At 68.9% G+C, this 57,021-nt stretch carries 53 protein-coding genes and 2 riboswitches (2 of these 55 only partly in view); of the genes, 26 read left to right on the plus strand and 27 right to left on the minus strand.

What is annotated here, in order from left to right; genetic code table 11:
* Positions 1-479, plus strand: the 3' portion of a protein-coding gene (locus EV643_RS11225; RefSeq protein WP_133799942.1) for a TetR/AcrR family transcriptional regulator. Its footprint begins 205 nt before the window's first position; only the last 479 of its 684 coding nucleotides appear in the window; its start codon lies off the left edge, out of view; it ends in the stop codon at positions 477-479.
* 48 nt (positions 480-527) lie between these two features.
* On the plus strand, positions 528-1,076 hold the full coding sequence (locus EV643_RS11230) for a DUF6058 family natural product biosynthesis protein (RefSeq protein WP_133799943.1): 549 nt from the start codon (positions 528-530) through the stop codon (positions 1,074-1,076).
* Here the strand turns inward: EV643_RS11230 and EV643_RS11235 are convergent.
* A complete protein-coding gene (locus EV643_RS11235; protein ID WP_133799944.1) occupies positions 1,066-1,740 on the minus strand; it encodes a DUF8817 family protein in 675 nt (224 codons plus the stop codon). The genes EV643_RS11230 and EV643_RS11235 overlap by 11 nt on opposite strands.
* Positions 1,741-1,874: 134 nt before the next feature.
* Here EV643_RS11235 and EV643_RS11240 point away from each other — a divergent pair, with 134 nt between their 5' ends.
* Positions 1,875-2,060, plus strand: a complete 186-nt coding sequence (locus EV643_RS11240; RefSeq protein WP_133799945.1) for a YegP family protein — start codon at positions 1,875-1,877, stop codon at positions 2,058-2,060.
* A 72-nt stretch (positions 2,061-2,132) separates the two neighbouring features.
* Here EV643_RS11240 and EV643_RS11245 read toward each other — a convergent pair whose 3' ends face one another.
* Positions 2,133-2,495, minus strand: coding sequence for a YciI family protein (locus tag EV643_RS11245; protein ID WP_133799946.1), 363 nt, complete (start codon positions 2,493-2,495; stop codon positions 2,133-2,135).
* A gap of 181 nt (positions 2,496-2,676) precedes the next feature.
* Between EV643_RS11245 and EV643_RS46665 the strand changes: the two genes are divergently transcribed.
* The 3 genes from EV643_RS46665 (at position 2,677) to EV643_RS11260 (ending at position 6,765) form a co-directional block, all read left to right on the plus strand.
* The gene (locus EV643_RS46665; protein WP_133799947.1) at positions 2,677-4,500 is read left to right on the plus strand and encodes a right-handed parallel beta-helix repeat-containing protein; all 1,824 of its coding nucleotides are present in this window, start codon (positions 2,677-2,679) and stop codon (positions 4,498-4,500) included.
* A gap of 16 nt (positions 4,501-4,516) precedes the next feature.
* Positions 4,517-5,476 (plus strand): pyridoxal-phosphate dependent enzyme, encoded by a 960-nt coding sequence (locus EV643_RS11255; RefSeq protein ID WP_133799948.1) that lies wholly within the window; start codon positions 4,517-4,519, stop codon positions 5,474-5,476.
* Positions 5,477-5,749: 273 nt separating this feature from the next.
* Positions 5,750-5,911: riboswitch (cyclic di-AMP (ydaO/yuaA leader) on the plus strand.
* Positions 5,911-6,765, plus strand: coding sequence for a C40 family peptidase (locus EV643_RS11260; protein WP_133799949.1), 855 nt, complete (start codon positions 5,911-5,913; stop codon positions 6,763-6,765). It overlaps the preceding riboswitch by 1 nt.
* A gap of 118 nt (positions 6,766-6,883) precedes the next feature.
* On the opposite strand, the gene EV643_RS11265 is transcribed toward EV643_RS11260, so the two are convergent.
* Together EV643_RS11265 and EV643_RS11270 are read right to left on the minus strand one after the other, a co-directional pair.
* Positions 6,884-7,540 carry a response regulator gene (locus EV643_RS11265; protein ID WP_133799950.1) on the minus strand — a complete coding sequence of 219 codons (657 nt, stop codon included), beginning with the start codon at positions 7,538-7,540 and terminating at the stop codon, positions 6,884-6,886.
* The gene (locus EV643_RS11270) at positions 7,537-8,757 is read right to left on the minus strand and encodes a sensor histidine kinase (protein WP_238165502.1); all 1,221 of its coding nucleotides are present in this window, start codon (positions 8,755-8,757) and stop codon (positions 7,537-7,539) included. The genes EV643_RS11265 and EV643_RS11270 overlap by 4 nt, the downstream gene beginning before the upstream one ends.
* Positions 8,758-8,951: 194 nt before the next feature.
* On the opposite strand from EV643_RS11270, the gene EV643_RS11275 reads away from it, so the two are divergent.
* The 3 genes from EV643_RS11275 to EV643_RS11285 all read left to right on the plus strand — a co-directional run bounded on the left by EV643_RS11275 (position 8,952) and on the right by EV643_RS11285 (position 11,129).
* Positions 8,952-9,845, plus strand: coding sequence for an ABC transporter ATP-binding protein (locus tag EV643_RS11275; protein WP_133799952.1), 894 nt, complete (start codon positions 8,952-8,954; stop codon positions 9,843-9,845).
* A gap of 51 nt (positions 9,846-9,896) precedes the next feature.
* A complete protein-coding gene (locus EV643_RS11280; RefSeq protein ID WP_133799953.1) occupies positions 9,897-10,712 on the plus strand; it encodes an ABC transporter permease in 816 nt (271 codons plus the stop codon).
* A 228-nt stretch (positions 10,713-10,940) separates the two neighbouring features.
* Positions 10,941-11,129, plus strand: coding sequence for a DUF3073 domain-containing protein (locus EV643_RS11285; RefSeq protein WP_133799954.1), 189 nt, complete (start codon positions 10,941-10,943; stop codon positions 11,127-11,129).
* A 192-nt stretch (positions 11,130-11,321) separates the two neighbouring features.
* Here the strand turns inward: EV643_RS11285 and purM are convergent, their stop codons facing one another.
* From purM to EV643_RS46435, 3 genes are all read right to left on the minus strand, one after another.
* A complete protein-coding gene (gene purM / locus EV643_RS11290) occupies positions 11,322-12,407 on the minus strand; it encodes a phosphoribosylformylglycinamidine cyclo-ligase (RefSeq protein ID WP_133799955.1) in 1,086 nt (361 codons plus the stop codon).
* 75 nt (positions 12,408-12,482) lie between these two features.
* Positions 12,483-14,042 carry an amidophosphoribosyltransferase gene (gene purF / locus EV643_RS11295; RefSeq protein WP_133799956.1) on the minus strand — a complete coding sequence of 520 codons (1,560 nt, stop codon included), beginning with the start codon at positions 14,040-14,042 and terminating at the stop codon, positions 12,483-12,485.
* A 25-nt stretch (positions 14,043-14,067) separates the two neighbouring features.
* Entirely contained in the window at positions 14,068-14,199 is a 132-nt protein-coding gene (locus EV643_RS46435) for a hypothetical protein (RefSeq protein WP_255512959.1), read from the minus strand.
* A 102-nt stretch (positions 14,200-14,301) separates the two neighbouring features.
* Between EV643_RS46435 and EV643_RS11300 the strand changes: the two genes are divergently transcribed.
* On the plus strand, positions 14,302-15,285 hold the full coding sequence (locus tag EV643_RS11300) for a helix-turn-helix transcriptional regulator (RefSeq protein ID WP_238165503.1): 984 nt from the start codon (positions 14,302-14,304) through the stop codon (positions 15,283-15,285).
* Between the two features lie 15 nt (positions 15,286-15,300).
* Here EV643_RS11300 and EV643_RS44825 read toward each other — a convergent pair whose 3' ends face one another.
* Positions 15,301-16,440, minus strand: coding sequence for an SDR family NAD(P)-dependent oxidoreductase (locus tag EV643_RS44825; protein ID WP_202869511.1), 1,140 nt, complete (start codon positions 16,438-16,440; stop codon positions 15,301-15,303).
* Between the two features lie 132 nt (positions 16,441-16,572).
* On the opposite strand from EV643_RS44825, the gene EV643_RS11310 reads away from it, so the two are divergent.
* A complete protein-coding gene (locus EV643_RS11310) occupies positions 16,573-17,568 on the plus strand; it encodes an RNA polymerase subunit sigma-70 (protein ID WP_133799958.1) in 996 nt (331 codons plus the stop codon).
* A gap of 17 nt (positions 17,569-17,585) precedes the next feature.
* Here the strand turns inward: EV643_RS11310 and EV643_RS11315 are convergent, their stop codons facing one another.
* Genes EV643_RS11315 through EV643_RS11335 form a run of 5 tightly spaced genes read right to left on the minus strand, consistent with a single transcriptional unit; the run spans position 17,586 to position 23,238 of the window.
* Positions 17,586-18,956 (minus strand): NAD(P)(+) transhydrogenase (Re/Si-specific) subunit beta, encoded by a 1,371-nt coding sequence (locus tag EV643_RS11315; RefSeq protein ID WP_133799959.1) that lies wholly within the window; start codon positions 18,954-18,956, stop codon positions 17,586-17,588.
* Positions 18,953-19,258 (minus strand): NAD(P) transhydrogenase subunit alpha part 2, encoded by a 306-nt coding sequence (locus EV643_RS11320; RefSeq protein WP_133799960.1) that lies wholly within the window; start codon positions 19,256-19,258, stop codon positions 18,953-18,955. The genes EV643_RS11315 and EV643_RS11320 overlap by 4 nt, the downstream gene beginning before the upstream one ends.
* Positions 19,255-20,379, minus strand: a complete 1,125-nt coding sequence (locus EV643_RS11325; RefSeq protein WP_133799961.1) for an NAD(P) transhydrogenase subunit alpha — start codon at positions 20,377-20,379, stop codon at positions 19,255-19,257. The genes EV643_RS11320 and EV643_RS11325 overlap by 4 nt, the downstream gene beginning before the upstream one ends.
* A gap of 52 nt (positions 20,380-20,431) precedes the next feature.
* Positions 20,432-21,757: a dipeptidase gene (locus EV643_RS11330; RefSeq protein WP_133799962.1), complete on the minus strand. Its 1,326-nt coding sequence runs from the start codon at positions 21,755-21,757 to the stop codon at positions 20,432-20,434.
* A gap of 50 nt (positions 21,758-21,807) precedes the next feature.
* A complete protein-coding gene (locus tag EV643_RS11335; RefSeq protein ID WP_133799963.1) occupies positions 21,808-23,238 on the minus strand; it encodes a serine/threonine-protein kinase in 1,431 nt (476 codons plus the stop codon).
* A 72-nt stretch (positions 23,239-23,310) separates the two neighbouring features.
* On the opposite strand from EV643_RS11335, the gene EV643_RS11340 reads away from it, so the two are divergent.
* The 9 genes from EV643_RS11340 (at position 23,311) to EV643_RS11380 (ending at position 32,784) form a co-directional block, all read left to right on the plus strand.
* The gene (locus tag EV643_RS11340; RefSeq protein WP_133799964.1) at positions 23,311-24,570 is read left to right on the plus strand and encodes a hypothetical protein; all 1,260 of its coding nucleotides are present in this window, start codon (positions 23,311-23,313) and stop codon (positions 24,568-24,570) included.
* A complete protein-coding gene (locus tag EV643_RS11345; protein WP_133799965.1) occupies positions 24,567-25,727 on the plus strand; it encodes a hypothetical protein in 1,161 nt (386 codons plus the stop codon). Before EV643_RS11340 ends, EV643_RS11345 begins: the two co-directional genes overlap by 4 nt.
* 60 nt (positions 25,728-25,787) lie before the next feature.
* Positions 25,788-26,522, plus strand: a complete 735-nt coding sequence (locus tag EV643_RS11350; RefSeq protein WP_133799966.1) for a metallophosphoesterase family protein — start codon at positions 25,788-25,790, stop codon at positions 26,520-26,522.
* A gap of 18 nt (positions 26,523-26,540) precedes the next feature.
* Entirely contained in the window at positions 26,541-27,671 is a 1,131-nt protein-coding gene (locus tag EV643_RS11355) for a histidine kinase (RefSeq protein ID WP_133799967.1), read from the plus strand.
* Between the two features lie 176 nt (positions 27,672-27,847).
* Entirely contained in the window at positions 27,848-28,594 is a 747-nt protein-coding gene (locus tag EV643_RS11360) for a LytR/AlgR family response regulator transcription factor (RefSeq protein WP_133799968.1), read from the plus strand.
* 1 nt (position 28,595) lies between these two features.
* The gene (locus tag EV643_RS11365) at positions 28,596-29,066 is read left to right on the plus strand and encodes a hypothetical protein (protein ID WP_238165504.1); all 471 of its coding nucleotides are present in this window, start codon (positions 28,596-28,598) and stop codon (positions 29,064-29,066) included.
* The gene (locus EV643_RS11370; protein WP_133799969.1) at positions 29,067-30,614 is read left to right on the plus strand and encodes a sodium/solute symporter; all 1,548 of its coding nucleotides are present in this window, start codon (positions 29,067-29,069) and stop codon (positions 30,612-30,614) included.
* Between the two features lie 188 nt (positions 30,615-30,802).
* The gene (locus EV643_RS11375) at positions 30,803-31,144 is read left to right on the plus strand and encodes a DUF485 domain-containing protein (protein ID WP_133799970.1); all 342 of its coding nucleotides are present in this window, start codon (positions 30,803-30,805) and stop codon (positions 31,142-31,144) included.
* A gap of 11 nt (positions 31,145-31,155) precedes the next feature.
* Entirely contained in the window at positions 31,156-32,784 is a 1,629-nt protein-coding gene (locus EV643_RS11380) for a monocarboxylic acid transporter (RefSeq protein ID WP_133800062.1), read from the plus strand.
* Between the two features lie 249 nt (positions 32,785-33,033).
* On the opposite strand, the gene EV643_RS11385 is transcribed toward EV643_RS11380, so the two are convergent.
* Positions 33,034-33,498 carry a MarR family winged helix-turn-helix transcriptional regulator gene (locus EV643_RS11385; protein ID WP_133799971.1) on the minus strand — a complete coding sequence of 155 codons (465 nt, stop codon included), beginning with the start codon at positions 33,496-33,498 and terminating at the stop codon, positions 33,034-33,036.
* Positions 33,499-33,586: 88 nt separating this feature from the next.
* Here EV643_RS11385 and EV643_RS11390 point away from each other — a divergent pair, with 88 nt between their 5' ends.
* On the plus strand, positions 33,587-33,940 hold the full coding sequence (locus EV643_RS11390) for a cupin domain-containing protein (protein ID WP_133799972.1): 354 nt from the start codon (positions 33,587-33,589) through the stop codon (positions 33,938-33,940).
* Between the two features lie 152 nt (positions 33,941-34,092).
* Here EV643_RS11390 and EV643_RS11395 read toward each other — a convergent pair whose 3' ends face one another.
* Complete coding sequence (locus tag EV643_RS11395; RefSeq protein WP_238165506.1) at positions 34,093-36,048, minus strand: copper-translocating P-type ATPase; 1,956 nt, start codon at positions 36,046-36,048, stop codon at positions 34,093-34,095.
* 36 nt (positions 36,049-36,084) lie between these two features.
* Between EV643_RS11395 and EV643_RS45525 the strand changes: the two genes are divergently transcribed.
* Positions 36,085-36,252, plus strand: a complete 168-nt coding sequence (locus EV643_RS45525) for a hypothetical protein (RefSeq protein ID WP_238165507.1) — start codon at positions 36,085-36,087, stop codon at positions 36,250-36,252.
* A 263-nt stretch (positions 36,253-36,515) separates the two neighbouring features.
* Here the strand turns inward: EV643_RS45525 and EV643_RS11400 are convergent, their stop codons facing one another.
* Genes EV643_RS11400 through EV643_RS11405 form a run of 3 tightly spaced genes read right to left on the minus strand, consistent with a single transcriptional unit; the run spans position 36,516 to position 38,998 of the window.
* Positions 36,516-38,009 (minus strand): CYTH and CHAD domain-containing protein, encoded by a 1,494-nt coding sequence (locus EV643_RS11400; protein WP_133799974.1) that lies wholly within the window; start codon positions 38,007-38,009, stop codon positions 36,516-36,518.
* A gap of 9 nt (positions 38,010-38,018) precedes the next feature.
* Positions 38,019-38,195, minus strand: coding sequence for a hypothetical protein (locus tag EV643_RS44110; RefSeq protein WP_166665408.1), 177 nt, complete (start codon positions 38,193-38,195; stop codon positions 38,019-38,021).
* Positions 38,192-38,998, minus strand: coding sequence for a methyltransferase domain-containing protein (locus tag EV643_RS11405; RefSeq protein ID WP_133799975.1), 807 nt, complete (start codon positions 38,996-38,998; stop codon positions 38,192-38,194). Before EV643_RS11405 ends, EV643_RS44110 begins: the two co-directional genes overlap by 4 nt.
* Before the next feature lie 28 nt (positions 38,999-39,026).
* Between EV643_RS11405 and pdxR the strand changes: the two genes are divergently transcribed.
* Positions 39,027-40,559, plus strand: coding sequence for a MocR-like pyridoxine biosynthesis transcription factor PdxR (pdxR, locus tag EV643_RS11410; protein ID WP_202869512.1), 1,533 nt, complete (start codon positions 39,027-39,029; stop codon positions 40,557-40,559).
* Here the strand turns inward: pdxR and EV643_RS11415 are convergent.
* Positions 40,513-42,747, minus strand: a complete 2,235-nt coding sequence (locus tag EV643_RS11415) for an MMPL family transporter (RefSeq protein ID WP_133799976.1) — start codon at positions 42,745-42,747, stop codon at positions 40,513-40,515. The two genes, pdxR and EV643_RS11415, sit on opposite strands and share 47 nt — an antisense overlap.
* 111 nt (positions 42,748-42,858) lie before the next feature.
* On the opposite strand from EV643_RS11415, the gene EV643_RS11420 reads away from it, so the two are divergent.
* Together EV643_RS11420 and EV643_RS11430 are read left to right on the plus strand one after the other, a co-directional pair.
* On the plus strand, positions 42,859-43,620 hold the full coding sequence (locus EV643_RS11420) for a TetR/AcrR family transcriptional regulator (RefSeq protein ID WP_238165508.1): 762 nt from the start codon (positions 42,859-42,861) through the stop codon (positions 43,618-43,620).
* Positions 43,621-43,843: 223 nt separating this feature from the next.
* The gene (locus EV643_RS11430) at positions 43,844-45,844 is read left to right on the plus strand and encodes an HNH endonuclease signature motif containing protein (RefSeq protein WP_238165509.1); all 2,001 of its coding nucleotides are present in this window, start codon (positions 43,844-43,846) and stop codon (positions 45,842-45,844) included.
* A gap of 795 nt (positions 45,845-46,639) precedes the next feature.
* Here the strand turns inward: EV643_RS11430 and metE are convergent.
* From metE to EV643_RS11450, 4 genes are all read right to left on the minus strand, one after another.
* A complete protein-coding gene (metE, locus tag EV643_RS11435; protein ID WP_133799977.1) occupies positions 46,640-48,931 on the minus strand; it encodes a 5-methyltetrahydropteroyltriglutamate--homocysteine S-methyltransferase in 2,292 nt (763 codons plus the stop codon).
* Positions 48,932-49,062: 131 nt separating this feature from the next.
* Positions 49,063-49,290, minus strand: a riboswitch (cobalamin riboswitch).
* A 52-nt stretch (positions 49,291-49,342) separates the two neighbouring features.
* Positions 49,343-50,323, minus strand: a complete 981-nt coding sequence (locus EV643_RS11440) for a hypothetical protein (RefSeq protein WP_133799978.1) — start codon at positions 50,321-50,323, stop codon at positions 49,343-49,345.
* Positions 50,324-50,371: 48 nt separating this feature from the next.
* Complete coding sequence (locus EV643_RS11445; RefSeq protein ID WP_133799979.1) at positions 50,372-51,661, minus strand: MFS transporter; 1,290 nt, start codon at positions 51,659-51,661, stop codon at positions 50,372-50,374.
* Between the two features lie 55 nt (positions 51,662-51,716).
* Complete coding sequence (locus EV643_RS11450) at positions 51,717-52,052, minus strand: sterol carrier family protein (RefSeq protein WP_238165510.1); 336 nt, start codon at positions 52,050-52,052, stop codon at positions 51,717-51,719.
* 133 nt (positions 52,053-52,185) lie between these two features.
* On the opposite strand from EV643_RS11450, the gene EV643_RS11455 reads away from it, so the two are divergent.
* Positions 52,186-52,761 (plus strand): hypothetical protein, encoded by a 576-nt coding sequence (locus EV643_RS11455; protein WP_238165511.1) that lies wholly within the window; start codon positions 52,186-52,188, stop codon positions 52,759-52,761.
* A gap of 10 nt (positions 52,762-52,771) precedes the next feature.
* Here the strand turns inward: EV643_RS11455 and EV643_RS11460 are convergent, their stop codons facing one another.
* The 4 genes from EV643_RS11460 to EV643_RS11475 all read right to left on the minus strand — a co-directional run.
* Positions 52,772-54,292, minus strand: coding sequence for an alpha/beta hydrolase (locus EV643_RS11460; protein ID WP_238165512.1), 1,521 nt, complete (start codon positions 54,290-54,292; stop codon positions 52,772-52,774).
* A 23-nt stretch (positions 54,293-54,315) separates the two neighbouring features.
* Complete coding sequence (locus EV643_RS11465; protein WP_238165521.1) at positions 54,316-55,440, minus strand: PSP1 domain-containing protein; 1,125 nt, start codon at positions 55,438-55,440, stop codon at positions 54,316-54,318.
* A gap of 59 nt (positions 55,441-55,499) precedes the next feature.
* Positions 55,500-56,363, minus strand: coding sequence for a DUF4190 domain-containing protein (locus tag EV643_RS11470; protein WP_133799983.1), 864 nt, complete (start codon positions 56,361-56,363; stop codon positions 55,500-55,502).
* Positions 56,364-56,523: 160 nt separating this feature from the next.
* Positions 56,524-57,021 carry the 3' portion of a DUF4190 domain-containing protein gene (locus tag EV643_RS11475; RefSeq protein WP_133799984.1) on the minus strand. It continues 168 nt past the right edge of the window, so the window shows 498 of its 666 coding nt (coding positions 169-666); the start codon falls outside the window, past its right edge — the gene reads right to left on this strand; the stop codon is at positions 56,524-56,526.

The raw sequence follows: 57,021 nt of genomic DNA on the forward strand, positions 1-57,021 counted from the left end.
TCGCCGACATCGACCTGCCCGAGCCGACCGGCGAGCGGTGGGACCGGCAGTTGCGCGCGGTGATGGCAGCGTTCGTCGACGCACTTCGCCCGCACCCGAACGTGGCCGGCCTCACCCTGACCCGGATCCTGGTGGCCGAGTCCGGCCTGGTGATGGCGGAGCGGACGATGGAGTTGCTGATCGAGGGCGGGTTCGAGCCGGAGTACGCGGCGGAGGTGGGCCGGCAGGCGATCTGCTCGCTGATCGTCCTCGTCACCACCGAACCCGGCGCCGGCGAGGACCCCGAACCGGAGATCCGCGAGCAGTCACTGCGGATGAAGCGCGCGACGCTCGGCGCCCTCGACCCCAAGCGCTACCCGCTGATCACCAGCGCGGCCGACACCCTGGTCTGCCCGACCTCAACAGACCGGTACTACACCCTCGGGATCGACCTGATCGTCGCCGGCATCCGCGGCGTACGGCAAGATCCGGACGCATGACCTTCAGTTCGCCCGAGACCGAAGTATCGCGGCCCTAGGGTCGTCGGTATGAGTCGAGAAGCGGTACGGCAGAGATACCTGGAGATCAACGGCGTTCACCCGATGAGCCCGGCCGATGACGCCTATGTGAGCAGGCAGTTCCGGGTCCTGGAAGAGCTTTGCGCGGAACACGGCCGGGACGTCGACGAGATCCGGCAGCTGATGCTGGACGGCGAGTTGCCGCTGCCTGGTTACCTCCGTTCGGACGGGGCCGAGATGGTGCCGGCGGACCAGTTCGAGCTACTCGACCGGTACGGCGACGACCTGCGCGCGTGGTTCGTCGGGCAGTGGTCGGACCCGGTCGAGGGCGAGGCCGAGTGGACCTCGTACTTGACTGGGCGATACGTCTGCCTGCACTCGGTGAACCCGACGACCATCCAGCGAAAAGACCACCTGATAAGGGCGATCGAAGTTGCCCCGCGCAACGAAGTCAAGCCGTTGGTCGACGAGTTGGATGAGTTGGAGCCCGAGTTCACCGGGTACGACCGGTTGCGGTTCGGCGGTCCCGTCTCGCGCGACACCCACATCACGGCGGTCCGGGCGCAGCTCAATCTGTGAGTTGTCGCTTCAGCTCGGCGAGTTCGTCGGCTACGGCGGAGGTATCAAGTCCTTCGATGTCCTTCAGTACTGCGCGGGCACGGTCGGCGTCCCCCGTCCGGAGTACGAGTTCGGCGAGGTAGACCAGGAGCGGAAGGCGTTCGGCGTCGGTCGCGTCGGAGTGGCGGCGGAGACCTGATTCCAGAACGGCGATCGCGGCGGATTCGTCGCCGTGCGAATCACCTTGCCGGGCGGCGTTGAGCAGGACGCGTTCCAGCCGCGATCCGGCGCCTTCGTCCTCGGGGCCGGCGGTGATCCGCAGCCAGTTTCCGCCCGGGTCGACCACCGAGAACCCCGCCGCCGTGCCCTGTTTGCGGCGCGGCCGGGTGATCCGCGGGATCCCTGACAACGGCAACTTCCCGTACGCCGAACGCAGGCCGGCCGCGAACTCGTCGTACAGGATCCCCGTGTCGGAGACGGTGACGATCACGTTGCCGAGGGAGTTCTCCGGGTCGAATTCGGGCAGGCCGAAGAAGTGCAGATCGAAGCCGTCGCCGCGACTCAGGCACAGATACGGGTTCGGCCCGGTCTGCCGGTAGGTCTGGCGGAATCCGAGGGCCAGGTAGAACGGCAGCACGTCGTCGAGGTCGCGGCAGGGCAGTGCGGGAATCGTCTGGACGTCCACCCGCACACAGTACCGTACAGCGTACGGCTCGGGACAGCGTTCGATTCGGCCAGGCCCGCATGTCGCAGCCTGTTCGCCACCCGCGGTGAGGACTACGCTCCGATGCGGAGTCACATACCACCACGGGAGGTTTCATGGCAGGCAAGTTCGAGCTGTACAAGGACAAGTCGGGCGAGTTCCGGTTCCGGCTGAAGGCCGGCAACGGCGAGGTGATCGCGACCAGCAGCGAGAGCTACGAGAGCAAGGCGCGCGCGCTCAACGGCATCGAGTCGATCAAGAAGAACGCCGCCGAGGCGAACGTGGACGACCAGACCTCCTGACCCAAACCACTCGAACTACCCGAACGGCAGGGCTACCGGACCGCACCGGCGCCCTGCCGTTTCAATTGGCTTTCAGAGGCCGACCTCGTGGATCACCGCGCGGACCTCGACCCCGAGGCCCTCGATCCCGGCGTCCGGGATCATCGCGGCCAGTTCCTGGGCTCGCTCGGGCGTCGCACAGTCGACCAGGTAGTACCCGGCCAGGAACTCCTTCGCTTCCAGGAACGGCCCGTCCGTCACCGCCGGCACGCCGTCCCGGACCTTGACCACCGACGTCTTGGCCGGCTCGGCCAGCGCGACCGTGCTGTGGAACTCGCCGGACTCCTGGAGGGTGGCCATGAACTTCTCGTGACCGCTGAAGATCGCCTGCCTCTCGTCCTCCGACAGCGCGTCGAGCACCTCGGGGTTGATGTTCAGGACCAGTAGGTACTTCACGAGGTCTCCTCGGGTTCTCGGCTCCCCCACTGGAAGCCGCTCGTCATCAGTACGGAGCCGCTACGCCCTTCTTGACATCGCGATGCTACGAACTCTGGCGACCAGTGTCCGCTTGTGGCACGGTGAGGTCTCGTAAAAGCCGGTTGCTGGGGGAACCGCGGACGGCTTGGGGGGAAACCAAATGCGCCGTATCGTCCTGTCCTGTCTGACCTTGATCGCCGCCTTGCTCGTCGTAACCACACCGGCCCAGGCGGCCGAGATCACCGTTACCACCACCAACGATGTCGTGAACGGCGCCGACGGAGTCACGTCGCTGCGCGAGGCGATCAACACGGCCAATGCCGCCGTCGACCCGACCACGGTCACCCTCGCCGCCGCGGCGACGTACGGGCTGAACCTGTGCGATGACGACGACACCAACGCCGGCGGAGATCTCGACAGTACGTCGAGCCAGCCGCTGACGATCGACGGCAACGGGTCGACCATCGACCAGAACTGCGCCGGCGAACGCGTCATGGACACGACCAACTCCGCCGGCTCGCTGACCCTCCAGGAGTTGACGCTGACCGGCGGCGACTTCTTCGACGGTGCCGCCTTGAAGCACGACGGTGACGCGATCCTGACCGACTTCACCGCGACCGGTAACAACGGCGGAACCGGCCGCGTGCTGGTCAGCCCGTCCGGTGGCGGGATTCTCACCCTGACGAACTCGAGCATCCACGACAACACCGGTACCGGCGTAGCCCTGTCGCTGGGCACCGTGAACATCAGCGGGACGACCATTACGAACAACACCGGTCGGGGAGTCGGCCTGACCGACGGGAATCTGACCGTGACCGGCTCGACCATCAGCAACAACGGCGGCGACGGCCTGCGGACAACCGGGATGGGCTCCGGGCTGTTCACTGTCACCGACACGACCGTGCACAACAACGGCGGCACCGGCGTGATCTGTTCGGCGTGTGGCGACCTGACCGTGACCGGTTCCACCATCACGGACAACCACCCGGCCGGAACCAGTACAGGCGGCGGCATCCAGGTGCTGTTCGACCAGGACGCACCTGCTGATCAGCCCGTCGTGACAGTGACCGAGTCGACTGTGTCCGGCAACACCAAGACCGGCGCGGGCGGCGGCATCAACACCGGCATCATCGAGAACACCGGTGGTCCGCCCCCGGCGCAGATCCTGGTGATCCGGTCGACGATCAACGGCAACACCGCAACCGGCGACCCGGACAGCCAGGGCGGCGGCATCTACGCGAACACCGGCGAGGTCCGGGTGGACAACTCGACCATCACCGGCAACACCGCCGATGCCGCGGGTGGCGGGATCTACACGCTCGCGCACGACGTCTACCTGCGGCACACGACCGTCTCGGGGAACACCGCGGGCGGCGTCGGCCGGAACGTGGCGACCAACGCCGGGCTGCACACGTTCGGCTCGATCCTTGCCGGCGGCACCGGTTCCAGCGACTGCGGTATCGAGCTGCTGACCGACTCCACCGGCTACAACCTGGACGGCGACGGCACCTGCGACCTGGCCGGGGCCGGTGACCAGAGCAACATCGGCAGCCCACAGCTGGGAGCCCTTGCAAACAACGGTGGTCCGACCCAGACGATGCTTCCGCTGGCGGCGAGTCTCGCGAACGGCGCGGTGCCGGCAGCTGCGTGCACTGTCCTTACTGCCGACCAGCGCGGCATCACCCGACCGCAGGGCGCCAACTGCGAAGCCGGCTCCGTGGAAGTGGCCGAAGGACCACCACCGGCGCCTGCCTGCACGATCACCGGCACCAACGGCGGCGACCTGCTGATCGGCACACCCGGCGCGGACGTACTGTGCGGGCTCAACGGCGACGACCTGATCCTCGGCGGCAATGGGAACGACATCCTGCGCGGTGGTAATGGCAAGGATGTGCTGATCGGCGGCCAGGGCATCGACACTCTCGACGGCGGCCAGGGCAAGGACATCTGCCTCGGCATCGGAGACACCCAGATCTCTTGCTGACCGATAGGTTCTGGACATGCTCACCTTCGAGGATGTCCAGAACGCGGCACAACGGATCGAGGGGACGGCGCACCGTACGCCGGTGCTCACGTCGCGCACGCTGAACGAACGGGTCGGCAGGGAGGTGTTCCTCAAAGCGGAGAACTTCCAGCGGATCGGGGCGTTCAAGTTCCGCGGCGCGTTCAACGCGGTCAGCCGGTTGACCGCGGAACAACTCGGGCGCGGCGTCGCGGCGTACTCGTCGGGGAACCATGCCCAGGCGGTCGCGTGCGCGGCAGCACTGGCGGGGACGAGTGCGGTGATCCTGATGCCGGCGGACGCGCCGTCGACGAAGATCGCCGCCACTCGCGGGTACGGCGCCGAGGTGGTCAGCTACGACCGGTACGCCGAGGACCGGGCGGCCCTGGCGGCGAGGCTGGCCGACGATCGTGGGCTGACCCTGATCCCGCCGTACGACCACTACGACGTGATGGCCGGGCAGGGGACGGTCGCGCTCGAGCTGATCGAGGAGACCGGGCCGTTGGGGGCGCTGCTGGTCCCGGTGGGCGGCGGCGGCCTGATGGCGGGGTGCGCGACGGCGGCGACCGTCCTGTGCCCCGGCATCCGGATGATCGGGGTCGAGCCGTTGGCGGGTGACGACCACGCCCGGTCGCTGGCCGCGGGTCACCGGGTGGAGATCGACGTACCGCGGACCATCGCCGACGGGCAGGCGATCTCCCAGCCGGGTCAGCTGACGTTCGAGGTGAACCGGCGGCTGGTGGAGCGCTTCGAACTGGTCACCGACGACGAGATCGTGGCGGCGATGGTGTTCGCGTTCGAGCGGCTGAAGATCGTCCTCGAGCCGAGTGGGGCGAGCGCGCTGGCGGCCCTGCTGGCCGGGCGGATCGAGGAGCTGCCGAACCGCGTCGGAGTCGTGCTGTCCGGCGGGAACGTGGGGCTGGATAGGTTCGCCGAACTGGTCGGGAAAGGGTCCTGAGTACTCACTGTGTTCGTTGTCACAGACAGCTACCTACGAATGTGATCCAGATCACATCAAACGGCTGTATGCCCGCCTGAATACCGCTCAGACACGCTCAGGACCACTGATGTTCACCTTGGATCCCTGAGCCGTCAGAGAGGCGCTCAGGGCCTTTCCGGAGGGTGCCTGTGGATCTGAGGGTTTGCGTCGTGATCGTTCTGTTATACAGTCGTCGGCGGTTCGACAAATAACGAACTGCATGTGTGTCAAACGCCGAGCCCTGCCAGGGCACACATGTTCCCCTCGAATACCAATGGCAGGGGTGGGGGACCCAGGAGGTTGGGTCTCGACCGTGAGTGGTCGGGTCCCTGGGGTGAAGTCCGCGGGAGCGGACCGGGCTAGTTTCTCAGCCCGAACCCGACAGCTAACTCCGCAGGCGTCGGGAGACAACCATGCCCGTCACTGCCCGACGGACAGCGCTGCTGCGCGCCGTCAAGTCCAGCGAGTCCAGTACCCGGCCCATGGGCCGCACCGTGGGCAAGCACCGGAAGACCAGCAAGACCGCGGCCACCCCAGGTCGCGCCGCCGCCGCCGTTCTCTCGGTCGGCCTGGCGGTCAGCGGTGGAGCCGCACTCAGCGTCGTCACCCCCGCCGACACCGCCCACGCGGGCACCTCGAAGACCACCTCGGCCGCCTGGGCCCGGGGAAACAAGCCGATCGCCACCAAGCCGCTGCTGCGCTACGCGGACGCCGGTTCGGCCGTTCGGTACGTGCAGCGGTCGCTCGACGTGCCGGCCGGCGGCTGGTACGGCTCGGCCACCCGCACCGCGGTGGCGAACTTCCAGCGCCGGGTGGGCCTGCCCCGCACCGGCACCATGACGGTGAACACCTGGCGTTCGCTGTTCTACGCCGCCAGCCACGGTCTGCTGCACGGCGGCACCGGCAAGGCGACCGGCAGCTTCCACACCAAGGTGCTGCGCGAGGCCGCGAAGCTGAAGGGCACGCCGTACCGGTACGGCGGCACCACGACGCGCGGTTTCGACTGCTCCGGCTACACCGGCTACGTCTACAAGAAGGCCGGCAAGAAGCTGCCCCGCACCTCGCGCCAGCAGTACGCCGCCACCAAGCACCTGAGCCGCAAGGCCGCCAAGCCCGGTGACCTGGTGTTCTTCAAGAGCGGTGGCGGCAGCGTGTACCACGTCGGCATCTACGCCGGCGGCAACATGCTGTGGCACTCCTCGCGCCCGGGTCGCCCGGTCGCGAAGGCGAAGATCTGGAGCAGCAACGTGGCCTTCGGCCGCGCCTGACGCTCCGGCCCGTCAGCGAGATCCAATCCCCCTGGATCGCTGACCTGAAACCGGTCGTGGCCGTCGCCCCCCACCCCTCCGACGGCCACGGCCGGTTTCCTTTTGTCTGAAGCCCGCCCTACTGATCCAGCAAACCTGCGTCATGGGCGAGGATCGCTACCTGGACCCGGTTGGTGGCGTCGAGTTTGACCAGCACCCGGGACACGTGCGCCTTCACCGTCGCCTCGCTCATGAACAGCTCCTTGCCGATGTCCGCGTTCGACAACCCGCGCGCGACCGCCGCGAGCACCTCCCGCTCCCGATCCGTCAACGTGGTCAGCCGTTGCCGCGCCACCCGCTGCCGATCGGTCCGGGCATCCGCCGCGAAGTGCCCGATCAGCCGGCGAGTCACGGTCGGCGACAGCATCGCGTCCCCGGCCGCGACCACCCGCACGGCCTGGACCAACTCCCGCGGCGGCGTGTCCTTGAGCAGGAACCCACTCGCCCCAGCCTGCAACGCCCGGAACACGTAGTCGTCGAGATCGAAGGTGGTCAGTACGACGACCTTCGGCGGATCGGGTAACGCCTGGACCTCACGGGTCGCGGCGAGTCCGTCCAGCCGCGGCATCCGGATGTCCATCAGGACCACGTCCGGCCGGTGCTTGCGAACCATCTCGGCCGCGTCGGCACCGTCCTCGGCCTCGGCGACCACCTCGAGATCGTCGGCCGATTCGAGGATCATCTTCAGCCCGGCCCGGACCAGCGCCTCGTCGTCCACGATCAGCAGTCGCGTCATTGCTTCCCCTTCACTTCGGCCGGGCCTTCAACTTCAGCCGGCCCTTCCACTTCGCCGACCCCGCTCATGTCCGGTCCGGCGCCTTCGCGGCTGTCGGACCAGGGCAACCAGGCCTCGACCCGCCAGCCGCCATCGGGGGTCGGTCCGGCCGCCAGCCGCCCGCCGGAGAGGTTGACCCGCTCCCGCAGCCCGACCAGGCCGGAACCGGACCCAGGAAGCAGTGAATCAGCCGCCACCGGCCGGACGTTCGTCACCCGGACCGACACGCCGTCGCCCTCCGCACCCCGGACCAGCACCTCGGTCGACACACCGCGGGCGTGCTTGTGGACGTTGGTCAGCGCCTCCTGGACGATCCGGTAGACGGTCCGGCCGACCGACGCGGGCACCTCGTCGGGCAGCAGCAGTTCGCTGTGCACGTTCACCCCGGCGGCCCGCGAGTCCTCGATCAACCGCTCCAGGTCGGCGGCCTTCGGCACCGGAGCGAGGTCCGCGCCGTCCACGCTCACGTCGGTTCGCAGTACGCCGAGAACCTCGCGGAGATCCTCCATCGCCTGCCGGGCGGTCTGCCGGATCAACCCGGCCGAACTCTCCACCTTCTCCGGGCCGACCGTCGGGTTCACCTCCAGGCCGCCGGCATGCAGAGCGATCAGGGACACCTTGTGGGCAAGAACGTCGTGCATCTCCTGGGCGATCCGGGCCCGCTCACCGAGCCTGGCCTGCTCGGCTCGCAACTCGCGCTCCGCCTCGGCCCGCTCGGCGCGATCCCGGAGCGTCGCCAGCAGGTCGCGCCGGGTCCCGACGTACCCGCCGAACGCGATCCAGGCACCGATGACGAACGGCCCGGTGATCAGCAGCAGCAGCGGTTCGTCGGAGTTCTCCCACTGGGAACCCACGTACACAGCGCACCCGGCGACACCAAGTACTGCAAGCAGGCCGTCGCGGCGGCGGATCGCCAGGCTCAGCAGCGCGAAGCCCATCGGGATGAACGTCCCCCCGACCGCCGTGGCGACGATGGTCAGCAGGGTCACCGAGATCGGGAACCGTCGCCGCCACAGCAGCGCGAGCGAGGCCGTGACGCCGACGCCCAGCACGAACCATTCCTGCGCTCCCCAGCCGCCCGGGCCGGTGCCCTGGCCGGGCTCCGTGCCGGGGCCACCGGAGCTGGCCTGGCCGACGATGCTCAGCAGGCTGAAGGCGACGAAGACGACGTCACGCATCCGGGGAGCCTGTATGGCCCACCACGCGTACCAACGCCGCAACCGTTGCATTCCGTCAGCGTAGTCGCGCTGCGTCCTGGCTTTCGTCCGCCGATCGGCTGCCCTTAGGGGTGTTCCAGGACGACTTTCGTAGGGGGTGAGCGCACCCGGTCGGGCGATGTGGCGAGGGGGTCGCGGACGGAAGAGTTGCGGTCATGATCACCGTCGAGAACCTGACCAAGCGCTACGGCAGCAGCACGGCCGTCAAAGATGTCTCCTTCACCGTCGAGCCCGGCAGCATTACCGGCTTCCTGGGGCCGAACGGCGCCGGCAAGTCGACCACGCTGCGGATGCTGACCGGCCTCACCCCACCCACCTCGGGTACTGCGACCATCACCGGCAAGCGGTACGCCGACCTGCCGAACCCCGGCCGGGTCGTCGGCGTCATGCTCGACGCGGCCGCACAGCACCCGGGTCGCACCGGCCGGGAGACCCTGCAACTCAGCGCGAGCCTGCTCGGGGTCCCCAAGAGCCGGGTGGAGGAGATGCTCGAGGCCGTCGGGCTCAGCTCGGCCGCCAAGCGTCGCGTCGGGCAGTACTCGCTGGGTATGCGCCAGCGCCTCGGGATCGCCGGTGCGCTGCTCGGCGACCCCGCCGTACTGATCCTGGACGAGCCGGCCAACGGGATGGACCCCGAGGGCATTCGCTGGATGCGCGGCCTGTTGCAGGACTTCGCCGGGCGCGGCGGCACGGTGATCCTGTCCAGCCACCTGCTGGGCGAGGTCCAGGCGACCGTCGACCGGCTGGTTGTCATCGGGGGCGGCCGAATCGTGGCGAACGGCTCCCTGGAGGAGCTGCTCGCCGGCAGCGGCACCCTGGTCCGCGGTCTCGATCCGATCGGGCTGAACCAGGCGCTGACCGCGGCCGGGCTGAGCCTCGAGCCGCTGACCGACGGCGCGCTCCGGGTGGACGCAGGAGCCGAGCAGGTCGGCCGCGCGGCCGCCGCAGCCGGCCAGATCCTGATCGAACTGCGCCAGAGCGACGGCGCCGGCCTGGAGGAGCTCTTCTTCCAGCTGACCGCGACCACCGACCTACCCGCCGCCGCCTGAGCGGCCGCAGCCACCTTCCGAACTCGCCTTCTTTCTCTTGGAGCTTTCGCTATGACCGTCACCGAAGTCACCCGTCCGGCCGCCGCCGCGGCCCCCGGCAAGCACCGGGCCGCCGAAACGACCAACCTGCCGCCCGTGCGCGGCCAGTCCTTCGCCAAGCTCGTGGGGATCGAGCTACGCAAGTCCCTCGACACCCGCAGCGGCCGAGTGCTGATCGCGGCCATCCTCGCCCTCGCGGCAGCCGCGCTGATCTGGCAGCTGACCCACCTCGACCCGGGCCCGGCCGCCTTCGACGGCTTCCTCGGCGCCGCGTCCACCGGAGTGATGCTGATCCTGCCCGTGGTCGGCGTGATGGCGATGACGAGTGAGTGGACCCAGCGGACCGCGCTGACCACGTTCACGCTGTCGCCGCGCCGGGTACGGGTCCAGCTCGCCAAGTTCGTGTCCGCGATCGTGCTGAGCGCGGTTGTGCTGACCGTGACCACCCTGATGGCGCTGGCCGCCACCGCGATCGCCGGAGCCACCCACGGCGACGGCACGACGTACGCCGGTATCGGGGGCGCCCTGGCCGGTGCGTACCTGACCACCGCGCTGAACGTCGTGATGGCCGCCGCCTTCGGAGCCGTGATCGCCCAGACCGCGGTCGCGATCCTGGTCTTCTTCATCGCCCCGACTGCCTGGTCGCTGGCCGGACCGGCGCTGTTCAAGGACAACGCGGCCTGGCTGGACGTGTTCGGCGCCTTCGGCCGGATCGCGGAGCGTGATCTGAACGGGATGCTGCCCGAGACGCTCACCTCGGTCGCCATCTGGATCGTCCTGCCGACCGTGGTCGGACTGTGGGCAAGCTCACGTCGCGAGGTGAAGTAGGCGGGGCTGCACAGGCCCCGTCAGGCGGGAAAGACGCGATGGACCTGACCGGTTCGAGGGGGCCGGCCGGGTCCATCGGCCGGTCATCGGAGGTCTGAAGGCATCCAGTCAGGGGGCGGTGCGTGTGTCGATCCCCGGCTCCGGGTAACCTAGAACCACGATTACTGACGACTGATCCGTGGGCGCCACGCTGCGTACCCGGTTGACTTGTGCGAGGGGGTCGACGCTATGGGGCGCGGCCGTGCAAAGGCCAAGCAGACGAAGGTCGCTCGCGACCTGAAGTACCGCACCTGGGACACCGACTTGGACCAGCTCAAGCGTGAGCTGTCCGGTGACCAGGGTGGCGACCGTTCTGCGAACGGTGACGACGACTCTGACGTCGGCGAAGACGCCGACGACTACCACCCCCGTCGGTAAAGCGACTGCCCGGTTGACCGGCCCGCGGCGCCTGAGGGCGTCCGGGCCGTTGACCGTGCTCTGCTGACGGACCAGTTTCACCACACGGCACACCCGGCGGCTTTGCTGTGCCCGTTTCCGCCGCTCGGGGGCCGATCTAGCGTCCGAAGAACTGAGCGCTACAGGCCACAGTTTTTCGGACGCTCTGCGGGTTCAGCGCGCGTAGTTGCCGTGGAGGGCGACGCCGGTGGACTCGCCGGAAGGGCTGACCTCGCCGCAGACCCAGGCGGGTACGTCGCGGTCGGCCAGGAAGGCGATCGCGCGGTCGGCCTCGGCCGGGGTGAGGACGGCGACCATGCCGATACCCATGTTGAGGGTCTTCTCGATCTCGGGGCGGGCGACTTCGCCGAGGTCCGCGACCAGGTCGAAGATCGGCGCCGGGGTCCAGGTGGAGCGGTCGATCCGGACGGTGAGGTCGTCGGGGATCACCCGGGCCAGGTTGGCCGCGAAACCGCCGCCGGTGATGTGGGACATCGCGTGCAGCGGCTTCTCGTCGCCGTCGCGTTCGAGGTTGAGCTCCTGGATCAGCTCGAGGCAGTGCTTGGCGTACACCCGGGTCGGCGTCAGCAGGGTCTCGCCGAGGGTGCCACCGAGTTCGGGGACCTCCCGCTCGAGCGTCCAGCCGGCCCGGTCGAAGAACACGTGCCGGACCAGGGAGTAGCCGTTCGAGTGCAGCCCGGACGACGCCATCGCCAGGATCACGTCACCGGCCCGGACCCGTTCCGCGCCGATCAGCTCGTCGGCCTCGACGACACCCGTCGCCGCCCCGGCCACGTCGTACTCGTCGGCCTCGAGCAGACCGGGGTGCTCCGCGGTCTCGCCGCCGACGAGCGCGGTACCGGCTTCGACACAGGCTTCGGCGATGCCCTTGACGATCTGCGCGATCGTCTCCGGGACCACCTTGCCGGTGCAGATGTAGTCGGTCATGAACAGCGGTTCCGCGCCGCACACGACCAGGTCGTCGACCACCATGCCGACCAGGTCGAACCCGATCGTGTCGTGCTTGTCCAGCTTCTGCGCGATCGCGACCTTGGTCCCGACCCCGTCGGTCGAGGTGGCGAGCAGCGGCCGCCGGTACCCGGTCAGCGCGGTCGCGTCGAACAGCCCGGCGAACCCGCCGAGCCCGCCGACCACCTCGGGCCGGGTCGCCTTGGCCACCCATTCCTTCATCAGCTCGACGGCCCGGTCCCCGGCCTCGATGTCGACACCCGCGGCGGCGTAACTCGCGCCCTGGCTCACGTTCTTCTCCTTCTCGGCGGTACGACGCCGGCCCAGCCGGTCCGTCGTCCGCGTTCCAGTTTGGGTAAACCTGGGTTACGGGCGGGAAAGGGCGTCGGCCGCGCCGGCGCCGCCCGAGACGGTGGCGAGGCCGTCCACATCGGTGACCGGAAGCTCGAGCAGATGCTTGCCGAGCCGCTCCGGGGCCGGCAGCTCGACCGGGTAGATGCCGTCGAAGCAGGCCCGGCAGAGCTTGTCCTTCGGCACCGTGGTGGCCTCGATCAGTCCGTCCAGGCTGATGTACCCGAGCGAGTCGGCGCCGATCGAGCGGCAGATCTCCTCGGTGTTCAGGCCGTTCGCGATCAGCTCGGCGCGGCTGGCGAAGTCGATGCCGTAGAAACACGGCCACTTCACCGGCGGCGAGGAGATCCGGACGTGGATCTCGGCCGCGCCCGACTCGCGCAGCATCCGGATCACCGCACGCTGGGTGTTACCGCGCACGATCGAGTCGTCGACCACGACCAGCCGTTTGCCCTCGATCACCTCGCGCAGCGGGTTCAGCTTGAGCCGGATACCGAGCTGGCGGATCGTCTGGCTCGGCTGGATGAAGGTTCGGCCGACGTAGGCGTTCTTGACCAGGCCGGATCCGTACGGGATGCCCGACTCCTCGGCGTACCCGATCGCGCCCGGCGTACCGGACTCGGGGGTGGCGATCACCAGGTCGGCCTCGACCGGGTGCTCGCGGGCCAGCTGGCGGCCGACCTGGACCCGGGTGGAGTGGATCCGCTGGCCGGAGATCTGAGTGTCGGGCCGGGCCAGGTAGACGAACTCGAACAGGCAGCCCTTCGGGTCCGCCTCGGCGAACCGGGTCGAGCGCATGCCGTCCTCGTCGATCGCGACCATCTCGCCCGGCTCGACCTCCCGGATGAAGCTGGCGCCGACGATGTCGAGGGCCGCGGTCTCGCTGGCGATCACCCAGCCGCGTTCGAGCCGGCCGAGCACCAGCGGGCGGATCCCTTGCGGGTCGCGGGCGGCGTACAGGGTGCTCTCGTCCATGAAGATCAGGCTGTAGGCGCCCTTGACCTTCGGCAGCACCTTGGCAGCCGCCTCCTCGATGGTCAGATCCGGGTAGCCGGCCAGCATCGAGGTGAGGATGTCGGTGTCCGAGGACGCGCCGTGCTTGGCGTTCGCCTTCGCGTGCTCGACCTCGAGATCCATCCCGAGGTCGAGGTCGTCGCTGCCGTCCAGGGAGGCGGCGAGGTCACCGGTATTGGTCAGGTTGCCGTTGTGCGCCAGCGCGATCGAACCGGTCGCGGTGGACCGGAAGGTGGGCTGCGCGTTCGCCCAGACGCTGGATCCGGTCGTCGAGTACCGGCAGTGCCCGACGGCGATGTGCCCCCGCAGGGACGCCAGGGTCGCCTCGTCGAAGGCCTGGCTGACCAGGCCCATGTCCTTGTAGACCAGGATCTGGCTCCCGTTGCCGACCGCGATACCGGCCGACTCCTGCCCTCTGTGCTGCAGAGCGTAGAGCCCGAAATAGGTGAGTTTGGCGACCTCTTCCCCGGGAGCCCAGACCCCGAAGACGCCACAAGCGTCCTGCGGGCCTAGATCCTGCGGGTCAAGATCATGAGTGAGCCGACCATCGCCACGAGCCACGCGCAACAGTCTACGGGAGGGTTTCCTACCAGCAGACGCCGCAGACCGTGTGGGGGTCATCGGGGTCGGGGACGGCCGATGCCGCCCCGGCGCCCACCGCGAGCAGACCGGCGAGGACACCGCCGGCGGCGACAACGGTCAGAAACCACTTGATCACTGCTAGTCCCTTCGAGATACTTCGAAACGTTCTCCTGAACGCGCTGAATCGACGCAGCTTGTATATGGTCGGTTCCAAACGGGCGTTCGAAGGGTCGGGATAGTGCTGGAACCGCTGGGTCTGGATGAAGACACCTACGCGGTCTACCACGCCCTCCTCCGCGAGCCAGACGGTACGCCGGAGCAGATCGCCGCGCTAGTCAATCGTCCACTGGATGAAGTTCATCGCATCCTGGACGAGCTGCGAGAGCTCGATCTCCTGGTCCCGACCTGGACCAATCCCGAGGTCGAGCACGCGGTCCACCCCCGGGTCGGACTGACCGGGCTCGTATCCCGGCGCCGCAGCGAGCTGCACAAGATGCTCGGCGAACTGTCCGAGGCCGAGGCGTCCGCCGAGATCATGGCCGAGCAGTACAACGAACTCCTCACCGCCCGGACGAGCGGCGACGTCGAGGTCCTGAAGGGCCGGGCCAACGCCTCCCGCCGGGTCGAAGAACTCGGCGCCAAGGCCAAGGACACCTTCTGGGGCCTGATCCCGGGCCACGTCGACGACATCGTCGCCCCGGTCGAGGAGTCCCCGGACCTGCCCCTGCTCGAACGCGGTATCAAGATGCGGACGGTCTACCTGCAGAGCATGACCGTCTCCAAGCAGGGCCTCGAGTTCGCCGCCTTCATGCACAAACAGGGCAACGAGGTCCGGGCCACCCCCACGCTCCCGATGCGGCTGCTGATCATCGATCAGGAGATCGCCGTGATGCCGCTCAACCCCGAGGTCGAGAGCGCCGGCGCCGTGATCCACCGCAGCCCGGCGGTCGTCGCGCTGGCGCTGTCCCTCTTCGACTCCTACTGGTCCCGCGCCAGCGAGCTCTTCGCCCCCGAGGACCGCGACAACGACTCCCCCCTCACCCCGCACGAGGCCGAAGTACTCCGCCTGCTGGCCGGCGGCGCCAAGGACGAACAGGTCGCCCGCCTGCTCGGCATCTCCCTGCGCACCGCCCGCCGCATCACCGCGAACCTCTCCGACCGCCTCGACGCCACCTCCCGCTTCGAACTGGGCGTAGCCGCCGCCAAACGCGGCTGGGTCTGATCCCGCCGGGTCGGGCTACGCCGCGCGGTCGGCCATCAGGTTGCGCAGGCTGTCGCCGATGTAGTGGTTCCACGCGGTCGAGCAGTTGTCGAAGCACTCGTAGGTGGGGACGAGGCCGACGTGGGTGAAGCGGACCTCCGTGCCGGCGCTGTTGGGGGTCAAGTCAAAGGTGATGTCGGTGCCGGTCCACTCTTCCTTGTCGGCTACGAAGCTGAGGTGCGCGTCAACGACGTGCCAGGCGACTCTCTTGCCGGGGACCAACTCGGTGATCTCCTGCGTACTGCGATGGAGGTTCTCGTACCGGTACGTGAACTGAGCACCGAGCTGGTCGGTGACGCCATCGATCTCTCCGGTCCACCAGCTACGGACGTCGTTGATGGCGGCGAAGACTTCATCCGGAGTTCGGTCCACCGTGAAGGTGATGGTGAGATTTTCGTGCGTACCGGAGATCAGGGCGGCGTTCGCGCGCTCGAGCGTCTTGATCGCACCGCTGTCCCATTCCGGCGCCAGGGACGCTGACATGGGGTCGGGGAAGATGTCCTCCTCGCCGCTCTGCAGGCCGTCGAAGACGGCCCGCGCGACGTCTGCCGGAGCGGCCTTCGGGATCTCGAGATCGCGGGACATCTCGGTATCCACCGGACCGAGCAGAACGGCGTGCACCCGGACACCTTGCCCGGCGAGCAACGCCCGCTGCGATTGGGTGAGCGAGTACGCCGCGGCCTTGGAGAGCGAGTACGACGCGATGATCGGTAGGGCTGCGAGGGACGCCAGCGACAGCACGTTGACGACCGCACCCTGGGAGCGAGTCAGCAACGGCAGGAAGGCGTGTGTCACGTCGAAGGGGCCGAACAGGTTGACCGCCAGGTGCTGCTCGAGCACCGCGCGATCGCCGAGCTCGTCATAGATCGCCAGGCCGGCGTTGTTGATCACGACGTCGAGCGCCTCGATGCTTTCCGATGCCGTCTGGATCTGCGCCGCGTCGGTCACATCCAGGGCCAGCCTGGTGACTCGGTCGTCGGGGTGCTCGAAGGGCTGCCGCGTGCCCGCGTAGACGCGGTTGGCGCCTCGGTGCAGTGCCTCCTCGACCAGCGCTCGGCCGATACCTCGGTTGGCGCCGGTCACCAGGATCGTCCGGTTCGCGATGGGGGTGGACATAGTGTTCTCCGCTCTCGTTGGTGCGTGTAAAGGGATTGACACGGCCCGCGCCAGGAATTGGGCGCACCGGGAGCGACCAGTTCCGCTCGCCGTAGGTGTCAGTAACGGGAGAGGATCCGGATGGAGGTTGGCATGACGGTAGATCTGATCCAACGGGCGCGGGCAGGCGACCGGGACGCTTTCGCGGCGCTCGTCGATCCACACCGTGGCGAACTACAGGTGCACTGCTATCGGATGCTCGGCTCGCTGCAAGACGCCGAGGACACGTTGCAGGAGACGCTTTTGGCGGCGTGGCTCGCCCTCGACGGCTTCGAGGGTCGCTCGTCGCTGCGTACCTGGCTGTACCGCATCGCGACCAACCGGTGCCTCAACGTACTACGGACGTCCAGTCGGCGACCGGTGCCGGCAGCACCTCTGCCGATCGCGCCGCCGGAGCCGACCCGCCTCGGTGAGGTGCTGTGGCTGCAGCCGTACCCCGATGTCCTGCTGGACGGGCTCCCCGAACAGGCACCTGGGCCGGAGACCCGGTACGAGTCCCGCGAGGCGATCTCGCTCGCCTTCGTCACCGCCGTACAACTGCTGCCGCCGAACCAGCGGGCCGTCCTGCTGCTGCGCGACGTCCTCGGCTATCGCGCGCGGGAGACCGCCGACCTGCTCGGCCTCACCGAGGACGCCGTCACCAGCGCACTCAAACGAGCCCGCGCGACGATGACGGCCGCCCGTCCACCCGGCCCGCCGCCACCCCCAGCCGGTGGGCCGGAGGAGCGCGAACTGGTCGATCGGTTCGTCACGGCGTTCACCGAACTGGATGTCGACTCGCTCCTCGCCCTGATGACTGACGATGTGTGGGTACGGATGCCGCCTCTGCCGTTCGAGTACCGCGGGACGGAGGCCGTGCACCGCTTCTTCACGGCGGTCGACGCGCATCGGCGAGGGATCGACCGGCTGGTTCACGTCCGGGCAAACGGACAGCCCGCCTGGGGCGAGTACCGCCGTGACCGGATCACCGGCACCCTGCATGTCCAAGGCGTCGAGGTGATCGGACTGGCCGGCCACGGGATCTGCGAGATCACCCGCTTCGAGGCAGCGCTCGCGCCGTACTTCGGCCTTCCGCGCACGCTCGACTAGCGACAACTTCCAGGGGATCACACGTTCTTAAGTGCGGTGATCAGTTTGGTCAGGGACTCTCTTGCGTCGCCGAAGAGGAGGGTGGTCTTGGGGTCGTAGAGGAGCTCGTTCTCGATACCGGCGAAACCGGGGCGCATGGAGCGTTTGAGGAAGATGACGCGCTGCGCCTCGTCGGCGTTGAGGATGGGCATGCCGTAGATCGGCGCGCTCGGAGTGGTCCGGGCGGCCGGGTTGACGACGTCGTTGGCGCCGACGACGAGGACGACGTCGGTGGACTTGAAGTCGTTGTTGATGTCGTCCATCTCGCGCAACTGCTCGTACGGGACCTGGGCCTCGGCGAGCAGGACGTTCATGTGGCCCGGCATCCGGCCCGCGACCGGGTGGATGGCGTAGTCGACCTTGACGCCGCGGCTGTGGAGCTCCTCGACCAGGTCGCGCAGGGTGTGCTGGGCCTGCGCGACGGCGAGGCCGTAGCCGGGGACGATGATGACGCGCTGGGCGTACCCGAGCAGGATCGCGACGTCCTCGGAGCTGCCCGAGATGACCGGCCGCTCCGACGCCGTACCGGCGCCTAGGGTGGAGCCGCCGCGGACCGCGCCGAACAGGATGTTGAAGACCGAGCGGCCCATCGCGTCGGCCATCAGCTTGGTCAGCAACGTACCGGCGGCGCCGACGAGCGTGCCGGCCACCAGCAGCAGGGTGTTGTTCAGCACGTAGCCGCCCGCCGCCACGGCCAGACCGGTGAAGGCGTTCAGCAACGAGATGACGATCGGCACGTCGGCCCCGCCGACCGGCAGCACCAGCATCACGCCGATCGCAAGACCGACCAGGCAGAGCAGTACGCCGACCCAGACGCGCGGGTCCGACACCAGCCAGCCGGCCAGCGCGATCCCACCGAGCAGACCGGCCACGAACAGCACTGGCAGGCCGGGGAACGTCACCGGCCGGGTCGTCATCAACTCCTGCAGCTTGGCGAAGGTGACGATCGAACCCGAGAAGCTGATCGCGCCGATCAGCACGGTGAAGGCGGTCGCGATTGCCGCGACGGTCTCACCCTCGCTGACCTCGCCGAGCTCCATCAACGCGACCAGGGCGGCCGCGCCACCGCCGACACCGTTGAACAGGGCGACCAGTTGCGGCATGTGGGTCATCTGCACCCGCCGCGACCCGACCACACCGCCGACGGTGCCGATCCCCAGCGCGATCAGGATAGGAACCAGGTTGTCCGGCTTGTAGGCGACGAAGGTGATCACCACCGCGAGCACGGCGCCGGCCGCACCGAGACCGTTGCCGGCCCGGGCGGACTTCGGTGACGACAGGGCCTTCAGCGCGACGATGAAGCAGACCGCCGAGATCAGGTAACCGATCTGGGCCCAGGTTGGGATCACTTGTGCAGCTCCTTCTTGCGAGCACCCGGACCGCGGAACATCTCCAGCATCCGGTCGGTGACGACGAAGCCGCCGACCATGTTCACCGTCGCCAGCAGGACGGCCAGCAGCCCGACGATCACCACCAGCGTCGACTCGGCCTGCCCAGTGACGATGATCGCGCCGACCAGGATCACCCCGTGGATCGCGTTCGCGCCGGACATCAGCGGGGTGTGCAGGATCGCGGAGACCTTGCTGATCACCTCGACACCGACGAACGCGGCCAGCACGAAGATGGTCAGCAGCGCGATGGACTCGGTCATGCCAGTCGTCCTTCCAGGAGTTCCCGGGTCGGCTCGTGCAGCACCTTGCCGTCGTGGGTCACGCAGCAGCCGGCCACGATCTCGTCGGTGAAGTCGGGATCGAAGGCGGCGTTGCGGGTCATCAGGGTGATCAGGTTCGCGATGTTCTGACCGTAGAGCCGGCTCGCCGGTCCGGCCATCTGGCTGGGTACGTTCGAACCGCCCCAGACCAGCGCGTCGCCGATCATCAGCTCCGTCCCGGCCACCGAACCCTCGACATTGCCGCCCTGTTCGGAGGCAAGGTCGACGACGACCGAGCCGGGCTTCATCTGCTCCACCATCGCGCGGGTGATGAGCATCGGCGCGGTCCGGCCGGGCACTGCCGCCGTGGTGATGACGGCGTCCGCGGCCGCGACGTACGGCGCGAGCAGGTCGCGCTGGAGCTGCGCCCGCTCCGCAGTCATCTCGCGCGCATAACCGCCCGGACCTTCCAGGGTGCCGAGCTCGAGCTCGATCGCCTGCGCACCCATGGACGCGATCTCCTCTGCCGCGGCCGCACGAACGTCGTACGCCTTCACCACGGCACCGAGGCGTTTCGCGGTGGCGATCGCCTGCAGGCCGGCCACCCCCGCGCCCAGGACGAGCACGTGGGCGGGTGGGACGGTCCCGGCGGCGGTCATGCTCAGCGGGAAGAACCGCGGCAGCCGCTCCGCTGCGACGATGGCTGCGCGATACCCGGCGACCAGGGCCTGCGAGGACAGCGCGTCCATCGACTGGGCCCGGGAGATCCGCGGGATCAGCTCCATCGAGAACGCCGTCAGCCTGGCCGTCGTCGCGGTCCGCACCACGTCGGGCGGATTCGTCGGCAGGAACGACATCAGCGCGGTCCCGGCATGCAGCCGCTGCAGGCGTTCACGTTCCAGTGGCTGCACCGAGGCGACCACGGTCGCCGCGTGATCGGCACCCCAGGCCACGTCGGCGCCCGCGTCCCGGTAGGCGTCATCGGAGTACAGCGCGCGCTCGCCGGCCGCGGGTTCGACCGCGACCTCATAGCCGAGCTGGATCAGTTTGGCGACTTGTTCGGGCACCAGCGCCACCCGGCGCTCGGCCGGTCTGGTCTCTCGCACTACTGCGATCTTCACTCGCCGAAACCTATGCCAAACGGTGGGTCGCCGGAAAGCCCGGTCCGATTCTTCAGGCCAAGTTCTGTAACAGCAGGGCTTCGGCGAGGCAGACCTTGGCGAATTCGGCCAGGTGCAGACCCTCGTCGATCCCGTGTGCTCGGGTATCCGGGTCCTCCACACCTGTCACCAGAATAGCCGCCTGCGGGAACGTCTCCTGGAACTCGGCGATGAACGGGATCGACCCGCCCATCCCCATGTCCACGGGCTCTACACCCCAGGCGGTGGCGAAGGCCGATCGGGCCGCGTCGTACGCCGTTCCGCGGGCGTTGATCGAACAGGGCTGGCCCGACTCGCCCTCTGTCACAGTGACCTGAGCACCCCACGGCGCGTTCTGCTCCAGGTGGTTGCGAAGGGCTTGCATCGCCTTCACCGCGTCGTCACCTGGCGCCACCCGCAGGCTCACCTTGGCCCGCGCGACCGGCACCAACGTGTTGCTCGCGTCGGCGACTCGCGGTGCGTCAATGGCCAGTACGGCGATCGCCGGGCGGGTCCACAACCGGTCGACCAGCGACCCCGAACCGATCAGCCGGACCGAGTCCAGCAGCCCCGATTCCTCGCGGAACCGATCCTCCGGGTAGTCCAGCTCGGCCGCGCGCCCGGCGTGCAACCCGTCGACCGCGACGTCGCCGTGCTCGGTGTGCAGGGTCGCGAGCAACCGGCACAACGCGGTCAACGCATCCGGGGCGGCGCCGCCGAACAGGCCGGAGTGGACCGCGTGGTCCAGGGTTCGCACCTCGACGAAGCAGTCGACCAGGCCGCGCAGCGAAACCGTCAACGCGGGCTGGCCGATCGCCCAGTTGCCCGAGTCGGCGATCACGATGGCGTCGGCGGTCAGCTCGTCGGCGTACTCGTCCAGCAGTTGCAACAGGGTCGGCGAGCCGATCTCCTCCTCGCCCTCCACGAACAGCGTCACGCCGACCGGCAGATCGTTGCCGAAGGCCCGTACGGCGGCCAGGTGTGCGGCGATCCCGGCCTTGTCGTCGGCCGCGCCGCGGGCGTACAACCGGTCGCCCCGCTCGGTCGGCACGAACGGCTCCGAGGTCCACTCCTCCACCGCGCCGGTCGGCTGCACGTCGTGGTGCGCGTACAGCAACACGGTCGGCTTGCCCTCGGGCGCCGCCTTCTTCGCGATCACCGCCGGAGCACCCTCACCCGCCCGGACGATCCGCACCGAGAAGCCCTCGGCCTCGAACAACGCGGCGGTCGCCTCGGCGGACCGCTGGACGTCGGCCGCACGGGCCGGGTCGGCACTGACCGAGGGGATCCGGATGAGGTCCTCGAGATCGGCACGGACGGAGGGCAGGACGCGGTCGATCGCCGCGGACAGATCGGTCATGCGACCTACGGTACGGCTTGCCCTCGGGGCGTCGACGCCCGGAACCAGAGTTAATAGGTCGCGGAGTTCAGGACGTCTTCTAGCTGCTGAGGGTCCGCGCTGCGGACCTGGATCCGGAGCAGCTGGGTGGCGGAGATCTTCACGTAGCGCTCGACCACCGGCGGGTTGGTACCGCATCGGTAGCGGAAGGTGGCGGCCTGCTGCTCGCCGACCTTGTCTGTATTGGGGGCCGCGGTCTGGCAACCGGTTGGCGGGGTGGCAGTCGACGGCAGGTTCGCAGCGTCTACCACGCCCACGAAGACACCGGCCTCCGTCGGACTCGTCTGCCATTCGGCTGTGCTCGTGCTGACCAGCAAGGCATCGGGCTCGGACGAAGCAGCCTTCTCGTCCCACTCGCGCGGCACCTGGACTGAAAGGTTGTTGTGCTCAACCGTGACCGGGCGGCGCATCACCAGTTCGTAGCCGCCGTAGCCACCGCCCGCGGCCAGGATCCCCGCCAGCATGCCGGCGATCACCCAGGCCCGGCCCCTGCGCTGCGGCGGTCGTGGTTGGGTGGCCGCGACCGTCGGCCGGTCAGCGTCGGAGAGCTGGGTCTCCTGGTCGATCGCGCCCGGGCCGGTCGGAACCGGGAGTTCCCCGGCCGGAACCAGGCCGGCCGGGATCTTTCCGGTCTTGTACGCCTCCTCCAACGCCTTGAGGAAGGAGTCGAGGTCTGGCCAGCGCTTGTCCCGGTCGGGCTCGAGCGCGCGGCGTACGACGACGTCGATCGCGTCCGGGATGTCCCCGCGCAACGTGGTCATCGACGGTGGCGGAGCGTCGATCCGCATCACCGCGCCGAGGCTGTTCACGCCGTGCGGTGCCTGCCCGGTGAACGCGGCATACGCGACCGCGCCGAGGGAGTAGAGGTCTGCCCGGTGATCCAGGCGATCGCCCATCACCTGCTCGGGCGCTACGTACGCGGGTGTGCCGCCGGGCATGGTCAGCTGGGACACCGTCTCCAGCGACTTGCCCAGGCCGAGGTCGCCCAGCATCGCGCGATCGCCTGCCGGGTCGGTCCGGAACAGCACGTTCGCGGGTTTCACGTCTCGGTGCAGCACTCCGCGGGCGTGCAACTGCTTCAGCCCGCTGCCGACCTGGCCGACGATCTTGACCACGTCCGCGATCTCCATCGGACCGGCCTTGATCCGGTCCGCGAGCGACCCGCCGTCGGCGTACGTGAGCACCATGTACGGCCGACCGTCCTCGGCCTCGCCGACGTCGTGCACCCCGACCACGTACGGCGAGTCGACCCGGCGCAGGAACCGGCCCTCGGCGAGGAACCGGCGGCGGACGTCGTCCTCGTCGATCCAGTTGTCGGACAGGATCTTGACCGCGACCTCGGCGTCCAGTTGCTCGTCGCGGGCCAGCCAGACGGTCGCGAAACCCCCGGCACCCACCCGGCGGACCAGGGAGTACCGGCCGATCCGGGATGGCTGGTCCATGCCCGCATTATGCTCGATCGCTCCTGCGACCGTGTCGCCCGCGGGTCCCGGGAGCGAACAAAATGCCGGTTTGTGACGTCTCTCATCGGGGATCAGCAGCACCCGGTCCGGCGGTCGGCCGGATGGGAGACGGGACAGACCAACGTGAGATCCAGGAACGTCGCTCCGACGGTGGCGGTGGCAACGGTCGCAGTACTGGCCGTTGTCGCGGGTGCGGTGCTCGCTGCCCGGCAGGGGCCAGGCGATGGGACGAACACCGCCGCACCGCTGCCCGGCGCGACCCCGACCTCCACTCCGCCCACAGCGATCGCCAAGTCTTCCGCTACGCCCGCGCCCTACAGCCTCTCGGCACCGACGCCGAAGCCGGCGGTTCGGGTGAAGCTCGACCTGAGCAAGTTGCCGACCGGCCGGACGCCGCAACTGAGCTACCTGACCGGCCGGGTGATCCGCGGTGGGCTTGGGGAAGACGTCACCGTCCCAGGCGAGCAGAACATCCTCCGGGCCGCCCGGGTCGGCGGCGACCGCGCCTACGTGGTGCTCGAAGTGGGCGAGGGTGGTGCGGAACTGGCCGAGGCCGGCTTCGATGCCTCGACCACCCGGATCCCCGACGTACAGAGTCTGGTGTCGTCGATGGATGAGGACTCCGTGGCCTTCGCGACCGCGCCCAGCAATCCGGACAACACCCGGGCGAAGGGCAGCGCGGTCTACTGGGAGAGCACGCAGACCGTCGGCAGCCGGCGGAAGCTGGATCGCCCGGACGACTGGGGTTCGGCCGTGCTGGCGGTCGTCGGCGAGACCGTGTTCTTCAAGTCGGACACGCATCCCGACGGGTTGACCTCCACGCTGAATTCCTGGAACTCGGCGACCGGCAACGTCACCCGGATCAAGTCCGTCCGATCCCCTGTCGGCGTCGGCAACAGCGGCAAGCTGGCGGTCGACTTCGTCGCGGGCGCGGCTCAGACCTTCTGCTCGACAGTCAACGAACTGGCCGACGGCAAGCAACTGTGGCGAACGTGTGAGTATGCGATCGCCGGTTTCACCCCCGATGGCAAGACCGCGATCGGTACGCCGGACTTCCGCGTAGGCGGCTCGGATCCGTTGGTCGCCGCGCTGAACTCGTCGAGCGGAGCGGTCCAGCGGGAGTGGACCGGCGCGCAGTTCCTGGAAGTGGTTGCCGAGGACGACGATCACCTGCTGATGGTGGTCGACAGCGGCGAAGGGACTCCGGGTGGGATCATCCGGTGCGCGATCGGCACCGGCGGCTGCGAGGTCGCGACACCGCTCGCCAAGACGTCAAGATATGCAACACGTCTGTTAGGAGCCTGGACATGAGGCCGAAGAACGCCCGCCTGGTGGCGCTGGTGGCCGCGGTCGCGGTCGCCGCCGTGGTGATCGGCGGTGTGGTCGCCTACCGTCAAGGTCCGCGCGACGAACAGGCCACGGCCGCCCCGCTGACCGCGCGACCGACTCCGACACCGGCCGTGAGCAAGACCACGTCCACTCCTGTGTCGACGCCGACGGCTACGCCCAGCGGACCGGCGTACACGGGTCGGGCGGAGGTCACGCTCAAGCTGAGCAAGCTGCCGAAGGGGCGGGTCCCGCAGATCCCCTACCTGGTCGGCCGAGAGGTCCGCGGCGGCGCCGGCACGGACGTGACGATCCCCGGTACCCAGCAGGTCTTCGAGTTCGCCCGGCTCGGCGAGCAGGTCCTCGCCGTGGTGATCAAGGGCAACAGCACCGAGCTGATGAAGATCGGCATCACCGGTGAGGTCGAACGCGTGCCCGACGTGGCAACCGTGGTGACCACCGAGGACGAGACGGCCGCGGCGTACTCGGCTCAGCCCCGCCGTAGCGACGGCGCCAACCTCCGGGGCGGCACGGTCTACGCCGAGACTGGCGCCGACGCCCAGGTCCACAAGCTCGAACTCCCGAAGGCCTGGGAGGTCCAGGTCCTCGCGTACGCGGCCGGCAAGGTCTGGTTCCGCGCTTCCGACAAGCAGGACGCGGCGGCCTGGAGCCTCTACACCTGGACCCCCGGCGAGGCCACACCCACCGAGATCAAGACCGTCACCTCACCGACCGCACTCAGCCCGGACGCCACGATCGCCGCATCCCGCAGAGTCTCGGGCGACTACGGCACCTGCTCGACCGTCAACGAGGTCGCCACCGGCAAACAGCTCTGGCGCACCTGCGAGTACGGCGTGGTGGGCTTCACCCAGGACGGCAGCGTCGCGATCGGCGGCCCGGCGTACGAGGACGGCTACGGCCCGGGGGAGACGACCGCCCTGGACGCCAAGACCGGCAACCTGCTCCGCAAGTGGAACGGCGCCACCTTCCTCTGGACCGTCGTCGAGGACGACCAGCACTTCCTGATGGTCGTCGACGACGGCCCCGAAACCCCGCGCGGCGTCATCCGCTGCACCATCCCCACCGGCGCCTGCGAACAAGCCCTCCCGCTCACCAGGACAGAGGTCATGCTCGGCAAGTGAGCTTCTGCCGTCCGCAGAGTTGGTGTTGTTGAGGGAGGGCTCGGCAGCAGACTGGCTGGTATGGGAAACGTTGCGGTGCTGGCGGATGTGCATGGGGTGTTGCCTGCCTTGGAGGCTGTGCTGGCTGAGCCTGAGGTAGGGGCGGCCGAGGTTGTGGTGCTGGCGGGGGACATTGCGAGTGGGCCGCAGCCGGTTGAGGTGCTGGATCTGCTGGTTTCGCTGGGCGAGCGGGTTGTGTGGGTGCGGGGGAACGCGGATCGCGAGCTGGTGTCGATGGCTCAAGCGGAAGCGGTTGTGCCGCCGGATGCGGTGAGTCCGTGGGCCGCTGGGCAGTTGCGGGCGGACCAGGTGGAGCTGCTGGCGAGTCTGCCGACCGCGGTGACGTTGGGGGACGTGCTGTTCTGTCACGCGACGCCGCGGGATGACGAAGAGGTGGTGCTGGTCGACAGCCCGATCTCGCGGTGGGAGACCGTCCTCGGCGGCGTACCGGAGGAGGTGCGGACGATCGTGTGCGGGCATACGCACATGCCGTTCGCGCGGCAGGTGGACAGGCGGTTGGTGGTGAACGCGGGGAGCGTGGGCATGCCGTACGGCGCACCCGGGCCGAGCTGGGCGTTGTTGGGTCCGGGTGGGGTGCAGTTGAGGCGGTCGGCGATGCATCCGGTGAAGGCCGCGGACCGGATCGTGCGGGAGTCGGCGTACCCGGGCCGGGAGGCGTGGGTGGACGAGTACATCCGCACCAACTACTCCGACACCGAGGCCCTGGCCGCGTTCAGGCCGCGCTCGGAGGTCTGACCGGTTACCGTCGTGGGCATGTTCTCGCGGCGGCGGAAGCATTTCGGGACTCCGGCGGACAAGGCGACGTATGCGACCCTGCATACCGCCTCGTTGGCTTCGCCGAGCCTGCGCGAAGGGCTGACGGCGTCCGCGGCCGGCAAGGCGAGCAAACACCTGCGCGACCTGCTCGGTACGGCGGCCATCGCGATCTGCGACTCGTCCGGGGTGCTCGCGTGGGATGGCGTCGGCGGTCCGTACGAGTCGAACCATCGAGTGGACGCGAAGGCCATCGCGGCCGCGACCCTGCGTAGCGGGCGGACCGCGGTACTGGGTCCGCATGACGTGGCGTGCAGTGATCCGCAGTGCCCGATCCGTACGGCGGTGGTCGCACCGATCGTGACGGAGGACCGCGTGGTCGCCGTACTCGTTGCGTACAGCCCTCGTTCGTCGGCCGCGCTGGTCCGGGCGACCGAGGAGGTGGCCCGCTGGGTCTCGGGGCAGGTGGAGCTGGCCGAGCTCAACAAGGAGCGGACCCGGGCGATGGAGGCCGAACTGCGTGCGCTCCGGGCCCAGATCAGTCCGCACTTCATCTACAACGCGCTGGCGGCGATCGCGTCGTTCGTCCGGACCGATCCGGAGCGGGCGCGGGAGCTGCTGCTCGAGTTCGCCGACTTCTCCCGGTACGCGCTGCGCCGGGGCGGTGAGTTCACCACGCTGTCCGACGAACTGCGCAACGTGGAGCGGTATCTGGTGCTGGAGCAGGCGCGATTCGGTGAGCGGCTGACCGTGTCGCTGCTGGTCGCGCCGGAGGTGCTGCCGGTGGCGATCCCGTTCCTGGTGGTCCAGCCGCTGGTGGAGAACGCGGTACGGCATGGGCTGGAGGGCACCACGGGCGCGGGGCGGATCACGATCCGGGCGATGGACCGCGGGTCCGAGGCGGAGATCAGCGTCGAGGACGACGGGGCCGGCAGCGATCCCGAGGTGATCCGGGCCGCATTGGCCGGCGACTCCAACGGCGACTCCGTCGGCCTCGGCAACGTCGACGCCCGCCTCCGCCAGGTCTACGGCGACGCCTACGGCCTGGTGGTGGAAACCGCCGTCGATGCCGGGACGAAGGTTAGTTTCCGCGTACCCAAATACTCCTCAGGCGTGCATGCGTCCGCTTAGTGCCCCCGTAAACGGTCTGGCGCGAGTGCTGGCGGCGTCCAGGTGCGTGCATCGCAAGGCGGAGGCGAGCCCTCGATGCGGTGTTCATCGTGGCCTTGCCTCCAACGCAGCGAGGTGCGTGCCTGGGCGTCGCCAGCGCCGTGCCAGACCGTTTATGGGGCACTAGTCTGTGCCCCATGGCCGAATCTCCCCTGCGTGCGCTCGTCGCGGATGACGAGGAGCCGGCGTTGGCCGAGCTGGTCTACCTGTTGTCGCGGGACGACCGGATCGGCGAGATCAGGACTGCCTCGAACGGGCCCGACGCGCTCAAGATCCTGCAGGCGGCCGACCTCGACGTGGTGTTCTGCGACATCAAGATGCCGGGGCTCGACGGGATCGACCTGGCCCGGGTGCTGTCCAACTTCAAGAGCCGGCCGCAGATCGTCTTCGTCACCGCGTACGACGAGCACGCGGTCGCCGCCTTCGACCTGGAAGCAGCCGACTACGTGATGAAACCGGTCCGCGCCGAACGCCTTGCCGAGGCCGTACGCCGGGTCGTCAGCGCGGGTGGTCCGCAGACGCTGCAGTCCGCCGACGAGACCGACGACGAGGTGATCCCGGTCGAGCTGGCCGGCATCACCCGGTTCGTCCAGCGGTCGACGGTCCGGTACGTCGAGGCGCAGGGCGACTACGCGCGGCTCCACACCGGGCAGAACTCGCACCTCGTCCGGGTCCCGCTCAGCACGCTGGAGGAACGCTGGCGCGACGCGGGATTCACCCGGATCCACCGCAGTACGTTGGTCGCGCTCGCACACGTGGACGAGATGCGGGTGGACGGCGGGCGGTGTTCGGTCCGGGTGGGTGACGACTGGCTCCCGGTCAGCCGGCGGCACACCCGCGAACTGCGCGACCTGCTGGTCCGCTCGACCTCGCTCCGCGGCTGACATGACCACCCCGGACGCCCCCGACCGCGTCCCACCCGAGGACCTGGTCGCTGACGAGAACCCGCGTCGGGTCCCGGACGAGAACCCCCGGCGCGTCTCGGCCGAGCCCCCGCGCCGGGTGCGGGTGACGAGTCCGCGGACCAGTGCGGCGCGGCGGATCGCCAGTCCGACCGGGACCCGGGAGATCGACGAGCAGACCCGCGTCGGCGAGGTGTACATGAGCTCGCTGATCCAGTCCCAGCTCCGGCTCGCCCTGGTCGTGATCGGCGGCACCGTCGTCGGCATCGGCGGACTGCCGCTGCTGTTCTTCCTCGTCCCGGCGACCCGGACCCTGCCCGTGTTCGGTCTGCCGCTGCCGTGGCTGCTGCTCGGCGTCGTGATCTACCCGGTGGTGTACGTCGCCGCCCGCATCTACGTCCGGCACGCGGAACGGATCGAGACCGAGTTCACCGAGTTCGTGGGACGGCAGTAGATGTCACCGGCGATGAGCCTGACCGCGATCGGCCTGGTGATCGCGGCCACCATCGGGATCGGCCTGTTCGGGCTGCGGATCTCCCGCACCACCAGCGATTTCTACGTCGCCAGCCGGGTGGTCAGCCCGCGCTGGAACGCGTCCGCGATCAGCGGCGAGTACCTGTCGGCAGCGTCGTTCCTCGGTGTCGCCGGGCTGGTCCTGGTCAACGGTGCCGACATGTTGTGGTTCTCGGTCGGTTACACCGTCGGTTATCTGATGCTGCTGGTCCTGATCGCCGCACCACTCCGCCGCTCCGGCGCCTACACCCTGCCGGACTTCGCCGAGACCCGGTTCGAGTCCGCCGTGGTACGCCGGATCTGCTCCGGCCTGGTCGCCGGGATCGGCACCCTCTACCTGCTCCCCCAACTCCGCGGCGCCGGTCTCACCGTCCAGACGGTCACGGGTGCTCCCCCAGCCCTCGGCGCTGCCCTGGTCGCGATCATCGTGGTGATCAACGTCGCCGCCGGCGGGATGCGGTCGATCACCTTCGTCCAGGCGTTCCAGTACTGGCTGAAGCTGACCGCTCTCGCCGCGCCGATCTTCGTGATCCTGATCGCCTGGCGGTCGATGGAGCACCCGGTCGGCGTACTGGAATCCCTGCAGGGCGCCGGTTCCGAATGGGCTCAGCCACTTTCCCGTGAGGGCGGCCGGGACCATCCGTTGTACGCGACGTATTCGTTGCTCTTGGCCCTTTGTTTCGGGACGATGGGTCTCCCGCACGTACTGGTCCGCTTCTATACGAACCCGGACGGCCGCGCGGCCCGGCGTACCACGGTCGTCGTACTGGCGCTGCTCGGCACGTTCTACCTCTTCCCACCCCTGTACGCCGTACTCGGGCGGTCGTTCGCACCCGAGTTGGTCACCGGGGCCGCGGACACGGTGGTGCTCGAGCTGCCCAGTCGCGTTTTCCCTGGTACAGCAGGGGATTTGCTGGGCGCGTTGGTCGCGGCCGGGGCGTTCGCGGCGTTCCTGTCGACCTCGTCCGGGTTGACGGTCGCGATCGCGGGCGTGATCGACCAGGACCTGCTACGGCCGCGGTTGCACAAGTTGACCAGCGGGGACTACCTGGCCGTGAACAGCTTCCGGATCGCGGCGTTGCTGGCGATCGCGGTGCCTTATCTGGCGTGGAATCTGACCGGTTCGCTGAGCCTCGCGGACACGGTGGGATTGGCCTTCGCGGTGGCCGCGTCGACGTTCTGTCCCCTGCTGGTGTTGGGGATCTGGTGGCGGCGGATGTCGACGGTGGGTGCCGCGGCCGGTCTGATCGTCGGTGGTGTCGCGGCGATCACGGCGGTGGTGGTGAACGTCGTCGGACCACCCCAAGGCGGTTGGGCCGGGGCGCTGGTCGGCCAGCCCGCGGCGTGGACGATGCCGCTCGCGTTCGTCACGGTGATCGTGGTGTCGAAACTGACCCCGGACAAGATCCCGGCCGGCACCGCCCGCAGCATGGTCCGCCTACACACCCCCGAAGCGGTCGACGTCGATCGCGGTTTCGCCCGGCCCTGATTCAAACCGCTCGTCGTGCGGTTCCTACCGCTCGTCGCAAGGGTTTGGCCCGCCGGTCGAAGGGTGCGGGCCGCTGAGCGCTCGACGCGTGTGAGTGCTGTCGGGGCGCGGTGAGCTGGACCACAGTACGACCAGCACCACAAGCGCGCCGGACTCCGCCCGGCCCGACCATGTCTGGAGGTCCCGCGATGAGCGATACGCGCCGCGCGGGCGATCCGGAACTGACGACGTACCGAGATGTCCAGCTGTCACCGGACTTCTCCGAACTACGTCGCCGGTTCCGGCGCTTCGTGTTCCCGATGACCGGCCTGTTCCTGGCCTGGTACTTCCTCTACGTCCTGCTCGCCGACTACGCCCAGGACTTCATGTCACAGCGGGTGGCCGGCAACATCACCGTCGGGCTGCTGTTCGGCCTGGGGCAGTTCGTCTCCACCTTCGCGATCACCATGATCTACGTCCGGTGGGCCGACAAGGAGATCGACCCGGAAGCGGAGAAGATGCGCAAGCTGATCGAAGGTGAGGACCAGTGACCGCTCCGCTGATGGTGCCGCTGGCAACGGTCGGCAACCCGACGGTCAACATCGCGATCTTCGCGCTGTTCGTGGTGGCCACCCTGGCGATCGTGATCAAGGCCTCGCGCAACAACCGGACCGCGGCCGACTTCTACGCCGGTGGCCGCTCGTTCACCGGTCCGCAGAACGGCATCGCGATCGCCGGTGACTACCTGTCCGCCGCGTCGTTCCTCGGTATCGCCGGCGCGATCGCGCTGAACGGGTACGACGGCTTCCTCTACTCGATCGGCTTCCTGGTGGCCTGGCTGGTCGCCCTGTTGCTGGTCGCCGAACTGCTCCGCAACACCGGCCGGTTCACGATGGCCGACGTACTGTCCTTCCGGTTGAAGCAGCGGCCGGTCCGGATGGCCGCGGCGATCTCGACGCTCGGCGTCTGCTTCTTCTACCTGCTCGCCCAGATGGCCGGCGCCGGCGGCCTGGTGGCGCTGCTGCTGGGCGTCGACGGCCGCACCGGGCAGAGCATCGTGATCGCGGTGGTCGGCCTGATCATGATCACCTACGTGCTGGTCGGCGGGATGAAGGGCACCACCTGGGTGCAGATCATCAAGGCCGTCCTGCTGGTGATCGGGGCCGGCCTGATGACGCTCTGGGTGCTGGCCAAGTACACCTTCAACCTGTCCGGGCTGCTCGGCGCTGCCGTCGACCGGAGCCCGGCGGCCGGCGAGCGGCTGCTCAGTCCCGGCCTGCAGTACGGCGCGACGGGGATCAGCAAGCTCGACTTCATCTCACTCGGTCTGGCCCTGGTACTCGGTACCGCCGGTCTGCCGCACGTGTTGATGCGCTTCTACACGGTGCCGAACTCGAAGGAGGCCCGGCGCAGTGTCAGCTGGGCGATCTGGATCATCGGGATCTTCTACCTGTTCACCCTGGTACTCGGGTACGGCGCCGCCGCGCTGGTCGGCCCCGACGTGATCCGGGCCGCACCGGGCAAGGCGAACTCGGCGGCCCCGCTGCTCGCCTACGAACTGGGCGGCGAACTCCTGCTCGGCCTGATCTCCGCGGTCGCATTCGCCACCATCCTGGCGGTCGTGGCCGGTCTGACCATCACCGCGAGCACGTCGTTCGCGCACGACATTTACGCCTCGGTGATCAAGAAGGGCGAGGTGAACGCGGACGGCGAGGTCCGGGTGGCCCGCATCACCGTGCTGGTGATCGGCGTGGTCGCGATCGTCGGCGGCATCTTCGCCAACGGCCAGAACATCGCCTTCCTGGTGGCGCTCGCGTTCGCGGTCGCGGCCAGCGCGAACCTGCCGACCATCCTGTACTCGCTGTTCTGGCGGCGCTTCAACACCCGCGGCGCACTCTGGAGCATCTACGGCGGCCTCGGCTCCGCGATCATCCTGATCGCGTTCTCGCCGGTCGTCTCCGGCAAGGTCGACGCCAAGACCGGCGCCAGCCTGTCGATGATCACCGACCCGTCGATCGACTTCCACTGGTTCCCGCTGGACAACCCGGGCATCGTCTCGATCCCGCTGGCCTTCTTCCTCGGCTGGCTCGGCACCGTCACCAGCAAGGAGGGCACCGACGTCGACAAGTTCGCCGAGATGGAGGTCCGCTCCCTGACCGGCGCCGGCGCGGAGAAGGCGGTCAAGCACTAGTTGGGTGGGGGGTGTCTGGCGGCATCCCCCACCCACTCAGACCCTGTCAGGCAGGTCCTGCTAACCACCGCGAACCTGCCTGGCAGCACCAACCGCCCTCCAGACGGGCCCGGTTCCCGAGCCGGGCCCGTCCCGCTTTGCCGGTACAGATCGACGGGAGGTAGTCGTGCTGAGGAGCCGCTCCCCCGCCTGGGCGGTCGTCCTCATCGCCCTCCGCGAGGCACACCTCCTGTCGATCGGTACGTTTGCCTAGCGCAACCAGCCGGGGAGGTCGTGCAGCGGTACGCCGCCGGCGAGGTCGGTCATGGTGGCGAGATCGTCCTCGAGGGCGCGGACCCGGTCGGCGCCGAGCTCACGAACCCACTCCCGGCGCAGACTCTCGAAGATCTCGGCGGACCGGCGCAACGAATCCCGGCCGCGGGGCGTGATGGTGACGTGGACGGCGCGAGCGTCGGCCGAGTCTGGCGCGCGGTCGACGTACCCGAGCTCGGCGAGCTTGCCCACCGTCTTGGTCGCCGCCTGCTTCGAAACCCCCAGCCGGCGGCCGATCTCGGACATCGTCGCCCCGTCCGGACCGATCGCCTGCAACGCGAACCCGTACGCCGGGCGCAGGTCGGGGTGCCCCTGCTCGGCCAGCCGGCGGTGCAACTCGTCGATCAACTGACGGAACGCACCGGCCAGCAGCAGCGGGAGCTCGAATCCGAACCGGTCCATGGTGTGCGCCATTCTAGTGGACAGATCGACAACCTGGTGTACTATCTTCGACAACCAGGTTGACGATTGATCGTGAGGAGATCCGCCTATGTATCGAGTGACCGAGACGCCCAACGCGGTGATGACGACGTACGCCTCGCCGACCCAGGGCAGCGCCGAGCTGAGCCTGTGGAAGGTGGAGATGAAGGAGGGCGCTCAAGGGCCGCTGCACGTGTTCGACAGCGAGCAGATCTGGACGGCGCTGAGCGGGACCGCATCCGTCGAACTCGGCGACGAGAAGCTGGAGCTCACGGCTGGTTCGACCGCGGTGTTCCCCGCCGGCGTGACTCGCAGAATCACCGCCGACCAGGACTTCACCGCCGTCGTAGCCGGCTACGGCGCCGCGACCGTCACAGTCCCCGGCGAATCCACCGACCGAGGCACCCCACCCTGGATCAGCTGACCCCGCCACCAGGCCGAGCCCAGCCGCCGAATCCCTGGCGAATCTCAGAGGCTAACCTCCGAGGTGATTGGTTGCCCGCTCGGAATTCGGTGGGGCAACCATTCAGCGACGAGGTTAGCCTCTGAGATTTCGCCGGGTGGCGGGTGCTGAGCTCAGCGGTTGGGGGTGAGGTGGAGGCGGCGGAGGAGTTGGGCGTTCAGGGCGACGACGATCGTCGAGGCGGACATCAGTACCGCCCCGATCGCCGGGCTGAGGGTGATTCCGGCCCAGGCGAGCGCACCGGCGGCCAGCGGGATCGCGATCACGTTGTACCCGGCGGCCCAGGACAGGTTCTGGATCATCTTCCGGTACGACGCCCTCGACAACCGGATCACCCCGGTCACCCCACGCGGATCCGACGAGGCGAGTACGACTCCCGCCGACTCGATCGCCACATCCGTCCCCGCACCGATCGCGATCCCCACATCCGCACGGGCTAGCGCCGGCGCATCGTTGACCCCGTCACCCACCATCGCCACGGTCAGCCCACGGGCCTGCAACTCACTCACCGCCTTGTCCTTGTCGGCAGGCAGAACCTCGGCGAACACCTCGTCCACCCCGTCCCGGAACCCAAGATCCGCCGCCACCGCCCGCGCTACAGGCTCCGCGTCCCCGGTGATCATCACCAGCTTCCCGACCCCGATCTCGCGCAACTGCTGAACCGCCTCCCGCGCCTCCGGCCGAACCTCGTCCTCCAATGCGATCGCTCCCTTCACGATCGCCTTGTCCCCTTGGAGCTCCAGCAGGTAAAGAACAGCCGCACCACGGTTCGACCACTCGTCCGCGTGCTCGGCGAACTCCCCGGTGACCTCCGCATTCAGCTCCCTCAGCAATGCGGGCCCACCGACGGCGTACGTGACTCCGTCGACAACCGCCTGCACCCCGCGACCCGTGAGCGAACGGAAGTCAGTCGCCTTCGCGCGATCACCCCGTTCGTCGGCTGCACGGACGATCGCCCTGGCCAACGGGTGCTCACTGTCCGACTCCACAGCACCGGCGATCCGTAGTACCAGCTGCTCGTCACCAGCGACCCCGGTCACGACGTGTTCGCCCTTGGTCAGCGTCCCGGTCTTGTCGAACAGGACGGCGTCGACGGTCCGCATGCGTTCGAGGGCCAGCCTGTCCTTGACCAGGATCCCCGCCTTCGCCGCGACCGCCGTGGACAGCGCGATCACCAATGGGATGGCGAGACCGAGAGCATGCGGGCAGGCGATCACCAGGACGGTGACGGTCCGGACCACCGACTCGCTCAAATTGCCGACGGCCCACCAAGTCACGAACGTCACCAGCGCCGCGGCAGTCGCGATATAGAACAGCAGCGCCGCAAACCGATCCGCAAGCACCTGCGCCCGCCCGCTCGACGCCTGCGCCTCGGACACCAACCGCTGAATGCCGGCCAACGCGGTGTCGTCGCCAACAGCATCCACCCGCACCCGAATCGCCGAGTCCGTCGCCACCGTCCCCGCGACCACCCGATCGCCTGTACTACGAGAGACCGGCCGCGACTCACCCGTGATCATCGACTCATCCAGCTCGGCGGCTCCATCGACGATCGCGCCATCGGCCGGTACCCGCGCCCCAGAACGCACCAGGACGACATCACCAACCCGCAGATCGCCCACAGCCACAGGCTCGACCTCATCGCCGACCACTCGCTCAGCCTCATCCGGCAACAACGCCGCGAGCGCGGCCAACGCGCCCTGCGCCTGCCCGATCGCCTTCATCTCCTGCCAGTGGCCGAGCAGCATGATGCTGACCAGCGCGGCCAACTCCCACCAGAAGTCGAGGTCGAACACGCCGATCGTGGTCGCCATCGAAGCGACGTACGCGACCGTGATCGCCATCGAGATGAGCAGCATCATCCCCGGCGCCCGGTCTCGGGCCTCGCGCACCCCGCCGACCAGGAACGGCCAGCCGCCATACCCGAACACGATGGTCCCGAGCACCGGCCCGACCAAACTCATCCCCGGGAAGTCCAGCGAGTAGCCGAACCAGTCCATCACCATCTCCGACGTCACCACGATCGGCAACGTCAGCAGGAAGCTCAGCCAGAACTTCCGCCGGAACATCTCCGGATCATGCCCCGCATGCTTGTCATGCCCCGCATGCCCTCCGTGAGCCCCATGCTCATCGTGCTCCCCGTGTCCGCCGCGGGGGTCGCCGTGCCCGGCGTGCTCCCCGTGCCCCGCTCGTTCCTCCAGTACCACGTCCGCTCCGTGCGCGCGCTGATCGTGCGCTGCATGTCCACCATGAGCCGCCTGCCCAGCGCCTGATTCCGCCATGACCATCCCCATCACTCGGTCGTCCAGTGAAGCACCACCAACACCATACCCCCTAGGGGTATTCCCAGGACAATCGAATTCGTCCCCGGCGTACGGATCGACAGGTAGTAGTGCCCATGACGGCACCCCTCCACGCCTGAAACCCACCGCCCGAACCCCCCAACCACCCACCACTACCTGTCGATCCGTACGCCAAACACCCCCATGAACCAGCCGAGGTCGGTTGGCGCCGGGGGTGGTGGGGTTGTGGGGGGTCAGGGGGCGGTGAGGGTGGGCCAGAGGGTGTAGAAGGATTCGCGGGAGGCGGCGGCTCGGTGTTCTTCGGCGGCGTGGAGGCGGCCGTAGGTGAAGGTGTTGCCGCCGTCGAGGTTGACCTGGACGGCCAGTTGGCGGAGGAGGTCCCGTGCGACGACGCTGTCCTGGTGGGCTCCGAGGACCTCTTGGACCTCTTCGGCTTCCGCGGTCAGGTCGGCGGCCTCTTGACCCAGGACCGGCTCGGCGGATTCGGCAGCGTAGCGGAGGCGTTTGGCGGCCTTGCGGACCTCGTGGAGTTCGTGGTCCTCCTCGGCGGTGGTCTCGGCCGACTTCGCTCGGCGTACGGCCTTCCGCATCCGCTTCCAGTCGTGGGTCAGCAGGTCGTGGATCTGCTTCTTCGCCTTGGTGTCCGCGTCGACCAGCGGAGGTGAGGTGATGAGTTCGTCGAGGGTGTCGAGGAGGCGGAAGTAGCGCTCACCCTCCAACGCGGCGAGCGCCTCGGTCCGGGCCTGCTTGTAGACGCCGCGCAGGTGGTCATCGATCATCCCGCCGACGCGGCCCATCACCAGTTCGGCCGGCTGCTCGGACACCGCGACCTGGAAGTGCTCGCGCATCACCTCGGCATCGCGCGCACCGCCGAGCTCGCCCGCGAACCACTTCAGCTCGTCCCGAATCCGGTCGCCCGCCTCACGATCCACCACCGGCCGGTACGTCGCCAGCGCGGACCGGAGCCGCCGAGTCGCCACCCGCATCTTGTGCACCGAGTCGGGCAGATCCTTGCGAACCTCCGGGTCGCGTTCGCGAATCGCCTGGACCTGCGCTGAGGCGTACTCGCGGAACAGATCTGCCGTCGTCGGCTTCTTCGGCAGCGTCCATTCCTCGCGCGAAGGGACCCGGTCGCCGAGTGCGCGAGCCAGCTTGCTCGGACCCGACGCAGGCTCCGCACCCGCGGCACGCAGTACGGGCTCGACGGCTTCGAGCAGCTCAGCGGAGCCGTTGACGAGCTCGACCTCCCACTCGCGCCAGGTCTCGGGGTCGTCGTCGGCCTCGAGCGTCGCGGTCACGTTGTCGTCGCAGACCTCGGCCAGGACCTCGCCCTCGTCGTCGAGCAGCCGGTACACGAGCCGGCGCGTGTTCAGCGTGACCACCGGGGCAAGCTCGTTGTCACGGACATGGACACGGACCAGCCGGACCACCTGGATCGGCACCTTGCGGACCGAGCGGCCGAGCGGGTGCCGGATCTCCATCCGCTCGCCCTTCGACACCGGCAGTTTGACGTGCCAGCCGTCGTCGTCCCCACCAGTACGGCGGCGCAGGGTGACCTTGTTCATCGCTAGGTCGAACCCGGCCGTGTCGAAGTACACGGCCTGGAGCTCCTGCTCGACCGGTTGCTCGACCTGAGCCACACCGGGCAACTCGTGCAGCTCCGGCAGGACAGCCTTCTCGTCGACTTCGTACTTGGTCTCGATCTCCAGCTGCTCGGTGGGGGACATGCTGCCTGTTTACCAGTTGGCGCATCTCTGGTCAGCCATCGCGCGCAGATCGACGACCAACCTTTGCAGATCCCGATCCGGTACGTCGGTACTTCCCGGCCCAGGGTCGCGCGGCCAGCACTGGCGGCGACGATTGAGCTCGAGACCGACGATCACCAGCGCGATGATGACGAGCAGGGTGATCATCGGAAACCCACTGCTTTGAAGAACGCGTAGTGGAAGGTTCCGCCCGGTTCGGCGGCGCGCTCGAGGTCGCGGATGCCCTGTTCCCACTCGGCCTGCGTTCTCATCCCGGTCGCGAGGGACTTCCCCCGTACCGACTCGACCATCGCGATGAACGTCTTCCGGGTGAACCCGTCGACCAGGTGCGGCAGGGTCTCGTCGGCGTACACCGTGCACGGCCGGGCGGTGACCTCGCGGATCCCTGCCTCGGTGAGCAACGGTTGCAGACGTCGGCCGATGAGCGCGTCCCCGCCCGCCTCGGCCTGGAGCACGTTGAGGCACTCGATCACCGCCTGCGCGGCCTCGCTCCTCGGGTGGAAGAACGCGGACCCGTGATCCCCCTCGATCACCGTGATCGAACCGCCCGGACGGACCAGGCGGCACAGCGTCCGTAGTACCTGGACCGGATCGGGCAGGTGTTCCAGCACGAAGCAGATGAACAGGTGGTCGAACGAGCCGTCCGGCCAGGGCAGATTCAACAGATCGCCGTGGTGCCACTCGACCCTCGCGTCCGGTGCTTCGGCCGCGACCCGGGCCTTGGCCGCCGCAAGCGAATCCTCGGCGATGTCGACCGCGGTCAGTTCGATGCCTGGGCTGCGCGTCACCAGTTGCACGGTCTGAGCGCCGACGCCGCAACCGGCCTCGAGCACCTTGCTGCCCGGCTCGTACTGCGTGCCGCCGTGCAGGAGGTCGGCCAGAGTTCGCGCCTGGTCGCTCAGGCGCCGGGTCTCGGCCGGGGTGTACCCGTGGACGTAGTCAGTTCCCATAGCTCCACGGTGGCGGCACAATGGTCCAGTGAACAGGTCCAATCCGGGCGATTTTGGCAGGTCCATTACCGCGGGCGCCGACTTCCTCCAACTCTCGGTGGAGGACGCGCCGGCTGGCGGGCTGTCCGACTGGCTGGCGGGCCGGTTGCGGGCCGCGATCTCCGACGGGCGGCTCCCGCTCGGCAGCAGGCTCCCCGCCAGCCGCGTCCTCGCCGCCGAACTCCAGGTGTCCCGAGGTGTCGTCACCGAGGCCTACCAACGCCTCACCGAAGACGGCCACATAGCCGGCCGAGGCCGCTCCGGCACCGAAGTAGTCGCCACCCCTATCAGCACGATGCCCACCAACGGGGGCACCACCAACCGCGTCACTTCGAACAGCCCCGCCTTAACCTCCAGCTCCACCCCACCTGCACCCACTCGGCGCGAGCGCGCAGTTGTGGTCGACGAACCCGGGCTCGACATCTTCGATGTGATGCGGGCCGTGCCGGCGCGGATCGACCTGACGCCGGGAGTGCCGGATCTTGCCGCCTTCCCGCGGGCGGCCTGGCTAAAGGCTGAGCGGTCCGTGCTCACCGACCTGTCCGCAGCGAGCTTCGGCTACGGCGACCCAGCCGGTACGCCGGCCCTGCGGGTTGCCGTGAGCAACTGGCTGGCCCGCAACCGTGGTGTCCAGGCGAACCCCGACGACCTCATCATCGTCTCCGGTGTCGCCCAGGCGATCGGCCTGATCGCCCAGGTCCTGCAACGCGACGGCATCACCACGATGGCCGTCGAGGACCCGGGCTCACTCGGTTCCCGCCAGCACCTACAGAACTGGGGTCTACGCACTCCCCCGATCCCGGTCGACACCGAAGGCCTCCGAGTCGACGAACTCCGCCGGAGTACGGCTCGCGCGGTGATGGTGACGCCGGCTCACCAGTTCCCGACGGGCGTCGTACTGGAAGGGGAACGGCGGCGAGAGCTCATGCAGTGGGCCGCGGACGGTGGGTTGATCGTGGAGGACGACTACGACGCCGAACACCGGTACGACCGGCCGCCGGTGCCGGCGCTTCGGGCGATGCTGTCCGATCACGTGATCTACACCGGCAGCATCTCCAAACTCCTCGCACCCGCCTTGCGGATCGGCTGGATGCTGCCGCCCGCGCAGTACCAGGATGCTCTGGTCGACGCCAAACGGCTTGCGGATCTCGGCAACGCGGCGCTCCCCCAGCTCGTCCTCGCCCAGCTGATGGAGTCCGGCGAGCTGGAGAAACAGCTCCGGTTCGTCCGCCGGCGCCACCGGCAGCGGCGGGACGCGATGATCGATGCCATCAGCAACCACCTCCCCACCGCCACCGTGCACGGCGCCGCCGCCGGCCTGCACCTGACCATCACCTTCGACAGTCTCGACGACGTCGCCCTCGCCGCGGCGACCCTTGAGCGCGGCATCAAGACCCAACCCCTCAGCTGGCACAGCCAACGCCCAGGTCCGCCCGGACTCGTGCTCGGTTACGCCGCCCGCACCCCGACCGAGATCACTGAGGCTGTCGCGATTCTCGGCGAGCTGGTACGCCGAATCTGACGGCCGGCATCCACCAGTTCGCCCTGCCGGCCAACTTCATTGCTGCGGGCAACAGCACACCGCGGATCACGGTCGCGTCGACCAGCACCGCCACGGCCATCCCGACACCGATCATCTTCAGGTACACCACCCCACCGGTCGCGTACACCGCGAACGACAACGCCAGCACGGCGGCCGCAGTACTGACCAATGGCGCCGTCCGCTGCAGCCCGGTCGCCACCGCGAGCGAGTTGTCGCCGGTCCGCAGGTACTCCTCCCGGATCCGCGACACGATGAACACCTCGTAGTCCATCGACAGTCCGTACACGATGCAGAACATCAGCAACGGCATACTCGCCTCGAGCACCCCGGTCGGCGTGAATCCAAGCACGCCGGCCAGATTCCCGTCCTGGAACACCCAGACCATCACGCCGAACATCACCCCGAGGCTGAGCAGGTTCAGCACCGTCGCCTTCAACGGCAGCAGCACACTTCCGGTCGCGAGCTGCAGAACGGCGAAGCTCAGCACCAGGATCAACCCCAGCACCAACGGGATCCGCTCGGTCAACGCGTCCCGCCAGTCCAGCATCTCCGCCGGACTCCCGCCGATCATCACGTCGTACGGCGAACCGACCGCGCGCAGGCGATCCACCAAGCCGACATCCCCTTCGAGCACGTCCTGCGTCGGCGTCGCCATCAGATAGGTACCGCCGTCCCGGGTGAAGCGGTCGGTGGTCGGCGGGATGCTCCGGTCGGTGGTCGGCGGGGCGGTCCGGTCGCCCGTCGGCGGGATGACCCGGTTGCCGTCGACGAAGACCCCGGCTGCCGAGTCGACCTGCGCGACCCCGTCGACCCGGGACAGCTGTTCGGCGTACTGCGGGAGCCGGTTGAGGTCGTTCGCCTGGCGGGCGACGAGGTAGATCGCGTCGGACTCCTCCTGGCCGAAGTTCGAGCGGATCTCGTCGGCGGTGATCCGGCTGGACGCGTCGGCCGGGAGGATCCGGGCGTCGGGGAGGCCGAAGCGGAGTCCGATCGCGGGCGCGGCGAGGAGCAGTACTACAGCGAGCACGGCACCGCCGGTCACCAGCGGCCGCCGCATCACGAGTCTGGCGATGCGGAACCACCAACCGCTCTCGACTTCGCGCTCCACGGTCGGGCGTGCGGCCCGTCGTCCGAGGATCGCCAGCGCGGCCGGAAGCATGACGAGAGACCCGATCAGGGCGGAACCAACCACGAGGACGCCCGCGTAGCCGAACGATCGCAGGAAGGACAGCGGGAACAGGAGTAAGGCAAGCAGGGAACACGCGACGGTCAGGCCGCTGAAGAAGACGGTCCGGCCCGCTGTTCGTACTGCGGTCACGACGGACTCGGCCACATCGTTGCCGGCAGCAAGTTCTTCGCGATAGCGGGAGATGACGAACAGGCAGTAGTCGACCCCGAGCGCGAGACCCATCACCAGCGCGAGGTTCGCGGCGAACGTCGAGACCTCGGTGAACGACGCGATCACGCGGAGTCCGGCGAGTGAGCCCGCGGTCGCGAATACGCCGACGCCAAGGGTGATCAGGGCGAGCGCCACCCGACGGTAGATGAGGATCAGGAGCAGCAGGACGAGCGGGATCACGATGGCCTCCGCGCGGAGAAAGTCCTGCCGTGCTTGGGCTCCGATCTCGCGGAACACCTCATCCTGGCCGCCGGATCGGACGTTCAGCGGGCCGCGTTGTCCGGCGTACTGCGTCGCGAGCTCGCCGACCCGGGCGCGGGCCTCGTTCACCTCGCCCGGTACTCGGATCAGGATCAGAGCTTGGCGTCCATCCTCACTGCGGAGGGCGGGGCTGTTGCCGCGAGACCAGTACGAGCCGACCTCGGCGACGCCTGGTTGAGCTGCGATTTCTTGACCGAGTTGCTCGGCGGCAGTGCGGGTGGCGGGGTCGTCGACGGTGCGGTCGCCTGCGTCCACCAGGAAGACGAGGTTGGGCGGGCCGGTGCGGAACTGGTCGGCGAGGATCGCGCGAGCCTGGTCGGATTCGGATCCGGGGGCGGCGATCCGGGAGAGGGAGAGCACGCCGAGAGCGCCTGCGGCGACGGCGAGTGTGATCAGGGTGAGCGCGACAGAGACGGCCGCGACCAGTCGACGCCGGCGGACGAGGAAGCGGGCGTAGGCGAGCGACGCGGGCGGGCGGCCCGGCGGTGCGCTGTCGAGCGGATGCATGGTGAAGCCCTCCGGGCGTTAGGATGGCGAAACACGAGCTATGACTCGCAAAAGAAAATACGAGCATTTGCTCGCATTTGTCAACGCCCCTTGCCCTGAGGAGAACTGCGCATGTCCGAGAAGCCGCAGACGCCCGCGAAGGCGGAGGCGGAGGTAAGGCGGAGCGCGGGGCAGCCTTCGGAAGCGCACGCTGCGGGGCGAGGCGGAGGGCGAGCCGCGGAGGAGGAGCGGGGCGGGGAGCGCGGGCTGGAGGTGCGGGCTGCGGAGCGGGCAGGGCGGCGGCGGCAGGCTCGTGGGGAGAAGCGGATGGAGGAGTTGACTGACGCTGCGGCGGTGGAGTTTGCCGAGGTGGGGTATGCGAAGGCGACGACGAACGCGATCGCCAAGCGGGCTGGGGTTTCGCCGGGGACGCTGTATCAGTTCTTCGCCAACAAGGAGGCGTTGGCGGCGGCGTTGTCCGAGCGGTATCGGGTTGCTCTCCAGGAGGCTCATGGGCGCGCGTTCGATCCGTCGGCCGCGAAGCTGCCGTTGCCGGAGATGGTCGAACGGATGATCCGGCCGATGGTCGAGGTCAACCTCGCGAATCCTGGTTTCAAGGCTCTCTTCGCCGGACCTGATCTGCCTGAGCACCTGACCGCGCCGACCCGCGCACTGCAGGCCGCGGTCGTCGGCCGCATCGCCGAGGTGATCGCGATCCGGCTCCCCGATCTCCCCGCCGAAAGACTAGAGACGACCGCGGCCGTCGCGACCCAGATCTTCGCCGCCCTTCTCGGCACCATCGTGTCGGTGCCAGCGGCGGACCGCGAACGCTGGATCGACGAACTCAAGCGCGCCCTGGTCGGCTACCTCGCGCCCCTCGAATCCGAGAACTGATCCTCACCTCCGCGGACCGCCCGGACATCGGCTGTACGTGGTGAGCAGCATGTTGATTTGAGGTCGTCCGCCTACACGAAGTCGGCGTACCAACTACCAGGCTGTGCACAACCTGGGGACGACTGTGGACAACTTGGCCGAACCTGTCCGATCCCCAAACCCCTTATCCACAAGGGGTTTCCGGGCCCAGAAATTGTCGGCGGCATCGTCTAGGGTTCTAGCCATGGAACGGTTGGAGCAACGGCCCGTGTGGTCGATGAGCGGCAGCGACATGCTGGCCGCCCTCGACACACTCCAGGCCGACCTCAACCGGATGAACACCTACCGCCTCGAACTCCTCGCCGCCCTCGACGCCAACGGCCACGCCACCGAAATCGGCGCCCGCAACACCGTCCAACTCATCGCCATCCGCCACCGCCTCGACCCCACCACCGTCCGCCACGACCTCAAAACCGCCAAAGCCCTCACGAAGTACGAGGCCGTGAACACCGCCCTCCACACCGACCCCACCACCAACGCGAACGCCGACGACGACGCGGGCAGGGGCGCGGACTCGGACTCGGGCTTGGGAACGGACGCCGGCGCATCCACGGGCACCGACGCGGACCCGGGCGGCGGCACGGACGCGGGCACGGGCTCGGACGCGGGCTCGGACGCGGGCACGGGCACGGACGCGGGCACGGGCACGGGCGCCGACGGTGACGTGGGTGCCGCGGCCGCCGCCCCGGACGGCGGCGCCGAAGGCGGTGCGGAGCCTGGCCCGCTGGTGCTGCATCCGGGCCAGGCCGAGGCGATCATCGACGCCCTCGAACGGGTCCCGGCCGCGGCGAACGTGCCGGTCGAAAACCTGCGGGTCGCCGAGGAACAGATGGTGCGAGCCGCGCAACTACTCCCACCGGGCGAACTGCGCAGGATGGGCAAGCAGGTCCGCGACCGGCTCGACACCGACGGCGCCGAACCGGCCGAGAAACGCGCCCAGGCCAAGGAAACCCTGTGGCTGAAACGCCGCGACGACGGCATCCAGTTCGGCGGCTTCCTCGCCGCCGACAACGCCGAACTGCTGCAGACCGTCATCTTCGCCGGCGCGAAACCCCACAAGACCCCCGACGGGCAACCCGATCCCCGCACCCGCGGCAAACGCCACGCCGACGGCCTCGTCACCGCCCTCACCGTCGCCGCCGGCACCGGGACGGCCGCGCCCGGACACGGCGGCATCAAACCCCACATCACCGTCACCATCAACCTGGCCGACCTGCTCGCCGGCACCGGCACCGGCGACCTCGCCCACGGCGGCACCCTGTCCGCCGCCGCGATCCGCCGGCTGGCCTGCGACGCCGGCATCATCCCCCTGGTCCTCGGCGCCAACTCCGAACCCCTGGATGTCGGCACCGAAGAACGCTTCGTCAACCGCGCCATGCGCCGCGCCCTGAACACCCGCGACAAGGGCTGCATCGTCTGCGGCGCCCCACCCGCGATGTGCGAGGCCCACCACCTCGTGCACTGGGCAGAAGGCGGCCCGACCCGCGTCGACAACCTGGTCCTGCTGTGCAAGGCCGACCACATCGACGTCCACCACGGCCACTGGACCATCACCATGCTCAACGGCCGCCCGGTGCTGTCCCGCCCCGGCTGGGCCACCCCCACCACCCGACGACCCGGCACCGCCCCACCCCACACCAGCACCACCCCACACCCCTGGGGCGGCGATCCACCCGACACCAGACTGAGCCGGCCACCCCGCGACACCGCCGCACACCCAACCCCCACAGGTGACGACCTGGCGCGCCGAGACCCCTGGGGCGACAATTCACCCGACCCCCAAACCAAGACAACTCCTGTCCCCGTTGCCGATCCGGCGATCCCACCGGGATGGCCAGTCACCCCTGCCACCGAACCGGCCGCCGTAGCAGCAGCTGCCCCATCGGTCGGTCGACCACGGCACTTCGCCGACACCCCGAAGCCCGCACCCCGCCGGCGGCCGGGCCGCTCACCCTCTCGGCCACACGGCCCGCCCTCTCGGCAACCCCATCGCCGACCAGCTGCATCGCGACCTCGCCGACTACCCCGACCCCTGGTCCGACGACCCGCCCCCGCCCACACCACCGCTGCCAACACCGCACGACCAGCACCCAACCAAACCGAGCGCACCCTCTCGACCAGCCAGATGAGCAACGCCGCACCACACCCGGCCGCACCCGGCGCAGGGGCAGCCGCGACGGAATGAACGCGACGCACCCCGCCAGCTGAGCGCCGAAGCATCCGATCGACTCCCGCCAACCCCAGCATGGTCGGGCCGGAACCCGTTGAGCCCGTCAGGCGCCGAGACGGGGTCTGGTGAGCACAGAAACACCCGGCCGACCCCGCCGGCCCCACGAACCCCCAGCAACGCCCGGCCCGAAGGCCCGAACCCTCGACCCGTCAACGACCAGGCGGAGTCTGGCGAGTCCCTGAAACACCCGCCCGGCCCGACGAACCCCAGCATCGCCCGCCCCGAACCCCTCGACCCGTCAAACACCGAGGTGGCGTCTGGCGAGTCCCTGCAACACCCGCCCGGCCCAACGAACCCCAGCATCGCCCGCCCCGAACCCCTCGACCCGTCAAACACCGAGGTGGCGTCTGGCGAGTCCCTGCAACACCCGCTCGGCCCCACGAACCCAGCATCGTCCGGCCCGGACCCGTCGTCGCCGTCGTAACGCAGAGGCGGGGTCTGGCTCTGCCCGCCGCGCCAGGCACCCCGCCCCGGCGCGGTCGCGGCCCGGGCTACAACCTGGTCCGGCGGCCGGCGCCCTCAAATCCGAGAGCCGATCCGGCCGCCCCTCGATAGAACTGATCCAACGACCCGGCGCCCTCGAATCCGGAAGCCGACCGGCGGCCGACACCCTCGGTTCCAGAGCTGACCGGCCGACACCTCGAATCCAGAGCTGACCGGCGGCCGGCGTTGGAGATGGGCCGGCCGACACCCTCGGTTCCAGAGCTGACCGGCGGCCGGCGTGGACGTGTGCCGGCCGCCGGGTCGATGTCAGCTTTGGCGGAGGGTGTGGGCGGCGGTGATCAGGTTGCGGAGGGCTGGTTCGACTTCGGCGTAGGTGCGGGTCTTCAGGCCGCAGTCCGGGTTGACCCAAAGGCGATCGGCCGGGACCGACCCGAGTGCGGTCCTGAGCAAACCGGACAGCTCGGCAACCTCCGGCACGCGCGGCGAGTGGATGTCGTAGACCCCCGGCCCGACACCTCGCCGGAACCCGCTGTCCGCCAGATCCGCGAGCACCTCCATCCGCGACCGCGCCGCCTCGATCGTGGTGACGTCCGCGTCGAGCCCGTCGATCCCCGCGATCACCGCCCCGAACTCCGAGTAGCAAAGGTGCGTGTGGATCTGCACCGCCGTCGGCGCCCCCGCGGTCGCGAGCCGGAACGACCCGACCGACCAGTCCAGGTACGCCTTCCGATCCACCTCCCGCAGCGGCAACAATTCCCGCAACGCCGGCTCGTCCACCTGGATCACCTGCAACCCCGCAGCGACCAGATCGGCGATCTCGTCCCGCAACGCCAACGCCACCTGGTCGGCCGTCTCGGCCAACGGCTGGTCATCCCGGACGAACGACCATGCCAGGATAGTCACCGGCCCGGTCAGCATGCCCTTCACCGGACGACTGGTCAGCCCCTGCGCGAACGACGCCCACTCGACCGTCATCGGAGCCGGCCGCGCCACATCGCCGTACAGGATCGGAGGTCGCACGCACCGGCTGCCGTACGACTGGACCCAACCGAGTTGCGTAGTCGCGAAACCGTCGAGCTGTTCGGCGAAGTACTGCACCATGTCGTTGCGTTCCGGCTCGCCATGTACGAGGACGTCCAGCCCGAGGTCCACCTGGAGCCGGATGACGTGTTCGATCTCGGCCCGCATCCGTTCGTCGTACGCCGCCTGATCTATCGACCCCTTCCGCAGTTCGGCCCGGGCCCGGCGTACCTCGGCGGTCTGTGGGAACGACCCGATCGTCGTGGTCGCGAGCTCCGGCAACCCGAGCGCGTCCTGCTGCGCCGCGGCCCGTTCGTCGTACGGCGCCCGCTCCCGATCCGCCGGCTGCAAACCTGCCACGCGAGCCCGTACTGCGGCGTTGTGGCCGAAATCGTCAGGCCGGCAGATTGCGTCGCTCTCTCTGCCCGCGAGATCAACGTCGACGCCGCTGTCGTCCCGCAACGCGCGCCCGAGCAGAACCACCTCGTCGACCTTCTGCCGGGCGAACGAGAGCCGCTCCCGGACCCGTGGTTCGAGCCCGGTCTCCGCGTCCACGTCGTACGGGACGTGCAGCAGCGAGCAGGACGTGGAGACGACGAGTTGACCGACCGAGCCGAGCAGTACGGCCGAGCGGGACAACGCGTCGCCGAGCGCCGTCCGCCAGACGTTGCGCCCGTCGATCAGGCCGGCGACGACCGTTTTCCGCTGCAGTTCAGGCCGTCCGGCGATCCGCTCGACCACGTCCGGCGCGGATACCAGGTCGACCGCGAGGCCCTCGATGTCCGTTGCTGCGAGCAACGGAAGGGCCGGGCCGAGATCACCGAAGTACGAGGCGACCAGGATTTTCGGGCGATTCGGCAGGGCCGCCAGCTCTTCATAGGCCCGTTTGAGTGCCGCGAGTTCGTCGGCAGTCCGGTCCTGCACGTACGCCGGTTCGTCCAGCTGGACCCAGTCGGCCCCGGCCTGCGCGAGCTTCGCCAGCAGCTCGGCATACACGTCGAGAAGCTGGTCGAGTAGCGCGAGCGGTTCGAAGTCAGCCGATGCCTCCGCAGACGGCTTGGACAGCAGCAGGAATGTCAGCGGCCCGATCAGCACCGGCCGCGCGGCGACACCTGGTGTTCCGACACGGGACACTAGAGCACGCGCCTCTGCGAAGTCCTTCAGCGGCTTGTCGCCGGCCAGCCGGAACGTGGTCCGGCCGTCCAGCTCCGGCACGAGGTAGTGGTAGTTCGTGTCGAACCACTTGGTCAGCTCGAGCGGCGCGACCTCGTCCCGGCCGCGGGCCATCGCGAAGTACGTGTCCAGCTCGGACAGTCCGAGGGCGCGATACCGCTCGGGGACGGCGTCGAAGAGCTGCGCGTGGTCGAGCAGTTGGTCGTAGTACGAGAAGGTGTTGGCCGGGACGGTGTCGAGGCCGCGGGCAGCAAGGTCGGTCCAGGTCGAGGCCCGCAACTCACTGGCGACCTCTTCCAGCCGGTCCGCGTCGATCTCGCCGGCCCAGTACTTCTCGACGGCTTGTTTCAGTTCCCGCCGGGGCCCGATCCTCGGGTAGCCCAGCACGGTGGTGGTCGTGTTCACGTCTCTCTCCTCGCGAGCGTGCCAGTGGGCGCGGACGCTTGCGCGGGCAGACCTGACGACAGGTCTGTCGACAGCACGGACCGAAGTCCGGGCGAGCCTTCCCGCGAGGCTTCCGATCCCCCGCGCACCGGGCGGCGCGCGGGCCGAGGGCAGGTCTTCGGACTCGCGGGCGGATCAGCCAAGGCTGATGGACCTAGGCTGATGGATCTACCGGCCGTCGCTTCCCAGACGTCGTGTCCAGTGCTTCTGACGGCTTTCGTTCCCGCTCACCGCTGCGGGGCAGTCCCGGATTCGCACCGGGTTCCCTGTTGCCTCATCCCGGAACCAGCCCGGGATGAACCATCGGCACCACGAGCCTACTGCTTCCGTACGACGCTGCGCCGTGGTCGGGGTAACACGAGTGCGCGGGGGTCAGCGGGTGTAGAGGGGAGAGATGGCCAGGGCGAAGGCGACCATGTCGTCGGGTTTTGTCTTGCCTGCTGGGAGCGGGACCAGGTCGACGATCTTGTCGGTGCCGACTCGGATGGTGCCGCGGCCGGTCGCGGTGTCGACGTAGCCCTCGTCGCCGAGCGGTACGGACTGGGAGGTCGGTGCTTTGCGGATCGCCGACATCGCCTGTTCGGCGTCGGGGACCCGGCGGGCGGTCGAATAGAGCACGCTCGTCGCCGTGATCCAGCCGCAGACCACGTCACCCGCGGCCGTCGCGCCGTCCCGCCGGACCATCGCCTCAGCGCCCATCACCTTCGCCGCCGCCGACGTCCCACGCTCGCAGTCCGGCCGGGTGATCAGTGGCGCCGCCTCCGGTACGCCGGGCGCCTGGCGAGCCGCGTCCTGCGCGAGTGCGACGTACTTCGCCGGCGTCGCAGCCGGTCCCTCGACCTTGTAGAGCCGCCCGGTCAGCAGGAACACCGCGAACCGGCTGGTCCCGTAACCACCCTGACCGACCGCGATCGGCTTGGCCGGCTCCCCACGGGTCGCGGCGTACGCCTTCTGGGCCGCGGCGAGATCCGCCTTAGTCGCGGGCAGAACCGACGTCCCGACCTTCAGCACCGGACCGGTCGGGCTGGTGCTCAACGCGAGCTGGCAGATGTCGTACGTCGGGATGCCGATGTCGGCCGGGACCGGCTTCTCCTGGATCGTGACGACCGGGGCAGCCAGGGACCGCTGCACCAACGGCTGGTCCATCCGCGCGCAGATCGTGTCCGCAACCTTGGCCGTCGCCGGGCCGCTCGGAGTCGCGGAAGGCGTCTCAGTCGGCGTCTCGGTGGGCGTCGTGGGCACGGACTGGAGCGGCGGAACGTTGGGCGCGGTCTCGTTCCCGGACCCACCGCAACCGGACAGCCAGGTCAGACCCATGACGGACACGGCTGCGACTACTGGACGGATGCGCATGGTGACTCGACTTTAGTCGACGGTTCAACCGGTCTCGTGGGACCGCATCTAGCCTGCGGTTGTGCGGAGTTCGCGTTCGCGGACCGCGTGCTCGTCCGTGCGGGCGTCGTACCCCCAGAAGTCGCGCAACCAGATCGCCGTGGCGACCACGCCGGCGACGCAGAGGACGCCGCCGCTGACGATAGACGTACGGACGCTGGTGAGGTCGGCGACCAGGCCGGATCGGGTCTGACCGCCGAGCGGGCCGAGCGAGTAGGACAGCATCTCGATCCCGGCCAGCCGGCCGCGCATCTCGTCCGGGATGGTCTGGTTCCAGATCACCGCGCGGAACAGCCCCGAGATCATGTCCGCACCACCGGCGACGGCGAAGAACGCGATCGCGAACCAGATGTTCGGCGCCAGCCCGGCGATCCCGACCGAGGCGCCCCAGGTGATCGTGGCCAGCACGACCGCACGCCCGTGGTGGTGCACTCGTCTGGCCCAGCCGCTGGTGAGGGTCGCCAGCATCGCGCCGATCGCCTCCGCGCTGTAGAGGAGACCGAGCAGCTTCGGCTCTTTCAGTACTTCGGTCGCGAACGCGGGGAACAACACGATCGGCATCGCCAGGAACATGCCGACCATGTCGACCGCATACGTGCCGAGCAGGTCGCGACGGCGGAACGCGTAGCCGATACCTTCCCCGATCGCGCGCAGACTCGGCGGCGTACTGTGCTCCCGCGTCTTGTACGACCCGAGCCGCAGGTAGAGCAACGTGGCGACGACCAGACCGATCAGCTCGACCGAGAACGCCCAGGTCACGCCCACGGTGCCGACCAGTACGCCGCCCATCGCGGGCCCGGCGAGCTGGCCGATCTGCATGGTCAGCGAACTGATCGTCACCGCGGCCGGCATCTGCTCGTGCCGGACCACCCGGGGGAACAACGCCTCCCGGCTCGGTCGCTGCAGCGAGGACGCGATCGCGTTCAGGGCTCCGCTGACGTAGATGATCCAGATCTGCGGATCGGCCAGCCGGGTGTTGCCGAGCAGGACGGCGCAGATCAGGATCTGGGCGACGCCGGTGATGACGAGCATCTTCCGGCGATCCACATGGTCCGCCAGCGCCCCGCCGTACAGGCCGAAGATCACCAGTGGCGCGATCGTGACCAGGCCCATCGCGCCGACGGCGAAGTTCGACTCGGTCAGTTGGTAGAGCTGGAACGGTAACGCGACGTAACCGACCATGCCGCCCAGGTAGAAGACGGTGCCGGAGATCACCAGGATGCGGAAGTCCCGCGAGGCCCGCCAGGGAGTCAGATCGACGCGGAGTCTGGCCAGCCGGTCGCGGAAACTTGTTGCCACTGGCACATGGTGACATCTGCGTCCGACCTCGACGACCCTGTTTTCACTCTACGGTCTACCTGGTGAGCAGCGGCAGGAGGGCGCTGAGGTCGGTGCGCTCCCCGCTGGCCCGGACCTTGCCGGTCGCGCGGGCCGCGGACCACTCGACGCGGCCGAGAGCCAGGTCGATCCACATCTCGGCCGGCATCTCGATCACCGCACCCGGTGTGCCCCTGGTGTGCCGCGGACCCTCGATGCACTGGACCGCGCCGTACGGCGGGATGCGAACCTCGACCGCATGCCCGGGCGCCTTCACCACCAACAGTTTCAGCAGATGTTTCACCAGCAGTTTGAAATCGGCCCGCTCGGCTTCACCCGCGTCGTAGCGGCGCAACGCGTCTTCGAACTCCACGACCGGCAGGGTACGCCGCATTTGGCTTTACGCCCCTTTCGTAGCCGATAATCAGAAACTGCGGCCGAGAACGGAAGCGGAGGTCCGGATGCTCACGCCCAGGCACCAGGCGCTGGTGGCGACACTGGCGGGAATGACTGTCGGTGTGGCCGTCTTCGGCTCGGTGCTGGCGATCAACGACGCGAGAAGCTCCGACGACGACCAGGCGACGGTGGTGACGACCCCGACCACCACGCCGACGTCGAACGCGTCCGGTGGTCTGCAGGCCGGCGCGTTGCAGTTCGTGCCACAGACCTTCGGCTCCGACCGGTCGCCGGTCAGCTCGGACGTCCCGACCGGCTGGACCAGCACCCAGCTCGGCACCCGGCCACGGTTCGTCGACCCCACCGGTGTCTGGCAGCTCCGGTTCGACGCGCGCGGCAGCAAGCAGTCGCCGGACGAGCTGGTGGACGCCCGCGCCGAGAGCATCGACGAGCAGAACCTCCAGGTGGTCAGCCGGGATGACGGCACCCTGGTCTACACCTACACCGACAAGACCCGTGGGCCGCGGATGGGGATCTCCCGCTGGCTGCCCGCCGAGGACGGCGACCGCTCCGTCATCGAGATCACCGTCGGCGGCCGCCCTCAGGACGAGGCCGGCCTGCGCGCCGTACTCGACCGCGCCACGAACTCCCTGATCCTCCCCGAAGGCGACAACCGCCCGAACTGACCCCGCAGGGTCAGCACTTCAGGCCGTCTTCCGGGGTGGTGCCCCGGAGGAGGAAGCTCTCGACGGCGTCGTCGACGCACTCGTTGCCCTGGTGGTAGCCGGTGTGGCCGTCGCCGTCGCGGCTGATCAGGATGCCGCTGTCCAGCTGGTTCGCCAGCCCGACCGCCCAGTCGTACGGCGTGGCCGGGTCGCGCGTCGTGCCGATCACGACGATCGGCTTGGCTCCGGACGCCTTGATCGGGTGCGGCGTGTCCTTCGCCTTGGCCGGCCAGTTCGCGCAGGCCAGCGACCCCCAGAGCAGGTACGCCCCGAACCGGGGTGAGGCCGCCTTGTACTTCGGCTCCTCCGCCTTCGCCTGTGCGACCGAGGTGATGTCCGGCCGATCGACGCAGTTGACGGCGTAGATCACCTCGTTGGAGTTGCTCTCGTAGCCACTCGGGATGCGATCGGTGTATTCGTCGGCCAGCGCGAGCAGCCGCGCCCCGTTCCCGCTGAGCGCGTCGATCACGGCCTCCTCGAGCCGCGGCCAGTACTCCTTGACGTACAGCGGGAAGATGACCCCGAGGACCGCGATCGCCTGGGTCACCTCGCGGTCGCCGTTGCCGGGCAGCGGGGTCGCGTCGGTCTCGGTGAGCACCTTGTCGACCTTCGCGAGCACCTCCTGCTTCGTACCGCCGAGCTGGCAGGACCGCTGCGCGCAGTCCTCGGCGAACGCCTCCAGCGCCGTGTCGAACCCCTTCGCCTGGGCGATGTTGTTCTCCTGGGTCGTCTTCGACGGGTCGACCGCGCCGTCGAGGACCAGCCGGCCGACGTTCTTCGGGAACAGCTCGGCGTACGTCGCGCCCAGGTAGGTGCCGTAGGACGCGCCGAAGTAGTACAGCTCCGAGTCGCCGACGATGCCGCGCAGTACGTCGATGTCGCGGGCGGCGTCCTTGGTCGAGACGTGTGGCAGGAGTTTGCCGGAGCGCTGCTCGCAGCCGTTCGCCAACGTCTTCGTCTCATTGTCCAGTGCGGTGATCTCGGCCTCGTTGTCCGGGCTGCCGTCGGCTGCGACGAACTTGTCCAGCTGTTCGGTGTCGAGGCAGCGCACCGGGGTCGACTCGCCGACTCCGCGCGGATCCCAGCCGACGATGTCGAACTTCCGGAGCAGTGAGCCCCCGAACACGAGCGCGGCGGCCGCGGCGTACTGCTGGCCGGACGCGCCGGGACCGCCCGGGTTGACGAACAGCGTGCCGATCTTGCCGGTCCGGTCGCGGGCCGGGACCTTACGCGCGCGCAGCTCGATGGTCTCGCCGTCGGGCTTGCTGTAGTCGAGTGGCACGGTGATCGTCGCGCACTGACTGCCCTGTCCGCAGCGCTGCCAGTCCGGCTGCTGCTGGTAGAACTTCTCCAGCCCCGCGGGAACCGGTCCGGCCGGTCCCCTCGTCGGGTTGGTGCCCGGCTGGACCACGCCCCCCGAATCCGCGTCCTGCGCCCTGCTGGCCACGCCACACCCGCTAGCCACCACCGCCAGCGCACTCAAAGCCGCCACCAGCGAGCTCGTCCTCCGCGTCATCACCGCGAGCCGTCTCCCATATCCTCATCCGGCCTGTCGTCATCCGGTATGGCGCCACCCTGCTCACCCACACCTACAGGCCCCGCCTGCTCGCCCGGGCCCTGGTTGCTCAGCCGGCGACGTCTGCGGGGTTTGCGCCGGGGCCGCGAGGCCGACCCGGCCTCGTCCGCCTGCGTCTGCTGCTCTGCTTGCTCGGTTTCACCGTCCGACCGCTCGGCGACGTCTGCGGAGCGGACCGACTGTTGTTCAACTACAAGTGGTTCTGCGAGTGCCTCGGGTAGTGGGGCGTCCGGGGTTGTCGTCGGCGACGCCTCGTACTGCTGCCTCGGCGAGCACACGTCCGCTCGACTGCACGCACAGCGCCGGCCTGATGCGGCCAGACGGACGACCACCGTGTCGCTCGGGACGTTGTGCCCGACGACCACCCCGTCCCCCGCGGGCGTCTCGACCGGCGTACCGGTCGGCGGGGCCTTCGCGTTGAACTCCTGGTACAGCGGGTGCTCGTACTTCAGGCAGCACATCAGCCGCCCACAAGCCCCGGAGATCTTCAACGGGTTCAGCGGCAGATCCTGGTCCTTCGCCATCCGCACACTGACCGGTTCGAAGTCCTTCAAGAACGTCGCACAACACAGATCCCGGCCGCACGGCCCGATCCCGCCCTGCAACCGGGCCTCGTCCCGCGCACCCACCTGACGCAACTCGATCCGCGCCCGCAGACCGCGAGCCAGATCCCGGACCAGGTCCCGGAAGTCCACCCGATGCGGCGCGGAGAAGTACACGATGACCAACTGGTCCACATCCGGCCGGCGGTCCACGAAGTCGATGCCGACCACCTTCATCGGCAGACCGTGCTCGCGGATCAACCGTTTCGCGGTCAGCCTCGCATCGGCCCGGCGCTGCCGGTTCTGCTCGTCGCGCTCCAGGTCGGTCGTGGACGCGATCCCCTCACACAGCGGCAGCCCGCCGATCTCCTCGGTGACGACCTGTGGCGCCCACACGCACTCGGCGACCTCGGGACCGTCGTCGGTCGGGACCAGCACTTTGTCCCCGACCCGGGGACGATGCGGGCCGGGGTCGAGGTAGTAGAGCCGTCCGTACCGCTCGAACGACACAGCCATCACCATGCCCACGCGGCCAGACTAGGGCATGCCTGGTCACGGCCCGTGTCACGCGTGGGCGGGGACTATCGCCTCGAGTTCTTGACCGTCTTGTCGAGGTCGTCGCCGTCCGGGCCGTAGGCGCCGCAGTAGACGTTCCGGTCGCCGCTGCTCCAGGTGCTGAGCTCGGGGTACCAGATCATCGGTTCCAGTTCCGAATCGTCGACGCTGATCCCGACGTACGGCTCGAACGCCCTGTCGCAGGCGGCTTCGGACAGGTCGCCGATCTCCTTCTCGCCCGGCCAGGTCTGCGGCGGCAGCGTGACGACGGCATACAGCTCACCTTGGTGCGGCTCGTCGCACGGTTGCCGATCGACCTCGTCCTCGTCGAAGCCGGCCTCGTCGAAGCACTGACCGACGACGAGCTCGTCGATGTACGTGCCCGATCCCGACGAGGTGGGCTGGCCGCTCGAGTAGTCCTCGTCCGACACATCGCTGCCGACCGCGACCATCAAGACCACAATCCCCGCCCAGAAGAGGGTGGTCAGGCTGCCGACCACCAGGCCGGCCACCGCCTGCCCGGTACCGCGCTCCGGCCGCCGCTTGAGCTGCACCAGCGCGGCGATCCCCAGCCCGACCGCGACCGGCGCCGCGATCCCGAACACCAAGCTCCCCAGCCCGACGGCCAGGGCCGCGATCGCCAGCCCGTTCGTCCGCCGCTCCAGATATCCCGGATACCCATAGCCATAGCCATAGCCATGCCCGTACGGCGGTGGCGGCGTCCCGTACGCCGACGGATACCCGGGCTGCTGGTACTGCGTCCCCGGCTGGTACTGCGTCCCCGGCTGATGCTGCGTCGGCGGGTACTGCGTCGGCGGGTACTGCGTCCCCGGTTGGAACTGCCCTGATTGGGGCGACGCTGACTGGTACGGCGGTGACTGGGGCGGCACCCACGGTCCCGGCTGTTGGTGTCCCGGTTGGACGGGTCGACCGTAGGACCGGGTGGGAGGTTCTTCGGGGCGACCGTAGGTGGGAAAGGCGCGCGGGGTGTCCTGCGGCCGGTTCGGGTCCGGCGGATATGGCGGATAACTCACATGCCCCCCTCGCGCACTACCGCTGTGATCCGCGCATGGTGCCGGTCAGTTGGCGCTCCGGTTGCCCGACCATGCACAGTACGTTGCCATCAGCAACGGCACGATCTTCCAGCACCACGTAGTACATGTCCAGCGACGACTGCTCGTACGACTTGCCGACGAACTGGTGGAAGGCGTTCGCGCACTGCTGCGTGGCCACCGTCCCCTTCTGCTCCGCGGTCAACCCGGTCAGCGCCGCCTTCACCTTCGCGTACGCCTCTCCGGAGTGGGCCGTCGCACAGTCGGCGATCCTAACCATCCGGAGGGTCTGGGCCTCCAGGTCGGCGTCGAAGCACTGGTTCACCTGTACCTGGGCGACCGGCACCGACCGCCCGATCCCGGCCCGCTGGTCGCCGTACAGCCCGAGCGCGACCGCGACGCCGATCGCGATCACCCAGCACGCGCTGATCGCCAGCGCCGCGTACGCGAGCCCGCGGCCCCGGGTCTGGGCCTTGTGGATCCGCGGCAGCGCGAT

This window comes from Kribbella caucasensis (genome assembly GCF_004361855.1).
In the GTDB taxonomy this organism is placed as follows: domain Bacteria; phylum Actinomycetota; class Actinomycetes; order Propionibacteriales; family Kribbellaceae; genus Kribbella; species Kribbella caucasensis.

Excerpts from the sequence above, each read along its gene's own strand:
- EV643_RS11320 (WP_133799960.1), bottom strand. The coding sequence starts at position 19,258 with ATGACCGAGTCCATCGCGCTGCTGACCATCTTCGTGCTGGCCGCGTTC.
- EV643_RS44825 (WP_202869511.1), bottom strand. The coding sequence starts at position 16,440 with ATGTCCACCCCCATCGCGAACCGGACGATCCTGGTGACCGGCGCCAAC.
- EV643_RS11285 (WP_133799954.1), top strand. The coding sequence starts at position 10,941 with ATGGGGCGCGGCCGTGCAAAGGCCAAGCAGACGAAGGTCGCTCGCGAC.
- EV643_RS11230 (WP_133799943.1), top strand. The coding sequence starts at position 528 with ATGAGTCGAGAAGCGGTACGGCAGAGATACCTGGAGATCAACGGCGTT.
- EV643_RS11270 (WP_238165502.1), bottom strand. The coding sequence starts at position 8,757 with ATGCGTGACGTCGTCTTCGTCGCCTTCAGCCTGCTGAGCATCGTCGGC.
- EV643_RS11455 (WP_238165511.1), top strand. The coding sequence starts at position 52,186 with ATGACTGTCGGTGTGGCCGTCTTCGGCTCGGTGCTGGCGATCAACGAC.
- EV643_RS11370 (WP_133799969.1), top strand. The coding sequence starts at position 29,067 with ATGTCACCGGCGATGAGCCTGACCGCGATCGGCCTGGTGATCGCGGCC.
- EV643_RS11260 (WP_133799949.1), top strand. The coding sequence starts at position 5,911 with ATGCCCGTCACTGCCCGACGGACAGCGCTGCTGCGCGCCGTCAAGTCC.
- EV643_RS11265 (WP_133799950.1), bottom strand. The coding sequence starts at position 7,540 with ATGACGCGACTGCTGATCGTGGACGACGAGGCGCTGGTCCGGGCCGGG.
- EV643_RS45525 (WP_238165507.1), top strand. The coding sequence starts at position 36,085 with ATGCCCTCCGTGAGCCCCATGCTCATCGTGCTCCCCGTGTCCGCCGCG.
- EV643_RS11415 (WP_133799976.1), bottom strand. The coding sequence starts at position 42,747 with ATGCATCCGCTCGACAGCGCACCGCCGGGCCGCCCGCCCGCGTCGCTC.
- EV643_RS11255 (WP_133799948.1), top strand. The coding sequence starts at position 4,517 with ATGCTCACCTTCGAGGATGTCCAGAACGCGGCACAACGGATCGAGGGG.
- EV643_RS11465 (WP_238165521.1), bottom strand. The coding sequence starts at position 55,440 with ATGGTGATGGCTGTGTCGTTCGAGCGGTACGGACGGCTCTACTACCTC.
- EV643_RS11275 (WP_133799952.1), top strand. The coding sequence starts at position 8,952 with ATGATCACCGTCGAGAACCTGACCAAGCGCTACGGCAGCAGCACGGCC.
- EV643_RS11355 (WP_133799967.1), top strand. The coding sequence starts at position 26,541 with ATGTTCTCGCGGCGGCGGAAGCATTTCGGGACTCCGGCGGACAAGGCG.
- EV643_RS11400 (WP_133799974.1), bottom strand. The coding sequence starts at position 38,009 with ATGTCCCCCACCGAGCAGCTGGAGATCGAGACCAAGTACGAAGTCGAC.
- EV643_RS11310 (WP_133799958.1), top strand. The coding sequence starts at position 16,573 with ATGACGGTAGATCTGATCCAACGGGCGCGGGCAGGCGACCGGGACGCT.
- EV643_RS11430 (WP_238165509.1), top strand. The coding sequence starts at position 43,844 with ATGGAACGGTTGGAGCAACGGCCCGTGTGGTCGATGAGCGGCAGCGAC.
- EV643_RS11240 (WP_133799945.1), top strand. The coding sequence starts at position 1,875 with ATGGCAGGCAAGTTCGAGCTGTACAAGGACAAGTCGGGCGAGTTCCGG.
- EV643_RS11335 (WP_133799963.1), bottom strand. The coding sequence starts at position 23,238 with ATGGACCAGCCATCCCGGATCGGCCGGTACTCCCTGGTCCGCCGGGTG.
- EV643_RS11395 (WP_238165506.1), bottom strand. The coding sequence starts at position 36,048 with ATGTTCCGGCGGAAGTTCTGGCTGAGCTTCCTGCTGACGTTGCCGATC.
- EV643_RS11350 (WP_133799966.1), top strand. The coding sequence starts at position 25,788 with ATGGGAAACGTTGCGGTGCTGGCGGATGTGCATGGGGTGTTGCCTGCC.
- EV643_RS11380 (WP_133800062.1), top strand. The coding sequence starts at position 31,156 with ATGGTGCCGCTGGCAACGGTCGGCAACCCGACGGTCAACATCGCGATC.
- EV643_RS46665 (WP_133799947.1), top strand. The coding sequence starts at position 2,677 with ATGCGCCGTATCGTCCTGTCCTGTCTGACCTTGATCGCCGCCTTGCTC.
- EV643_RS44110 (WP_166665408.1), bottom strand. The coding sequence starts at position 38,195 with ATGATCACCCTGCTCGTCATCATCGCGCTGGTGATCGTCGGTCTCGAG.
- EV643_RS11345 (WP_133799965.1), top strand. The coding sequence starts at position 24,567 with ATGAGGCCGAAGAACGCCCGCCTGGTGGCGCTGGTGGCCGCGGTCGCG.
- EV643_RS11420 (WP_238165508.1), top strand. The coding sequence starts at position 42,859 with ATGTCCGAGAAGCCGCAGACGCCCGCGAAGGCGGAGGCGGAGGTAAGG.
- EV643_RS11365 (WP_238165504.1), top strand. The coding sequence starts at position 28,596 with ATGACCACCCCGGACGCCCCCGACCGCGTCCCACCCGAGGACCTGGTC.
- EV643_RS11390 (WP_133799972.1), top strand. The coding sequence starts at position 33,587 with ATGTATCGAGTGACCGAGACGCCCAACGCGGTGATGACGACGTACGCC.
- EV643_RS11375 (WP_133799970.1), top strand. The coding sequence starts at position 30,803 with ATGAGCGATACGCGCCGCGCGGGCGATCCGGAACTGACGACGTACCGA.
- EV643_RS11360 (WP_133799968.1), top strand. The coding sequence starts at position 27,848 with ATGGCCGAATCTCCCCTGCGTGCGCTCGTCGCGGATGACGAGGAGCCG.
- EV643_RS11405 (WP_133799975.1), bottom strand. The coding sequence starts at position 38,998 with ATGGGAACTGACTACGTCCACGGGTACACCCCGGCCGAGACCCGGCGC.
- EV643_RS11330 (WP_133799962.1), bottom strand. The coding sequence starts at position 21,757 with ATGACCGATCTGTCCGCGGCGATCGACCGCGTCCTGCCCTCCGTCCGT.
- EV643_RS11440 (WP_133799978.1), bottom strand. The coding sequence starts at position 50,323 with ATGCGCATCCGTCCAGTAGTCGCAGCCGTGTCCGTCATGGGTCTGACC.
- EV643_RS11385 (WP_133799971.1), bottom strand. The coding sequence starts at position 33,498 with ATGGACCGGTTCGGATTCGAGCTCCCGCTGCTGCTGGCCGGTGCGTTC.
- EV643_RS11280 (WP_133799953.1), top strand. The coding sequence starts at position 9,897 with ATGACCGTCACCGAAGTCACCCGTCCGGCCGCCGCCGCGGCCCCCGGC.